This is a genomic window from Vreelandella songnenensis (assembly GCF_003002925.1).
Lineage (GTDB): Bacteria > Pseudomonadota > Gammaproteobacteria > Pseudomonadales > Halomonadaceae > Vreelandella > Vreelandella songnenensis.
Map to the genome: position 1 here is coordinate 226,900 of NZ_PVTK01000004.1, position 56,105 is coordinate 283,004.

52 protein-coding genes (2 of these 52 only partly in view) are annotated in these 56,105 nt (G+C 61.2%); 19 read left to right on the forward strand and 33 right to left on the reverse strand.

Translation table 11 applies throughout. The annotated features are described in order from the left end of the window. Both B0H98_RS09060 and B0H98_RS09065 read left to right on the forward strand, forming a co-directional pair. Positions 1-380: the 3' portion of an AEC family transporter gene (locus tag B0H98_RS09060; protein WP_106374746.1), read on the forward strand. The gene continues 535 nt to the left of window position 1, outside the view; only the last 380 of its 915 coding nucleotides appear in the window; the start codon falls outside the window, past its left edge; it ends in the stop codon at positions 378-380. 324 nt (positions 381-704) lie between these two features. Further along, positions 705-842, forward strand: a complete 138-nt coding sequence (locus B0H98_RS09065; RefSeq protein WP_106374747.1) for a DUF2256 domain-containing protein — start codon at positions 705-707, stop codon at positions 840-842. A 72-nt stretch (positions 843-914) separates the two neighbouring features. On the opposite strand, the gene trmB is transcribed toward B0H98_RS09065, so the two are convergent. The 3 genes from trmB to thiS all read right to left on the reverse strand — a co-directional run bounded on the left by trmB (position 915) and on the right by thiS (position 2,719). Further along, positions 915-1,658: a tRNA (guanosine(46)-N7)-methyltransferase TrmB gene (gene trmB, locus B0H98_RS09070; protein WP_106374748.1), complete on the reverse strand. Its 744-nt coding sequence runs from the start codon at positions 1,656-1,658 to the stop codon at positions 915-917. Positions 1,659-1,663: 5 nt separating this feature from the next. After that, the gene (locus tag B0H98_RS09075) at positions 1,664-2,455 is read right to left on the reverse strand and encodes a thiazole synthase (RefSeq protein WP_106374749.1); all 792 of its coding nucleotides are present in this window, start codon (positions 2,453-2,455) and stop codon (positions 1,664-1,666) included. Positions 2,456-2,518: 63 nt separating this feature from the next. Continuing rightward, entirely contained in the window at positions 2,519-2,719 is a 201-nt protein-coding gene (gene thiS / locus B0H98_RS09080; protein WP_106374750.1) for a sulfur carrier protein ThiS, read from the reverse strand. A gap of 119 nt (positions 2,720-2,838) precedes the next feature. Here thiS and B0H98_RS09085 point away from each other — a divergent pair, with 119 nt between their 5' ends. Continuing rightward, complete coding sequence (locus B0H98_RS09085) at positions 2,839-3,222, forward strand: DUF423 domain-containing protein (RefSeq protein WP_106374751.1); 384 nt, start codon at positions 2,839-2,841, stop codon at positions 3,220-3,222. Here the strand turns inward: B0H98_RS09085 and B0H98_RS09090 are convergent. Both B0H98_RS09090 and B0H98_RS09095 read right to left on the reverse strand, forming a co-directional pair. Beyond that, entirely contained in the window at positions 3,203-3,826 is a 624-nt protein-coding gene (locus B0H98_RS09090) for a nucleotidyltransferase family protein (RefSeq protein ID WP_106374752.1), read from the reverse strand. The genes B0H98_RS09085 and B0H98_RS09090 overlap by 20 nt on opposite strands. Beyond that, positions 3,816-4,805, reverse strand: a complete 990-nt coding sequence (locus B0H98_RS09095; RefSeq protein ID WP_106374817.1) for an XdhC family protein — start codon at positions 4,803-4,805, stop codon at positions 3,816-3,818. Before B0H98_RS09095 ends, B0H98_RS09090 begins: the two co-directional genes overlap by 11 nt. A gap of 216 nt (positions 4,806-5,021) precedes the next feature. On the opposite strand from B0H98_RS09095, the gene B0H98_RS09100 reads away from it, so the two are divergent. Genes B0H98_RS09100 through paoC form a run of 3 tightly spaced genes read left to right on the forward strand, consistent with a single transcriptional unit; the run spans position 5,022 to position 8,728 of the window. Beyond that, positions 5,022-5,597: a 2Fe-2S iron-sulfur cluster-binding protein gene (locus B0H98_RS09100; protein ID WP_106374753.1), complete on the forward strand. Its 576-nt coding sequence runs from the start codon at positions 5,022-5,024 to the stop codon at positions 5,595-5,597. Beyond that, a complete protein-coding gene (locus tag B0H98_RS09105) occupies positions 5,594-6,544 on the forward strand; it encodes an FAD binding domain-containing protein (RefSeq protein WP_106374754.1) in 951 nt (316 codons plus the stop codon). Before B0H98_RS09100 ends, B0H98_RS09105 begins: the two co-directional genes overlap by 4 nt. Before the next feature lie 3 nt (positions 6,545-6,547). After that, positions 6,548-8,728, forward strand: a complete 2,181-nt coding sequence (gene paoC, locus B0H98_RS09110; protein WP_106374755.1) for an aldehyde oxidoreductase molybdenum-binding subunit PaoC — start codon at positions 6,548-6,550, stop codon at positions 8,726-8,728. Positions 8,729-8,819: 91 nt separating this feature from the next. Here paoC and B0H98_RS09115 read toward each other — a convergent pair whose 3' ends face one another. Both B0H98_RS09115 and B0H98_RS09120 read right to left on the reverse strand, forming a co-directional pair. Continuing rightward, positions 8,820-9,230 carry a PaaI family thioesterase gene (locus B0H98_RS09115; RefSeq protein ID WP_106374756.1) on the reverse strand — a complete coding sequence of 137 codons (411 nt, stop codon included), beginning with the start codon at positions 9,228-9,230 and terminating at the stop codon, positions 8,820-8,822. A gap of 67 nt (positions 9,231-9,297) precedes the next feature. Then, positions 9,298-11,472 (reverse strand): malate synthase G, encoded by a 2,175-nt coding sequence (locus B0H98_RS09120; RefSeq protein ID WP_106374757.1) that lies wholly within the window; start codon positions 11,470-11,472, stop codon positions 9,298-9,300. A gap of 179 nt (positions 11,473-11,651) precedes the next feature. Between B0H98_RS09120 and B0H98_RS09125 the strand changes: the two genes are divergently transcribed. Together B0H98_RS09125 and B0H98_RS09130 are read left to right on the forward strand one after the other, a co-directional pair. After that, the gene (locus B0H98_RS09125) at positions 11,652-12,626 is read left to right on the forward strand and encodes an alpha/beta hydrolase (protein WP_106374758.1); all 975 of its coding nucleotides are present in this window, start codon (positions 11,652-11,654) and stop codon (positions 12,624-12,626) included. 34 nt (positions 12,627-12,660) lie between these two features. After that, positions 12,661-13,491: a sulfurtransferase gene (locus B0H98_RS09130; protein WP_167392661.1), complete on the forward strand. Its 831-nt coding sequence runs from the start codon at positions 12,661-12,663 to the stop codon at positions 13,489-13,491. Between the two features lie 24 nt (positions 13,492-13,515). On the opposite strand, the gene B0H98_RS09135 is transcribed toward B0H98_RS09130, so the two are convergent. Beyond that, the gene (locus B0H98_RS09135) at positions 13,516-15,024 is read right to left on the reverse strand and encodes a YifB family Mg chelatase-like AAA ATPase (RefSeq protein WP_106374760.1); all 1,509 of its coding nucleotides are present in this window, start codon (positions 15,022-15,024) and stop codon (positions 13,516-13,518) included. Between the two features lie 155 nt (positions 15,025-15,179). Between B0H98_RS09135 and B0H98_RS09140 the strand changes: the two genes are divergently transcribed. After that, positions 15,180-17,228, forward strand: a complete 2,049-nt coding sequence (locus B0H98_RS09140; RefSeq protein ID WP_106374761.1) for a TonB-dependent siderophore receptor — start codon at positions 15,180-15,182, stop codon at positions 17,226-17,228. Here B0H98_RS09140 and B0H98_RS09145 read toward each other — a convergent pair. From B0H98_RS09145 to B0H98_RS09165, 5 genes are all read right to left on the reverse strand, one after another. Continuing rightward, complete coding sequence (locus B0H98_RS09145; protein ID WP_106374762.1) at positions 17,212-18,075, reverse strand: ABC transporter substrate-binding protein; 864 nt, start codon at positions 18,073-18,075, stop codon at positions 17,212-17,214. The genes B0H98_RS09140 and B0H98_RS09145 overlap by 17 nt on opposite strands. 106 nt (positions 18,076-18,181) lie before the next feature. Then, complete coding sequence (locus B0H98_RS09150) at positions 18,182-20,299, reverse strand: TonB-dependent siderophore receptor (RefSeq protein ID WP_106374763.1); 2,118 nt, start codon at positions 20,297-20,299, stop codon at positions 18,182-18,184. 100 nt (positions 20,300-20,399) lie between these two features. Further along, a complete protein-coding gene (locus B0H98_RS09155) occupies positions 20,400-21,320 on the reverse strand; it encodes a helix-turn-helix domain-containing protein (protein WP_106374764.1) in 921 nt (306 codons plus the stop codon). Between the two features lie 8 nt (positions 21,321-21,328). Then, positions 21,329-23,464, reverse strand: a complete 2,136-nt coding sequence (locus B0H98_RS09160; protein ID WP_106374765.1) for a TonB-dependent receptor — start codon at positions 23,462-23,464, stop codon at positions 21,329-21,331. Positions 23,465-23,605: 141 nt separating this feature from the next. Further along, positions 23,606-24,028, reverse strand: a complete 423-nt coding sequence (locus B0H98_RS09165) for an accessory factor UbiK family protein (protein ID WP_106374766.1) — start codon at positions 24,026-24,028, stop codon at positions 23,606-23,608. Positions 24,029-24,372: 344 nt separating this feature from the next. On the opposite strand from B0H98_RS09165, the gene B0H98_RS09170 reads away from it, so the two are divergent. From B0H98_RS09170 to glnK, 3 genes are all read left to right on the forward strand, one after another. Continuing rightward, positions 24,373-24,711, forward strand: coding sequence for a P-II family nitrogen regulator (locus tag B0H98_RS09170; protein WP_106374767.1), 339 nt, complete (start codon positions 24,373-24,375; stop codon positions 24,709-24,711). A gap of 45 nt (positions 24,712-24,756) precedes the next feature. Next, entirely contained in the window at positions 24,757-26,004 is a 1,248-nt protein-coding gene (locus tag B0H98_RS09175) for an ammonium transporter (protein ID WP_106374768.1), read from the forward strand. Between the two features lie 161 nt (positions 26,005-26,165). Next, positions 26,166-26,504: a P-II family nitrogen regulator gene (glnK, locus tag B0H98_RS09180; RefSeq protein ID WP_027337179.1), complete on the forward strand. Its 339-nt coding sequence runs from the start codon at positions 26,166-26,168 to the stop codon at positions 26,502-26,504. A gap of 90 nt (positions 26,505-26,594) precedes the next feature. Here glnK and B0H98_RS09185 read toward each other — a convergent pair whose 3' ends face one another. Further along, positions 26,595-27,371, reverse strand: a complete 777-nt coding sequence (locus B0H98_RS09185) for a ferredoxin--NADP reductase (protein WP_106374769.1) — start codon at positions 27,369-27,371, stop codon at positions 26,595-26,597. Between the two features lie 164 nt (positions 27,372-27,535). On the opposite strand from B0H98_RS09185, the gene B0H98_RS09190 reads away from it, so the two are divergent. After that, on the forward strand, positions 27,536-28,462 hold the full coding sequence (locus tag B0H98_RS09190; RefSeq protein ID WP_106374770.1) for a LysR family transcriptional regulator: 927 nt from the start codon (positions 27,536-27,538) through the stop codon (positions 28,460-28,462). Between the two features lie 4 nt (positions 28,463-28,466). Here B0H98_RS09190 and B0H98_RS09195 read toward each other — a convergent pair whose 3' ends face one another. The 8 genes from B0H98_RS09195 to phnD all read right to left on the reverse strand — a co-directional run bounded on the left by B0H98_RS09195 (position 28,467) and on the right by phnD (position 39,114). Continuing rightward, positions 28,467-30,323: a methyl-accepting chemotaxis protein gene (locus B0H98_RS09195; protein WP_106374771.1), complete on the reverse strand. Its 1,857-nt coding sequence runs from the start codon at positions 30,321-30,323 to the stop codon at positions 28,467-28,469. 204 nt (positions 30,324-30,527) lie between these two features. Beyond that, entirely contained in the window at positions 30,528-32,639 is a 2,112-nt protein-coding gene (locus B0H98_RS09200) for a methyl-accepting chemotaxis protein (protein WP_106374772.1), read from the reverse strand. A gap of 29 nt (positions 32,640-32,668) precedes the next feature. Continuing rightward, the gene (locus B0H98_RS09205) at positions 32,669-34,780 is read right to left on the reverse strand and encodes a methyl-accepting chemotaxis protein (protein ID WP_106374773.1); all 2,112 of its coding nucleotides are present in this window, start codon (positions 34,778-34,780) and stop codon (positions 32,669-32,671) included. A 340-nt stretch (positions 34,781-35,120) separates the two neighbouring features. Continuing rightward, positions 35,121-35,552 carry a host attachment protein gene (locus B0H98_RS09210; RefSeq protein WP_106374818.1) on the reverse strand — a complete coding sequence of 144 codons (432 nt, stop codon included), beginning with the start codon at positions 35,550-35,552 and terminating at the stop codon, positions 35,121-35,123. A 117-nt stretch (positions 35,553-35,669) separates the two neighbouring features. Continuing rightward, complete coding sequence (phnE, locus tag B0H98_RS09215) at positions 35,670-36,479, reverse strand: phosphonate ABC transporter, permease protein PhnE (RefSeq protein ID WP_106374774.1); 810 nt, start codon at positions 36,477-36,479, stop codon at positions 35,670-35,672. After that, positions 36,473-37,285, reverse strand: coding sequence for a phosphonate ABC transporter, permease protein PhnE (phnE, locus tag B0H98_RS09220; RefSeq protein WP_106374775.1), 813 nt, complete (start codon positions 37,283-37,285; stop codon positions 36,473-36,475). The genes phnE (B0H98_RS09215) and phnE (B0H98_RS09220) overlap by 7 nt, the downstream gene beginning before the upstream one ends. Further along, the gene (gene phnC, locus B0H98_RS09225) at positions 37,272-38,069 is read right to left on the reverse strand and encodes a phosphonate ABC transporter ATP-binding protein (protein ID WP_106374776.1); all 798 of its coding nucleotides are present in this window, start codon (positions 38,067-38,069) and stop codon (positions 37,272-37,274) included. The genes phnE (B0H98_RS09220) and phnC overlap by 14 nt, the downstream gene beginning before the upstream one ends. A gap of 52 nt (positions 38,070-38,121) precedes the next feature. After that, positions 38,122-39,114, reverse strand: a complete 993-nt coding sequence (phnD, locus tag B0H98_RS09230) for a phosphate/phosphite/phosphonate ABC transporter substrate-binding protein (protein WP_106374777.1) — start codon at positions 39,112-39,114, stop codon at positions 38,122-38,124. A gap of 180 nt (positions 39,115-39,294) precedes the next feature. On the opposite strand from phnD, the gene B0H98_RS09235 reads away from it, so the two are divergent. Continuing rightward, positions 39,295-39,891, forward strand: a complete 597-nt coding sequence (locus B0H98_RS09235) for a histidine phosphatase family protein (protein WP_106374778.1) — start codon at positions 39,295-39,297, stop codon at positions 39,889-39,891. 11 nt (positions 39,892-39,902) lie between these two features. Here B0H98_RS09235 and B0H98_RS09240 read toward each other — a convergent pair whose 3' ends face one another. The 7 genes from B0H98_RS09240 to hemE all read right to left on the reverse strand — a co-directional run bounded on the left by B0H98_RS09240 (position 39,903) and on the right by hemE (position 47,439). Then, a complete protein-coding gene (locus tag B0H98_RS09240) occupies positions 39,903-40,631 on the reverse strand; it encodes an amino acid ABC transporter ATP-binding protein (protein ID WP_087111260.1) in 729 nt (242 codons plus the stop codon). A gap of 97 nt (positions 40,632-40,728) precedes the next feature. Further along, a complete protein-coding gene (locus B0H98_RS09245) occupies positions 40,729-41,829 on the reverse strand; it encodes an amino acid ABC transporter permease (protein WP_106374779.1) in 1,101 nt (366 codons plus the stop codon). A gap of 20 nt (positions 41,830-41,849) precedes the next feature. Continuing rightward, a complete protein-coding gene (locus B0H98_RS09250) occupies positions 41,850-43,040 on the reverse strand; it encodes an amino acid ABC transporter permease (protein ID WP_106374780.1) in 1,191 nt (396 codons plus the stop codon). Positions 43,041-43,124: 84 nt separating this feature from the next. Next, positions 43,125-44,144 carry an amino acid ABC transporter substrate-binding protein gene (locus B0H98_RS09255; protein ID WP_106374781.1) on the reverse strand — a complete coding sequence of 340 codons (1,020 nt, stop codon included), beginning with the start codon at positions 44,142-44,144 and terminating at the stop codon, positions 43,125-43,127. Positions 44,145-44,371: 227 nt separating this feature from the next. Further along, entirely contained in the window at positions 44,372-45,382 is a 1,011-nt protein-coding gene (locus B0H98_RS09260) for an amino acid ABC transporter substrate-binding protein (RefSeq protein ID WP_106374782.1), read from the reverse strand. Positions 45,383-45,466: 84 nt separating this feature from the next. After that, positions 45,467-46,327, reverse strand: coding sequence for a polyamine aminopropyltransferase (gene speE, locus B0H98_RS09265; RefSeq protein WP_106374783.1), 861 nt, complete (start codon positions 46,325-46,327; stop codon positions 45,467-45,469). Further along, positions 46,327-47,439, reverse strand: a complete 1,113-nt coding sequence (hemE, locus tag B0H98_RS09270; protein WP_106374784.1) for a uroporphyrinogen decarboxylase — start codon at positions 47,437-47,439, stop codon at positions 46,327-46,329. Before hemE ends, speE begins: the two co-directional genes overlap by 1 nt. A 315-nt stretch (positions 47,440-47,754) precedes the next feature. Between hemE and ribA the strand changes: the two genes are divergently transcribed. The 4 genes from ribA (at position 47,755) to trhA (ending at position 51,079) form a co-directional block, all read left to right on the forward strand. Beyond that, on the forward strand, positions 47,755-48,390 hold the full coding sequence (ribA, locus tag B0H98_RS09275) for a GTP cyclohydrolase II (protein WP_106374785.1): 636 nt from the start codon (positions 47,755-47,757) through the stop codon (positions 48,388-48,390). 127 nt (positions 48,391-48,517) lie between these two features. Beyond that, positions 48,518-49,687, forward strand: a complete 1,170-nt coding sequence (locus B0H98_RS09280; protein ID WP_106374786.1) for a zinc-dependent alcohol dehydrogenase — start codon at positions 48,518-48,520, stop codon at positions 49,685-49,687. A gap of 21 nt (positions 49,688-49,708) precedes the next feature. Then, complete coding sequence (locus tag B0H98_RS09285; RefSeq protein ID WP_106374787.1) at positions 49,709-50,248, forward strand: hypothetical protein; 540 nt, start codon at positions 49,709-49,711, stop codon at positions 50,246-50,248. Positions 50,249-50,407: 159 nt separating this feature from the next. Further along, positions 50,408-51,079, forward strand: coding sequence for a PAQR family membrane homeostasis protein TrhA (trhA, locus tag B0H98_RS09290; protein ID WP_106374788.1), 672 nt, complete (start codon positions 50,408-50,410; stop codon positions 51,077-51,079). A gap of 11 nt (positions 51,080-51,090) precedes the next feature. Here trhA and B0H98_RS09295 read toward each other — a convergent pair whose 3' ends face one another. The 3 genes from B0H98_RS09295 to aptA form a co-directional block, all read right to left on the reverse strand. Beyond that, positions 51,091-51,720: a glutathione S-transferase family protein gene (locus B0H98_RS09295; protein WP_106374789.1), complete on the reverse strand. Its 630-nt coding sequence runs from the start codon at positions 51,718-51,720 to the stop codon at positions 51,091-51,093. Between the two features lie 169 nt (positions 51,721-51,889). Then, a complete protein-coding gene (locus B0H98_RS09300; protein WP_106374790.1) occupies positions 51,890-53,380 on the reverse strand; it encodes a CoA-acylating methylmalonate-semialdehyde dehydrogenase in 1,491 nt (496 codons plus the stop codon). Between the two features lie 78 nt (positions 53,381-53,458). After that, positions 53,459-54,802 (reverse strand): omega-aminotransferase AptA, encoded by a 1,344-nt coding sequence (gene aptA / locus B0H98_RS09305; protein WP_106374791.1) that lies wholly within the window; start codon positions 54,800-54,802, stop codon positions 53,459-53,461. A 161-nt stretch (positions 54,803-54,963) separates the two neighbouring features. Here aptA and B0H98_RS09310 point away from each other — a divergent pair, with 161 nt between their 5' ends. Further along, entirely contained in the window at positions 54,964-55,887 is a 924-nt protein-coding gene (locus tag B0H98_RS09310) for a LysR family transcriptional regulator (RefSeq protein WP_106374792.1), read from the forward strand. Between the two features lie 5 nt (positions 55,888-55,892). Here the strand turns inward: B0H98_RS09310 and djlA are convergent, their stop codons facing one another. Next, positions 55,893-56,105: the 3' end of a co-chaperone DjlA gene (djlA, locus tag B0H98_RS09315; protein WP_106374793.1), read on the reverse strand. The gene runs 549 nt beyond the window's last position; only the last 213 of its 762 coding nucleotides appear in the window; the start codon falls outside the window, past its right edge; it ends in the stop codon at positions 55,893-55,895.

The window sequence follows — 56,105 nt, forward strand, 5'->3', positions numbered from 1 at the left end:
TGAGCGGCATCGGCCTTCCCGGATGGAGTGGAGACACCGTGGCGCTGCTGGGCCGCGCGGCGCTGCCGCTGGGATTGATCGCGGTAGGCGTGGCGCTGCGCCCGACGGCACTCTTGCGCGTCGATCGCGGCCTGCTGGCCACCAACACCATCAAGCTTTTCCTGATGCCGGCGCTGGTGCTGGTGCTGGCCTGGCTGGTTGGACTGGACAGCATCAGCCGCGACGTGGCGCTGCTGTTCGCGGCGCTGCCGACCGCCACGTCAGCCTATATTCTGGCTCGCCAGCTGGGCGGCGATGCCGAGCTGATGGCGGCGATCATCACCGGGCAGACGCTGCTTGCCATGCTCACGCTACCGCTATGGCTGCAGCTTGCCGGATAAGATGTAAAAATAAATAAAAAGTATTCGCATTTGTGTTGACGGGGTAAATGCGAATGATTATATTGTGATTGTAGCGTTTAATGAGTCGCTACAGACCACGACAGATAACCGCCAGTTTCCTGTCATGGTTTCTCCCTCTCATTGCTAGTCACGGTCTTTTGCCACTCCCTTGGAGTGGCTTTCTTTTTTTATATCCCCTGAAAGTAAAAACGGCGCAGCGTCATCAGCTTTGAGCCAGGCCCTTGAGCCCGCTATCGGTACACGCGCTTTTCAAGCGGCTACACTGAGGCGATCATTCGTTTCACGCCAAGCGCTGGGAATCATATGGCCCATCAGAAACCGCACCTTCCAACGAAAATATGCCCGGTTTGTGAGCGCCCCTTTACCTGGCGCAAGAAGTGGGCCAGGGATTGGGAAAACGTTATCTACTGCTCGCAGCGGTGCCGACGCCAAGGCGTATGATGGCAGCCTCCGGCCGACACTAAAAAGCCGCCATGACGGCGGCTTTAAGTATAAGCAATCAAGCTGTTCGGCTTACGCCTCACGCCGATAGATCAGATCCCACACGCCGTGGCCGAGCTTTTCGCCACGCGCCTCGAACTTGGTCAGCGGGCGGAATGCCGGGCGGGGCACGTAGGGTGCCGTGTCCGCATCTGCGGTGTTGGCATAGCCCGGGGCGGCTTCCATGACCTCGGCCATCCACTCGGCATACGCTTCCCAGTCGGTGGCCATGTGGAAGGTGCCGCCATCCTTCAGGCGCGTGCGAATCAGCTCGACAAACGCCGGCTGCACGATACGCCGCTTGTGGTGTTTCTTTTTCGGCCAGGGGTCGGGGAAGAACAGCTGCACGGTGGTGATCGAGGCCTCGGGCAGGCACTGCTCGAGCACGGCCAGCGCATCTTCCTTGTAGATACGCAGATTGGTCAGGCCGCGCTTGTCCACTTCATCCAGCAGCTTGCCTACTCCCGGTGAATGCACCTCGATGCCGATAAAGTCGGTATCCGGGTGGGTTTCTGCCTGCTCGATCAGCGAATTGCCCATGCCGAAGCCGATCTCGACCACGCGCGGTGCCTGGCGCCCAAACAGGGCGTCCAGGTCCTGCAGGCCGTCGGCAATCGTGAGGCCAAAGCGGGGCCATACGTCTTCCAGGCCACGAGTCTGCGCCTGGGTCATTCGGCCTGCACGGATGACGTAGCTCTTGATCCCCCGACGGTGCAACGGTGCATCCGGACCTTCAGGACCGGTGGAAGATTCATCGGGTTTTTGAATATCAGTCATGGTTCTCAACCGTTGATACGGCCAGCAAAAGGGGAGGAAGGATCGGCGTTCTGGCGGCGCGGCATGCGTCCGGCCAGAAACGCATCGCGCCCGGCTTCCACGGCGCGTTTCATGGCCCGCGCCATGCGCAGCGGCTCACGCGCGTGGGCGATGGCGGTGTTGAGCAAAACGCCGTCGCAGCCAAGCTCCATGGCCATGGCCGCATCCGACGCGGTACCGATACCGGCATCGACCAGTACCGGCACGCGGCTCTGCTCGACGATCAATCGCACGTTGTGCGGGTTCTGGATGCCGTGGCCCGAGCCAATCAGTGAGCCCAGCGGCATGATGGCGCAGCAGCCCATGGCTTCAAGCTCGCGGGCGACAATCGGGTCGTCGCTGGTGTATACCATCACGTCAAAGCCATCGGCCAAAAGCGTCTCGGCGGCTTTCAGAGTTTCTACCACGTTGGGGTAGAGCGTGGTTTCATCGCCCAGCACTTCAAGCTTGACCAGGTTGTGCCCATCCAGCAGCTCGCGGGCCAGGCGACAGGTGCGCACGGCGTCCTTGGCGGTATAGCAGCCGGCTGTATTGGGCAGCAGGGTGTAGCGCGAAGGCGAGATGACGTCGAGCAGGTTGGGTCCGTCTTCCTGGCCAAGGTTGGTGCGGCGCACGGCAAAGGTGACGATCTCGGCGCCGCTTTCGGCAATCGCTGCGCCGGTTTCATCGAAGTCCTTGTATTTGCCGGTGCCCACCAGCAGGCGAGAGCTGAAGTCGCGTCCGGCAATGGTAAACGGCGTGTCAGTGTGCAGTGTCATAGCGGATCCTGGATAAAGCGCGTGAAATAAGCGGTCGCCAGCGGGGCGTTCGAAGCCTGCGGCTCAGCCACCGCCGATGGCGTGCACGACTTCCACCTGATCACCCTGGCTCAGGCGGGTGGTGGCCAGCTGGCTGCGCGGCACGATCTCTTCATTGATCTCTACCGCCACGCGCCTGCCGGCAAGCCCCAGCCGCTCGATCAGGTCGGCAGCGGTAAGCTCAGCGTCCAGCGGATAAGGCTCGCCATTGAGTTGGATGTGCATAAGGGCGTCTCGTCTATCGAGGCAGGGGTTATAGTGCCCTATTGTAGCGTTTTCCGGCGGGGCAAGGTATGGCGAGCCCTGGCCGTGGCAAGAAAAATTCATTCAGACAAGGAGCAGGCATGCAACGTGATGAGCGAATAATCGGGTGTGGGGTGGCGCTGTCCGGCGTGCTGATGGTCATTCTGGGCGCCTACGCGGCCCACGGCCTGGCCGAGCGGGCCAGCGCCGTCATGGTGAGCGCCATGGAAACCGGCGTGCGCTATCAGGCGTGGCATACGCTGGCAGTACTTGGTGTACTGGTGGCCCAGCGGGTATTCAACCTGCCCGGCTGGCGCTGGGTGGCGGGGCTCTGGGCGCTGGGCGTGGTGGGCTTTTCGGGCTCGCTTTACCTGATGGCCCTGGCCGGGTGGAACCTGGGTATCGTCACACCGCTTGGCGGGCTTTTGCTGATGGCCGGCTGGCTGGCTCTGGCGGTCAGCGTTATCAGAGCGCCCCGCGGCTGAGGTCGGTGGGCGTGTCGATATCGTGAAACAGGCCGCCGTCCGGCATGGCGTATTCGTGATACCGGCAGGGGTGGCGGCGAATCACCTCCCGTGCGCCGCTGGCGCCGGTCAGGGCCTCAAGCTCGGGCCACAGGGTACGCCCGAAAATGACCGGGTGGCCCGGCCTGCTGGCATGGCAGGGCCGTACAATGGTGTCGGGTGTAGCCAGCCGCTGAAGCGCCGTGAGCGCCTCCCGGCTCATCCAGGGCATATCGCCCAGCACGATGGCCACGGCGGCGATGTCGCCTAGCGCCGTATCGTGGCCCAGTGCGGCCACCGCTTCGGCCATGCTCGCTCCCAGGCCAAGGTGGGCGTGGCGGACGCGAATCAGCGCGACGTCATCCGTTAACCCCAGCTCCGTTAATCCCAACAGCGCAGCGTCATCCTCTTCACGAATCACCACGCGGACGTGGGCAAACGCCTGGCGGGTGCGGTCCACCGTGGCGGCAAGAAGCGTGCGCCCGTCGGCCAGGCGCGCCAGGCGCTTGTCGTCTTCACCGAAGCGGCGCGAGTAGCCTGCTGCCATTATCAGGGCGGCCACCGGGTAGCCGTTATCAGAGTGCATCCTGCGCCCTGCCGTGCTGAACGCGCACGATGTCGGCCATGACCGCCAGCGCGATTTCGGCTGGCGTCTTGCTGCCCAGCGCCAGGCCAATCGGCATATGGATGCGGGCAATCTCGGCGTCGCTTAGCCCGCCGGAGCGTATCAGCCGCTCTGCTCGGGCTGCCGAGGTGCGCAGTGATCCCATCACGCCGATATAAAAAGCCGGCGTGCGCACCGCTTCCATCATCGCCAGATCATCAATCCGCGGGTCGTGGGTGAGTGCCACGATGGCGGTGGCGTTGTGGCAGCGGTGGGTGGCAAGGTACCGGGAAGGCAGCGCTGCCTTGACGGTCACGCCGGGAACGTCAAACGCCTGGCAGGCGGCTTCATCGGGATCACACACGATCACCTCAAAGCCGAGCGTCACCGCAAAGGCGGCGCAGGCGCTGGAGACCGGCGAAATACCGGCGATGATCAGCCGCCGTGCCGGGGCGAGGCGCATGCTTACCAGGTTCGGCGCGCGCTCGTCAGCAGGCCAGATCACCCGAGGCCCGAGTGAGCTGTCTTCAGAAAAGAAGCGTTTGCCAGAGTGGATGTCGACGTGGCGCATGAGCGGTTGGTGACCTTCAAGCGCCGCCTTCAGCGTGCCCAGGTGCTCCCGCATATCCGGCGTGGCGGGCAGGCGCTCCACCAGTACTTCCAGAATGCCGCCGCAGGGCAGCGTGATATGCCCGCCCTGGGCGTCGTCGGCATCGCCGTAGCGTATGACACGGGCCGCCTGCTCGAACTGACCCTCGGCCAGGCGCTGGATGAAATCCTCCTCTACACAGCCGCCGGAGAGCGACCCCAGGTGCCTGCCATCCTTGGTGACCGCCATCCAGGAGCCGGGGGCGCGGGGTGAGGAGCCAAAGGTGGCCAGCACGGTACACAGCCAGACCGTTTCGCCTTCCTGAGACCAGGCAAGCGCTTGCTCGATAACCAGCAGATCCAAATGTTGCATTTCAAGCATTTCCAATCGTTAGCAAACGGCATCCATTGCCTGTCTTGCGTGGGTAGACGTGTCATAGCGTAGCGCACCTGGCGCGGGGAGAGGATGAATCCCTACGGTTTCGAAAGGTTTGGGCAGAGATTTGGGCTACCTGGCGCAATCATGTCTATGCTGAAGGCCTTATGGCACTAAATAAGCGATAGCAACGCGCAAGGAAGGCATATAGCAATGAACTCCTCTAATAATGTCGAAAGACAAACCAAGACCGTGACTCCCAACAGCAGTACCTATTCACTGACCATCAATGGCAAGCGGCATACGTTGACGCTGGATAACCGCACTACGCTTCTGGACGCCCTGCGTGAGCACTTGCAACTCACCGGCAGCAAGAAAGGCTGCGACCACGGCCAGTGCGGCGCCTGCACGGTGAGTATCAACGGCGAGCGGGTGAACGCCTGCCTGACCCTGGCGGTAATGCATCAGGGTGACGAGATCACCACCATCGAAGGGGTGGGTGATGTCGAGCACATGGACCCGATGCAGCAGGCGTTCATCGACAACGACGCCTTTCAGTGCGGCTACTGCACCCCGGGCCAGATCTGCTCGGCGAAGGCAACGCTTGACGAGATCCGCGCCGGTATCCCGAGCCATGTGACCCAGGAACTCAATGGCCCCATCGAGCTCAGCGATGCAGAGATTCGCGAGCGCATGTCCGGCAATCTATGCCGCTGCGGCGCCTACGCCAACATCCTCAAAGCCATCCACCAGGTTGCCAAAGAACAAGCTACCGAGGAGCGTTCATGAAAGCCTTTTCCTATGAGCGCATCGACGATGCGGCCCAGGCAGCCGCGCGCGCCTTCGAAGTGCCGGGCAGCAAGTTCATCGCCGGGGGCACCAATCTGCTGGATCTCATGAAGCACGAGATCGAAGTGCCTGCGCACCTGATCGATATCAACGGCACCGGCCTTGATGACATTGTCGCCACCGACGAGGGCGGTCTGCGCATCGGTGCGCTGGTCAGCAACACCGCCCTTGGCGCCGACGAGCGCATCAAGCGTGACTACCCGGTGCTGAGCCGGGCGCTGTTTGCCGGCGCATCGAGCCAGCTGCGTAACAAGGCCTCCACCGGCGGCAACCTGTTGCAACGCACCCGCTGTCCTTATTTTTATGATCCGGCCATGCCCTGCAACAAGCGCGAGCCCGGCGCCGGCTGTGCGGCGCTGGACGACGGTGCCGACACCCGCCAGCTCGGCGTGATCGGCACCTCAGATCACTGCATCGCCACGCACCCCTCCGACATGGCCGTTGCCCTTCGCGTGCTGGATGCCGAAGTGGAAACCGTCAGTCCCGAAGGGCAGACGCGCAGGCTCACGCTTGATGAGTTCTATGCGCTTCCCGGCGATACGCCGGAGGTGGAAAACGCGCTTGAACCGGGCGAAATCATCACCGGCGTGGTGCTGCCTGCGCCGGTCGGCGGGCGCCAGCGTTACTACAAGGTGCGCGACCGCGCCTCTTACGCCTTTGCGCTGGTCTCGGTGGCACTGATTGAAACCGACGACGGCAAGGGCCGGGTCGCGCTGGGAGGCGTAGCGCCCAAGCCCTGGCGGCGCGAGGACGCCGATGCCGAGCTTGGCAACGGTGCCGAGGCGGTGATGGCCAAGCTGCTTGACGGCGCACGCCCCACCGAGGAAAACGCCTACAAGCTGACGCTTGCCGAACGTACGCTGGCCGCCCTGCTGGCAAAGGAGTGATGTATGGATTTTAATCAATCAGCCGACGAGAACCTCTTTGATCACGCACGGATCATCGGCAAGCCCCATACCCGGGTCGACGGCGCGCTGAAAGTGACCGGCACGGCCCCCTACGCCTACGAGCGCCATAATGTGGCGGAAAACCCGCTGGTGGGTTACCCGCTGGGATCAAGCATCGCCAAGGGGCGCATTACCCGCATGGACGCCACGGCGGCGCGCAGTGCCGAAGGCGTGGCGGCGGTGATCACGGCGCTTGATATCGACGAGCTGCCCCGGGCCGACAGCAACGTGGCCAAACTGTTTGGTGGCGAGTGGGTCGAGCACTACCATCAGGCGATTGCCGTCGTCATCGCTGACACCCTGGAGCAGGCCCGCGCGGCCACAAGACTCATCGAGGTGGAGTATGAGGAAATACCCGGTGAGTTCGATCTCGACGATGCCTGGAAACGCCTGCAGGACAGGGATGTGGTTTCCCATGTAGGCGATGTAGACGCGGCCTTCGATAGCGCCGAGTTCACGCTGGATGAGACTTACCACACCGCCTCGCACAGTCACGCCATGATGGAGCCCCACGCGACGATTGCGGACTGGTGTGACGGCAAGAACATGACGCTCTGGACCTCGAATCAGATGATCGAGTGGACCCGTCAGGCGCTGGCCACCACTTTCGAGCTCGACGCCGATAACATCCGCCTGGAAAGCCCCTATATCGGCGGCGGTTTCGGCGGCAAGCTGTGGCTGCGTGCCGATGCGGTGCTGGCCGCGCTGGGCTCCCGGGAGACCGGTCGCCCGGTGAAGGTGGCGCTGCCGCGTCCGTTCATCTTCAACAACGCCACCCACCGCTCCGGCACCGTGCAGCGCCTGCGCATCGCCGCCAACAAGGATGGCCGCATCACCGCCTTCGACCACTCGGCGATCTCCCACACGCTGCCCGGCGGCAGCGGTGAAGACGCGGTCAATCAGACGCGCTGCTTCTACGCTGGCGAAAACCGCCGCGTGGCTCATCACGCCATCGACATGAACCTGCCGGAGTCCGCCGACATGCGCGCCCCGGGCGAGGCCACCGGTCTGGCCGTGCTGGAAATCGCCATGGACGAAATGGCCGAGAAACTGGGCATGGATCCGGTGGAGTTCCGTATTCTCAACGACACCCAGGTCAACCCGGAAGAGCCCTCCAAGCGCTACAGCGACCGCCACTTCGTGGAGTGCCTGCAAAAGGGCGCCGAGACGTTTGGCTGGGCTGCGCGCAACACTACGCCGGGCGGCAAGCGCGAAGGCCAGTGGTTGATCGGCCAGGGCATGGCCGGCGCCTACCGCGGCTCGCCGACGCTGGATTCCGGCGCGCGGGTACGGTTGAGCGAAGGGCGGCTGATCGTCGAGACCGACATGACCGATATCGGCACCGGCTCCTACACCATCATCGCCCAGACCGCTGCCGAAACCATGGGCCTGGAAATGAGGGATGTGGACGTTCGCCTGGGCAACAGCGCCTACCCCTCGGCGTCCGGCTCCGGTGGCCAGATGGGCGCGGCCAGCTCCACCGCTGGCGTGTACGCGGCGTGCGTGGCGCTGCAGGGTGAGATTACCAAACGTCTTGGCGTCGAGTCGGCGCGCTTCGAGAACGGCCAGGTGGTCTCGGGCGACAAGAGTGTTGCACTTCGCGACGTGGCTCAGGGCGAAGAGCTGGTGGGCGAGGACTCGCTGCACTTTGGCGACTTCAAGGACGAGCTCGAGATCGGCACCTTCGGCGCGCACTTCGTCGAAGTGGCGGTCAACGCCTACACCGGCGAAACCCGCCTGCGCCGGATGCTGTCGGTGTGCGATGCCGGGCGCATCCTCAACCCGATTACCGCGCGCAGCCAGGTGCTGGGCGGCATGACCATGTCGATTGGCGCAGCGCTCACCGAAAGCCTCAATGTCGATACCGCGCGGGGCTTCTTCCCCAACCACGACCTCGCCGGTTACGAAATCGCCGTACATGCCGATATCCCCGACATGGAGGTGATCTTCCTGGATACCCAGGACGGCGCTTCTACCCCGCTGAAAGCCAAAGGGGTCGGCGAGCTGGGTATCTGTGGCGGTGCGGCGGCGGTGGCGAACGCCATGTACAACGCCACCGGCATCCGCCTGCGCGACTACCCGCTGACGCTTGACCGTATGCTGGACCGGTTGCCTGGCGCGTAAGCTTCAGGTAATACCGACAGCATAAGAAGAACCCAGCACCGATAAGCCGGTGCTGGGTTCTTTGTTTTCTAGAGTGTGGTGTGACTGCGCGTTACAAGGGCAGCGCGTAGCTTGCGGTCACGTGAACGACCGGGCGGGTATCATCAGCGGCGGAAAATACCTGCACTTCACCCACGCCCAGTCGGCGGCCGAGCTTGATCAACTTGGCGTGGGCGATAATGTCGTGATCGCCGGAGGCGGCGCGCAGGAAGTGGCAGTTGAAATCGCTGGTGACCGCCATGGGTTCCGGGCCTATCTGGGCCAGGATCGCCACATACAGCGCCACATCGGCAAAGCCCATCATGGTTGGCCCGCTTACCCGGGGGCCGGGGCGCAGGTGCTCGTAGCCCACCTTCAGGCGCATGGTGGCACATCTGTCGCCCACGCTCTCGATTCGCCCCATCCGCTGGGGGAATACGTCATCCAGAAAGTGCTCGATCTGCTCGACGCTCATCACGGTCATTGTTGTTATCCTGTATAAAAAAGCCCCAGGGCATACGCCTTGGGGCTAGTTGTACCACGAAATGAAGTTACTTCGCTTTATGCACCTGACGCCATTCGTGCAGTAGCGGCTCGGTGTAGCCCGACGGCTGCTCGCGGCCCTTGAAGATCAGGTCGGAGGCGGCCTTGAAGGCCGTGGAGTCTTCAAAGTGGCTGCTCATGGCGGTGTAGGTGGGGTCACCGGCGTTCTGCTCATCGACCACCTTGGCCATGCGCGTCAGGGTCTCCTTCACGCGGGCCTCATCCACGATGCCGTGGTGCAGCCAGTTGGCGATGTGTTGGCTTGAGATGCGCAGCGTGGCGCGGTCTTCCATCAGGCCTACGTCGTGAATGTCCGGCACCTTGGAGCAGCCCACGCCGTGCTCTACCCAGCGCACCACGTAGCCCAGAATTCCCTGGCAGTTGTTGTCCAGCTCCTGCTGCTTCTCTTCATCGGACCAGTTGGCGTTTTCCGCCACCGGCACGCTGAGCAGGTCGTCCAGGAAGTCCGGCTCGCCCTGGGCTTCCAGCTCGCGCTGAACGTCCGCCACGTTGACCTGGTGGTAGTGCAGCGCGTGGAGTACTGCGGCGGTGGGCGAAGGCACCCAGGCGGTGTTGGCACCGGCTTTCGGGTGGCCGATCTTCTGCTCGAGCATGTTGTGCATCAGATCCGGCATGGCCCACATGCCCTTGCCGATCTGGGCGCGGCCGCGCAGGCCACACGCAAGGCCTACCTGCACGTTGTTCTTTTCATACGCGGTGATCCAGGCGGCTGACTTCATGTCGCCCTTGCGCACCATGGGGCCGGCTTCCATGGCGGTATGCATCTCGTCGCCGGTGCGGTCGAGGAACCCGGTGTTGATGAACACCACCCGCGAAGAGGCCTCGCTGATACATGCCTTGAGGTTGACCGTGGTGCGGCGCTCCTCGTCCATGATGCCCATCTTCAGGGTGTCGCGGCTCATGCCCAGAATATCTTCGACGCGGCCGAACAGCTCGTTGGCAAACGCCACTTCCTGGGGGCCGTGCATCTTGGGCTTGACGATATACACAGAACCCGTGCGCGAGTTGCGCGGCTGGTCGGCGTCTTTCTTCAGGTCGTGCAGGGCCAGCAGCGAGGTCACCACAGCGTCAAGAATGCCTTCCGGAAGCTCGTTGCCCGCCTCGTCCAGAATGGCCGGGGTGGTCATCAGGTGGCCCACGTTGCGCACGAACATCAGCGAACGGCCGGGCAGGGTGACCTTGCCGCCTTCGGTGGTCTGCCAAGTGCGGTCGGCGTTGAGCTTACGGGTAAAGGTCTGGTCGCCTTTCTCGATGCGCTCTTCCAGATCGCCCTTCATCAGGCCAAGCCAGTTGCGGTAGACGCCGACCTTGTCTTCGGCATCCACCGCGGCCACGGAGTCTTCGCAATCCATGATGGTGGTCAGCGCGGCTTCCACCACCACGTCTTTCACGCCCGCCGGGTCGGTCTTGCCGATGGCATGATCCGCATCGATCTGGATTTCCAGGTGCAGGCCGTTATTGGCCAGCAGGAGTGTGTCAGGTGCGGACATTTCGCCGGTAAAGCCGATCAGCTTGCCTGAATCCTTGAGCCCGGTGTCGCGGCCGCCTTCCAGGGTTACCACCAGATGGCCATCGCGAATCGCGTACTTGACCGCGTCACGGTGGGAGCCGGTGGCCAACGGGGCCGCTCGGTCAAGCACGCCGCGGGCGTAGGCGATTACTTTTTCGCCGCGCTTGGGGTTGAAGCTTTTGCCTTTCTCCGCGCCATCATCTTCGGAGATGGCATCGGTGCCGTAAAGCGCGTCGTAAAGGCTGCCCCAGCGCGCGTTGGCGGCGTTAAGGGCGTAGCGCGCGTTGCTGACCGGCACGACCAGCTGTGGGCCTGCCTGAAGTGCCACTTCGCGGTCGACGTTGGCGGTGTTGACCTGGACGCTGGCAGGCGCTTCGGCCAGGTAGCCAATCTCTTTCAGGTGCGCGCGGTAGGCGGGCATGTCGCTGACCGGACCCGGGTTTTCGCGGTGCCAGGCATCCAGTTTTTCCTGCAGTGCGTCACGCTCTGCTAGCAATTGCTGGTTTTTTGGGGTCAGATCATGAAACAGGGCATCGACACCGGCCCAGAAGGTGCTTTCATCGACGCCCGTTCCGGGTAGCGCCTGCTCGCTGATAAAGCGGTCCAGCTCGGCGGCCACCTGTAACCGGTGGCGCGTGATACGCTCGCTCATGGGGTTTCTCCTGTGAAGGTGCCCAAGGGGCATCAAAAGGCCTGGGGCAGAGTAAAAGTACATTTATGGAAAATACTTCCACAACTGTGCAGGCATGTAAACAGCGTAGACCGTAAAGCAGTACAATGCTCGACCAAATGATGAGAAAAGGCGCGCAGGGCGTTCAGGGAGAAACACTGATGCATGATTTCCAACAACTGGAAGGCCTGTTTCGGCAGGTGGCAGGCGAATCAGCGTTTTCTCGATTGATACCGGGTGAACCGCTGTGGAGCGTCGTACAGGACTATTTCCTGCACTACGGCCTGGAAACGCTGCTGCAAGAGACCGAAGAAGTACACGCCGGGTTTATCGATACCGGGCGCTTTGCCCTGTGGTGCCAGGTGTGGAGCCCGCCCAACCCCAGCGGCACCGCCTTTGTGGTACACGGTTATTTCGATCACCTGGGGCTTTATCGCCACCTGTTGGCGCACCTGCTGGCCAAGGGCTGGCGGGTGGTGCTGTGGGACCTGCCCGGCCATGGCCTTTCCAGCGGCCCGCGAGCGGAAATCGAGGATTTCGACGACTACCAGCACTGCCTGACCCACGTGCAAACCACCCTGCAAAGCCAAGGCCTGACACCCAAGCCCTGGCTGGGCGTGGGTCAGAGCACGGGGGCTGCCATTCTTGCCACCGATGCCCTGACCCGCCGCGAGCAGGCGGGCTGGGATGGGCTGGTGCTGCTGGCACCCCTGGTGCGCCCCTGGCGTTGGAGCCAGGCCAGCTGGGTGCACCTGATCGCCAGCCCGTTTCTGAAAGAGCTACCGCGCAAGTACCGGCCCAACTCGACCGATGAAGCCTTCACCGACTTCCTGCGCGACCACGACCCGCTTCAGCCCGAACGCCTGAGCGTGGCCTGGGTAAGCGCCATGCGCCGCTGGATGCCGAAGCTGCTGGCGCTTCCTTCCGTCGATATACCCACGCTGATTCTGCAGGGCGAGCAGGATTTGACGGTGGATTGGGAGTGGAACCTGAACATCCTGGGGGAGAAGTTTACCGCCGCCGAAATTCACCACCACCCGGAAGCGCGGCACCATCTGGTCAACGAAGCAGAGCCGATTCGCCAGGTGCTGTTTGAAGCTATCAATACGTTTATTGATGGGATGCCTGCAGTGTAGGACTGGCGTCTCCAATTCAAGAGGGATTTCTATCATGCCGAATATTCTGATGAATGCCCATGAGCTGCTGGACCGCCTGAACAGTGACGCGCCGCCCAAAGTGCTGGACGCCTCGCTGCCCAACAGCCCCATTGCGGCACACGTGCCCGATGATGGTCGCAAGATTCCAGGCTCTCTCGAGTTCGATATCGAGCAGGTCTTTTCTGACTGGGAAGCAGCGTTTCCGCATACGCTGCCCGCGAAAGAGGCTTTGGAAGCGGCGTGCCAAGGCCTTGGCTTGAGTCCTGAAGACGAGATCGTGATCTACGATAATCGCGGCGTTTACTCCTCCCCGCGAGCCTATTGGCTGCTTACCCAGGCAGGCTTCAGAAAGGTAAGGCTGCTGGATGGCGGTTTGCCCCACTGGCTCTCGCTGTCGCTGCCGGTTCAGCAGGGCTACTCCGCTCCAACGTCGTTGACTGTCCCGCCTGCGCTCCAGGCCAATAAAAGCGTGGTCAGCGTGGATGAAGTTCACGACAACATTGCACGCCAGCGCTTCAAGGTGGTGGATGCCCGAAGTGCTGCGCGCTTTTCAGGGCAGGCCCCCGAGCCTCGACCGGAATTGCCTAGTGGCCATATTCCAGGCTCCGTCAATCTGCCCTTTACCGAGCTTCTGGAAAACGGGCACTTCAAGCGCCGGGAGGAGATTGCAGCGCTCATGCGTAGCAAGCAGCTTGAGCCGTCGGACCACCTGACCTTCAGCTGTGGCTCCGGCATCACTGCCTGCATCGTATGGGTGGCAGCGGAGCTTGCCGGGTACGAGCACCTTTCGCTGTTCGATGGTTCCTGGACGGCGTGGGTGATGAGCGGCCGCCACCAGAGTTGATGGCAGGCTTTGCTGCATGCGCCTTCAGCCTTTACCCAGCATCCGGTCCAGCTGCCGATAGCCGATGGCCTCGATCAGGTGGGCTTGGGAGGGCTTGGGCTCGCCCTGTAGATCCGCCAGCGTCAGTGCCACGCGCAGTACGCGGTGGTAAGCGCGGGCGGAGAGCTTGAGTTTTTCCAGCACGTTGGCAAGCCAGGTGCGCTCCTCATCGTTCAAGTCGCAGGCGGCTTCCAGCGCCTTGCCGCCGAGCTGGCTATTGAGTGCGCCGCGCGCCATCTGGCGCTCCCTGGCCGCCATTACACGCTCGCGCACCGCATCCGACGATTCGCCTTGAGTCTGGGCGGTGAGCTGTTCCGGCGGTAGCGCGGGCACTTCGACCTGTAGATCGATGCGATCCAGCAACGGGCCTGAAAGCCGCGCCTGATAGCGCTGGATCTGGCTGGCGGTGCACTGGCAGCGCTGGCGCGGGTCGCCCAGGTGGCCGCAGGGGCAGGGGTTCATGGCGGCTACCAGTTGAAACTGCGCCGGGTAACGGCGCTCGTGGCTGGCGCGGGCCAGATGGATCTCGCCGGTTTCCAGCGGCTGGCGCAGCACTTCCAGTACGTTGCGGGAAAACTCCGGCAGCTCGTCCAGAAACAGCACCCCGTGGTGGGCGAGTGAAATCTCTCCCGGCTTGGGTTTGGAGCCGCCGCCCACCAGCGCGGCGGCACTCGCACTATGGTGCGGCTGGCGAAACGGGCGCTTGCCCCAATCGGCATCCAGGGGCAGCCCGCACACCGAGCGCACGGCGGCCACTGCTAGCGCATCATCCTCACTAAGCGGCGGCAATATGCCCGGCAGCCGGCTGGCAAGCATGGTCTTGCCGGTGCCCGGCGGGCCGGCGAACAGGAGGTTGTGCCCACCGGCAGCGGCGACTTCCAGCGCCCGGCGCGCCTGCTGCTGGCCGCGCACATCGGCGAGATCCGCCATGGGCGTGGTGGTTTTGATGGAGGCGGGCAGCCGGTGCGGGGCGATCTTTTCCTGACCCAGCAGGTGGGCCACTACCTGCCATAAGGTGTCGGCAGGCAGTACCGGAAGATCGCCGGCGAGTGCGGCTTCATCCGCGCATTCACGGGGAATGATCAGGGCTTTCCCAGACCGGCGCGTTGCCAGTGCAAAGGGCAGCATGCCGTGTACGGCACGCAGCTTGCCATCCAGTGCCAGCTCACCGGCACACTCCATGCCTTCCAGCGCCTCTACCGGAATCTGGCCCGAAGCGGCCAGGATGCCCAGCGCAATCGGCAGGTCAAACCGGCCGCCCTCCTTGGGAAGATCCGCAGGGGCTAAGTTGAGCGTAATCCGCCGGGTGTTGGGGAAATCAAACCCTGCGTTGACCAAGGCGCTGCGCACCCGCTCGCGGCTCTCTTTTACCGCGGTTTCCGGCAAGCCTACCAGCGTCAGCCCCGGCAGGCCGTTGGCCAGGTGTACTTCCACGTGCACCGCCGGTGCATCCAATCCCACGCCTGCCCGCGTGGCTACAATCGCTAGGGTCATTGCGCTCACTCGCTAGGTTTACTTAACCCTAACTTAACTTATTTGAGCAGGCGTTGATAGCGCTGGCGAGGCCGCTGTATAGTAGATATAAATAACAACGATTATCACTAAAAATCTTTCTACCTCTCTGCTCCTACCCCAATCGAGTACCCAACATGCCGTCTTTGCCGTTTGTTCGCTGCCCTCTGGCGCGTTCCATTGCCGCGTTGATTCCTGTCACCGCCGTTCTTGTCTGCGCCACTGCCAGCGCCCAGGAAGCGGTCAATAACGATACCCTGGTGGTGGTCGGCACGGCCTTGAAGGTGGATACGCCGCTGGTGGAAACGCCGCGCCCGGTTTCAAGCGTTGACCGTGAGGAGCTTGAAACCCGCAACGTGCAGCAGTTGGATGAAACCTTCCGCTATCGCGCGGGGGTGCTTGCCGGCCACTACGGCAGCGACAACGATACTGACTGGTTCAAGGTGCGCGGGTTTGACCAGTCCACTTACCAGGATGGCCTGCGAATCTATCGCGAAGGCTTCTATCAGTGGCTGCCGGAGCCTTACGGGCTCGAACGGGTGGAGGTATTCAAGGGGCCGTCCTCGATCCTTTACGGCGAGGCGCCTCCCGGTGGGTTGATCAACGCGGTGAGCAAGCGCCCGACGGACACCCCGCAGGGCAGCGTGAATTTCCAGCTGGGCAACCGCAACCATCGCCAGGTGGGCATCGATACCAGCGGCCCGGCAGGCGAATCGGACGATGTGCGCTACCGCGTGGTGGGCATGTATAAAGAGCGCGACGGCGATCTGGATAACACGGATAACGAGCGCTACTACTTTGCCCCCAGCCTGGCGGTGGACTTCAGCGAAGATACCAGCGTTACCTTCCTGGCCAGCGTGCAGAAGGACGATGGCGTGCCCGTCAATGGCTTCAAGCTGCCTTACGGCAGCATTCAGGATACGCCGTTTGGCCGGGTCAGCCCGCAGTCCAACGTCAGCGAACCCAACTATGACCGCAACAAGCGCACTCAGTGGGGGCTAGGTTACGAGCTGCGTCACGATTTCAACGACACCTGGGCGTTCGAGCAGGATTTACGCTACAGCGAACTCGACCTGGAACTGCGCAGCACCTACGCGCTCTCCATGGTGGATGACCGGCGTGCCTCACGCGGCCTGACGCTGCGCGATGGCAAGGCTGATAGCTGGACGGTAGATAACCGCTTCGTGGGCAACTGGTACACCGAGCGCACTGAAAATACCCTGCTGGTGGGCGTTGATTACCAGAACCTGGGCCTCAAGGGCCAGGAGGGCGATGATTATGCTTTCGGTGCGCCGATCGACATCTTCACGCCCACCTACGGCAACTACACCCCGTTTGCCGATGAAGATCTGGTCGAACGGCATATCGACAAAGAGCAGACCGGCGTTTACCTGCAAAACCAGCTGCGCCTGGATGACCGCTGGGTAGTGCTGGGCGGCTTACGTTACGACCATGCCGAGACCGAGAACACCAACGTGACGGCGGGCACTACCGAACGCTCTGACGATAACCAGCTCTCCTGGTCTGGCGGCGTCATGTACCTGGGCGAGAACGGCATCAACCCTTACGTCAGCTACACCGAATCGTTCGAGCCCATTGCCCAGTCCGACAGCGCGGGCAATCTCTATGACCCGCGTGAAGGGCGCCAGTGGGAAGCGGGTGTGAAGTATGCGCCCATCGGCTGGGATGGCTACGTGACCGCCGCCGTGTTCGATCTGGAAGAGAGCAACACGCTGGTCACCTCACCGGCGGGGTTTCAGGTGCAGGAAGGCGAGCGTAGCTCCCAGGGGTTCGAGCTTGAAGGCGTAGGCTATGTCACCGATGACCTGAAGGTCACCGCCGCCTACACCTATACCGATTCGCGCCTGGAAGATGACCAGCGCGCCAGCCTGATTCCGCGCCACCAGGCCTCCACCTGGCTCGATTACGCCTTTACCGGCGGTGCGTTGAATGGCGTGACCCTGGGCGGCGGCGTGCGCTACGTGGGCGAGAGCGTGGATGGCGATACCCAGGTAGGCAGCTTCACCCTGGCGGATGCCATGATCGGCTACGCGTTTGCTGAAGGCTGGCAGGCGCAGCTCAACGTCAATAACCTGACCGATAAAGAGTACGTGGCCAGCTGCGACTACTGGTGCTACTTCGGGGAATCGCGCAGCGTGATCGGCAGCGTCAGCTACCGCTGGTAAGCGCCGAGGTCAGCACGCGAGCAAAGCGCTGTGCCGAAGGCAGTGCGCCAAAGCTCCATACCGGCGGCAGGCGCAGCAGGGTGTCGTTTTTTACAATCGGCAACTGCTGCCACAGGCCGCTGGTGGCCAGCTGCTCCTCCACGCCGAGCGGCAGCGGGTCGATGATTACCAGCCGGGCGTCGGGGTAGTTCGCGAGCACCTCGATGCCCGTCAGGGAAAAGCCCCAGGCGTTGGTCGGCTCTTCCCAGGCGTTAGCCAGGCCAAGCTGTTCAAGCACCGCGTTATACAGGCTGTTGTCGCCAAAGATGCGCACGTGGCGTGCATCCATGAACTGCACCATCAATAGCGGTGCGGTATCCGGTTGCGCGTCGCGCAGTGACGCCATCAGCGTTTGCGTGTCTTCGATCAGCGCTTCTGCTGCCGCTTCGCGATCAGTCAGCTCCCCCAGCTCGCGCGTCAGCGCCTGCATCTCCTGCCAGGTATCCGCGCCGGGTGAATAGAGCGCAAGCGAAGTGACCGGCGCAATGCGCTCAAGGCGCGGCGTGAGCGAGGCGAACATCGGCGAGATCAGAATCTGCTCCGGGGCAAGCTGGGCCAACAGCTCGAAGTTGGGCTGGGCACGTAGCCCAAGGTCCGTAGCGCTTTGCGGGATGCGCGGCTCGCCCACCCAATCGTAGTAATCCTGCTGCTGGGCCACGCCGCTGATCGGCGCATCAATGGCCACCAGCGTCTCGGCGATGGTCCAGTCCACCGTGGCAAACTGGGCATGAGTAATACAAGACACGAGCAGACCAGTAGCGAGAACACTGCTCTGAACTAGCGTGCGAAGTAGGGAATAGCCGCGCATGGAGTGAGTACCTGACAGTAAGCGCCTTATTTAAACGAGTCTTTTTATCAATTGCAAATAGAAGCGCCCAGGCGTGTGGCCTGGGCAAACCGGCTGAAACAGCAGGCTAGAAACGGTAGTGAACGCTTGCGGTAATTCCGCGCTCCGCGCCGAAGTAGCAGTAGTCCAGCGAGTTGCACGAGGCTACGTACTCTTTGTCCAGTACGTTGTTGACGTTCAGGCGGGTTTCGACGCCGTTAATGCCGACATGGCTCCAGTCATAGCCGATGGTGGCGTCCACCAGGGTGTAGTCGGGCACGGTTTCGGTATTGGCGCGATCCGCGGCGATGTCCGCGTAGTGGCGCACCCCAACGCCTGCATCCACGCCGCTTAGCCAGCCGCTGTTCGCTTCATAATGGCCCCATACCTGCACCTGATGCCGGGGCGAGTAAATCGCATTGTTGCCCTGGTTGCCGTCGTCGCTCTTGGCGTAGGTAATATCGGTAAAGCTGTAGCCTGCCTGCAGCGAGAACGTTTCGGTCAGCTGGGTCTGGGCTTCCAGCTCAAGGCCCTGGGATTCGATTTCACCGACGGCGCGGTACGGGTCAGAGGGCTGCTCCTTGGTCGCCACGTTTTTCTGACTGATATGGAAAAGTGCCGCGCTGTACTGGCTGGCGCTACCGCTGGGTTGGTATTTCACCCCGGTTTCCCACTGCTCGCCTTCCATGGGCGAGAGCAAATCACCGCGCGCGTCCACAAAGCTTGTGGGGGTGAATGCGGTGGAGTAGCTCAGGTAAGGCGCCACGCCGTTATCGAACAGATAAACCACGCCGGCACGGCCGCTGAACTGGGTATCGCTGAGTGAACTCGAAGCGTCGGTATCCAGGTCCGTGTTATCGATACTGACCCAGTCATAGCGTCCACCCAGAGTGAAGCGCCAGTTATCCAGCGCGATTTGATCCTGCAGGTACACGCCTGTCTGTTCGATTTCATGACGCTCGCGAATGGGGTCGTAAAAGGCGACCGGGCCCGTGCCATAAACGGGCTCAAACGCGTTGATCGGCTCAAAGGCGCCGGAAGGCCAGGCAACCTCGTTTTCGCGCTGCTGATAATCCACTCCAAAGAGCAGCGTATGCTCCATAAAGCCATCGCTGAGGCGGGCTTCCAGCTGGTTATCGATCGTCCAGGCATGGAGAGACTCGTTACTGCCGGAGTAGTAGCGGTTCAGCTCGTTGGAGGTGGGTGACGTCCAGCCAAAGCCATAAGGCTGGTTGAGCACTACATCCGAGTTGAGATAACGCAGCATCTGGCGGCCGGTCATCTGCTCATTAAAGCGGTGCTCAAGCGTATAGCCGAACATGCGCTGAGTACGCTCATAGGCGTCGTAATCTTCCTCGCCGTCAAAGAAGTTGTTGCTGATTTTACGCCCGTTGCGGGGCACCACGGCGCCTTCATAAGGTACGCCAGAGTGATAGCCGCCTTCTGGCTCGTCCTGCAGGTAGGCTTCAACAGTCAGGCTGGTGGCGTCAGTCATATCCCACGTCAGGCGCGGGGCGATGGCGTAGCGCTGCTCTTCCGTGGGGCCGAACTGGGTATCGGCGGCGCTGGCGATACCGGTCAGACGGAACGCCACTCGCTGCTGCTCGCCAATCGGCCCGGTCAGATCAAACGCGGCGCTGCGCTGATGGTTGTTGCCTGCCCGCAGGCGCAGCTCGCCACCCTGCTCGAATTCAGGGCGCTTGCTGTTGAGTGCCACCACGCCGCCCGGGGAGGCGCGACCATAAAGCACCGACGCTGGCCCACGTACCACTTCGATGCTTTCCAGAAACCAGGGGTCGATGCGCATGGAGCTGTGCGAATTGGCATCGCCCATCACTTTCAGCCCATCCAGAAAGGTATTGCTCAAGCTGCCGTCGGAAAAGCCGCGCAGCACCAGGTAGTCAAAACGGTTGGAGGCACCTACCTGATTGGAATAGACGCCCGGCGTGTAGTCGGTGGCCCGCTGCACCGTGCTCACCCCGCGATTCTCCATCGCCTCGCGGGTGATCGTGGAAACACTCTGCGGGGTTTCGATAGCCGGCGTTTCCAGTTTGGTAGCCGCCTGCTGGGCGGTAATCGTGACGGTGGGCAAGGCGTTGCTGGCGTCGGCGCCGGTTTGTGCATAGGCGGCGGGCAAAAAGCTGCCTGCCAGGGCGGTCGCGAGCGTCAGATGACGATAGGCAAAGCGGTGCTGGGGCAAAAGCATGATAAATTCCCGGTCTTTATAGTAATGAGAATTATTGCTTTTTATGGGTATGGATAGATATGCCGAATGCCAAATTGGCTATGCGCGATGCCAGCGATGGTCACTCGTTCGTCCTGCTGAGCACCGCGGTAGGCGCCATGCCAAACTGGCGCTTGAAGGCGGTAGAAAAGTTGGTGGCATGACTATACCCACAGGCATGTGCCACGCGTTGAACGCTGTGGCCCTGTTCCAGCTGCTGGTAGGCCTTTAGAAGGCGGCAGCGGCGCAGGTGGTCAAAAATCGTGCAGCCGTATTGATGGCGAAATTTCTGGCGCAGGCTGCTTGGGCTCATGGCGGCGCTGCGAGCCAGGGCTTTCAGCGAGTAGTCAGCCAGCGGATGGCGGCTTAGCGTGTCATGCAGCTGGGCAAGCCGTTCGCGCTCACGCGTTCTACTGTCCGAGACGAGCGTGGGCTTGTCTGGAGGTGGCGTGGGCAGGCCATAGCCGAGTAGCTGGAGGGCAAGGCCATGCCAGAGCAGCGATTGGCGCCAGTCGTCCAGCGGATGCTCGCTGAGGGCAAGCAGCTGGGTAAAAAGCGCAGGTGGCAACGTCCAGGCTCGTAACTGCGGCGCATTGGCGATGGGCAGAGTGTAGGGGGCGGTTGCCAGAACGGCGATGTTGAGCGTGCGCAAACGCCTCTGGACGGGTTGTTCGACGACCAGCGGCGCCTGCGGAGTAAAGTGCGAACACAGCCCCTGGCCTGCACTGATGGTCAGCCGCTTCTGCCCCTGAGTGATATCAATATGGCCGTCCATGACCACGCATACAAACCACGGCACGGATTGGGTCGAACGTGAGTGGTAGGAGTGGCGCACCTCAAGGTCCGAAAGCGTGAGATGCAGCGCCGGCGGCAGCGGCAGGTCGCTGACGCTGCCCTGCGCAATCGGCGCATCGGGCGCCGCTTCCAAGTGGAGATAGTCGATGCCGAACCGGTGTCCCAGCTGGCTAAGAGTGGCCGGCGTGAGTGAGGTAAGGGTCGGCATCGAAAGGCTCAGTACTCCATTGACCAGCCCAGCGTGAACGTACGCCCGCGGGCCTGGTAGTCGTACAGGTACTCGGGCCCGTAGGTGGGCGAGTAGAAGCCGACGGCGCGCTGGCCCCAGGGCGTGGAGTACTGCTTGTCGGTCAGGTTGCTGATGCCAAGACTTAGGGTGCCAAGGCCGAGATCCTGGCTGCCGATCAGGTCAACGGTGGTAAAGCCGTCGATACGCTCGCCTTCGGCGTCCTGATACTCGCGGGCGTGGCTGCCCTGCAGGCGCAGCGTGCGCGCATCATCCTGCCAGGCCACGTGGGCGGTCAGGCTATCCTGTGAGGGGTAGGGCGCAACGGTAATGCCACGGTCTTGCCAGGTGCCATCCACCTTGCGCTCGGAGGTGAGCACGTGCAGCGTGCTGCCCACTTCCCAGGCATCGCCAAGGTAGCGCGTCACGGATGCTTCCAGGCCGTAATCGCGGCGGTCATCATCGACCTGGGTGATGTTGAGGTCGCGATCCAGCTCCATGGCGGTATCCGACCAGGCGTAGTAGACCGCCGCCTGGGTCAGCCAGTCGCCACCCTGGTAGCGCCAGCCAAGCTCCACCTGTTGGGTCTTGATGCCGTCCAGCGGGTTGTCCGCCACGGTTTGCCCGGCGCGGCCGTAGTACTTGGAGGGGTCGGGCAACTCGAAGCCTTCCGAGTAGCCCAGCCAGCTCTGGTGGCCGTTGTCGAAATCATACAGGGCGCTTACGTTATACAGCGTGACGTCGTAGTCGCTCGAGCCACCCGGTACGTTGTTGAAGTCATCGATATCCACGTCCATGCGCTGATGGCGAATGCCGCCGCTGAACTGAAGCTGATCCGTCGCCCACCACTCGCTCTGGGCAAACAGCGCCAGGGTGTCGATCTCGAAGCCCGGGTAGCGCGGGGTGACGCGGTCGGCGCGCTGCACCAGGCCACCGGTGGCGTCGCTGGCGGCACGATCAAAGCGCATCTGCGAGGCGTCGAACGACTCCCGGTCCATATCCGCGCCGTAGGTCAGGTTGAGGCTGTCCGTCAGGTCCGCCGAAAAAAGCCCCTTCAAGCCGCTTAAGGTGGTGTTCTGCTGGGAGGCGGCAAAGTAGTAGCCGCCGCCCTGAGCGGCGTAAGGGAAGGGGTGAAAGCTGGACTCCTCTTCCCGATGAAACACCTGGAGGTAGAAATCCTGGTTGAGCAGGTTAGCGTGATGGTAGCTGGCGCTGAGCATCTTGCGGTCGGTGCGCGGGTCACGGTCGGCGGTAAAACCATCGCGAATGTCGGCGTCGTTCAGGTTCGGCGCGGCGGTAGCCAGATTGGGGTAGTAGACCCCGCGATCCCCTTTCTTGCCGGACTCATACAGCTGGCCGCTGAGCAGCAGCGTCTGTTCATCGTCGAGCTCGACGCGCACGTTACCCAGAATATCCAGTTGGCGATTGTCCTGCAGGTCGCTTTGCGCGATATCGGGGAATATTTCATCGCCTCCGGCATCGTACTGGCGGCCGTTCTCGACCAGCGATACGCCAATGCGCCCCTGCAGGGTGTCATTGCCGCCGCTGGCCGACTGCGACAGCCGCCGATCAACATCATGACGCGTGTTGAATCCGCTGGTCACGCTGGCCTGAGACTCGAAGTGCGGGCGGCCGCTTTCACCCTGCTTGGTGATGATGTTGATCAAGCCGCCGGTAGCGCCACCGCCGTACAGGCTGCTGGTGCCGGAAAGCACCTCTACACGTTCGATATTGAACGGATCGATGGCATCGAACTGGCGCGACAGGCCGCGGGAGTTGTTAAGCGATACGCCATCGATCAGTACCTGCACGCTGCGTCCGCGCATGTTCTGCCCTGCATTGGTGCGCCCCTGCGGCCCAAAATCGAGCCCCGGCACCAGTCTACCCAGCGCCGTTTTCAGATCACCCCCGGCATTGATCTGCTGCTGCAATTCTGGACCTTCAACCACATGAACCGCGCCAGGAATCTGACTGATCTGGGTGGGCGTGCGCGAGCCTACTACCACCAGGGTTTCCTGAGCGGTGCTGTCAGCCTGGTTGGCGGCTTGAGTCGCGGTCTGGGAGTAAGCAAGCACAGGAAAAGCGCCGCTCAAAAGACCGGCGCTTATAACGATATAGCGATTCATGGGTTATCCAGAGAACAGTTTTTGTTGGTGCTGATCCTATCATTGCCGGTACAAAACGCAATGATAAATGTTCTCATTTTTGCTGTTCGTCGGGTGGGCCTTCAGCCTGTAAAGCCGCGAACGATGGCGTCGTTGGACGGCTTACTTATCGTCTTTCAACGGGCTGCTGGCACCCGGCTTCTTGGCGGGCGCCGCTTTCTTCACGCTTTCTGGCTTAGTGTTTTCTGACGGGGCATTTTCCGACGTGGGGCTTTCCGACGTGGGGCTTTCCGACGCTTCCACCGAGGCAGTAGGCGCTGGCGATTGCGCGGCGGGCTTGTTCGCTTCAATCGCGGTTTCAAGGCTTGCCACCTGGCGCTCCAGTGCTTCTACCCGGGTACGAGTGCGTTGCAGCACGTCCATCAGGATGTCGAAGTCTTCCCGCGATACCAGTTCCAGGCGATCAAAGGCGCCGCGAACCACCTGCTGAACACCTTTTTGAATATCTTCCGGGGCTTGTGAAGCGTTCTGTAAACGATCGCCGATCTGCTGGGCCAAACGGCTGATGCGGTCCTGGGGTGTCATGGTGCTCTCCTCAATGGTGATGCTTTAAAAATGGGCGCTACCTCAAGGATACGCAACCCTTCGCGACTACGCATGTTTTGCATGCGGTACTGACGCATTTAACGCCAGCGCCCGGCGCTCGCTAATGGTGCGCGGTCGCGCCTCTCTCGTCTTTTTTGGTGCAAACGCGCTGCCTGCCAAGTGGAAGTGACCTTAAACGGTGCTCTGGTGCGCACGAGTTTTTATTAAGTGATTAAAAAATAAAATAAAAACCGTTGGTGGCACGGTATGCGCATTAGCAGGGCATGACCAGCGACCGCGTCGCTACCCATTCAGCAGGACTTATCCAGCAGGGGAGATACGGGATGAAACTCATCACCGCCATCATCAAGCCATTCAAGCTCGACGACGTTCGGGAAGCGCTCGCCGACAACGGCGTACAGGGTATTACCGTGACCGAAGTAAAAGGCTTTGGCCGCCAGAAAGGGCATACCGAGCTGTATCGTGGCGCTGAATACGTGGTCGACTTTCTGCCCAAGGTGAAAGTGGAAGTGGCCGTTGACGACTCACGCCTGGAGAGCGTGATCGATGCCATCTGCGCCGCGGCCAACAGCGGCAAGATTGGCGACGGCAAGGTGTTCGTCACACCGCTTGAAGACGTCATCCGTATTCGTACCGGTGAACGCGGCGCTGACGCCGTCTAGGTAGGGGCTCACTGGGATACTTTCTGGTTCAACGGGGAACTGACAATGAACGAACTGGCTGATCTGAGCTATGCGCTCGACACCTTCTACTTTCTGATTTGCGGCGTGCTGGTCATGTGGATGGCCGCCGGTTTTGCCATGCTGGAAGCGGGCCTGGTGCGCTCCAAGAACACCGCGGAAATCCTGACCAAGAATATCGCGCTGTTCGCCATCGCCTGCACCATGTACCTGCTGGTGGGCTACTACATCATGTATTCAAGCAGCGAAGGCGGCTTTCTGCCGAGCCTGGGCTTCTTGATCGGTGCTGAAAACAGCCTCGATGCGGTCACCGCTGGCGGTGAAGACGCGCCCTACTACTCCATGCGCGCGGACTACTTCTTCCAGGTGGTGTTCGTGGCCACCGCCATGTCGATCGTTTCCGGAGCGGTAGCCGAGCGCATGAAGCTGTGGGCCTTTCTGGCCTTTGCCGTGGTCATGACCGCGTTCATCTATCCGGTTTCCGGCTACTGGACCTGGGGCGGCGGCTGGTTGTCTGAAGTGGGCTACTCCGATTACGCCGGTTCGGGCATCGTTCACATGGCGGGTGCGGCCGCGGCGCTGGCGGGTGTATTGATTCTCGGCCCGCGTAAAGGCAAGTACGGCAAGGATGGCTCGATTCACGCCATTCCAGGCGCCAACATGCCGCTGGCCACCTTGGGTACGTTCATTCTGTGGATGGGCTGGTTCGGCTTCAACGGCGGCTCCGAACTGAAAATGTCCGATATCGGTTCGGCCAATAACGTGGCGCAGGTGTTCGTGAACACCAATGCGGCGGCGGCGGGCGGCGTGATTGCGGCTCTGGTGCTGGCCAAGGTGTGGTTCCGCAAGGCAGACCTCACCATGGCGCTCAACGGCGCGCTGGCAGGCCTTGTCGCGATTACCGCCGATCCGCTTTCACCCACGGGGCTGGGCGCGGCGATTATCGGTGCGGTGGGCGGTCTGATCGTGGTCATGGCCATCGTCACCCTGGATAAGCTCAAGCTGGATGACCCGGTCGGTGCCATTTCGGTACACGGTGTGGTGGGTATCTGGGGCGTGCTGGCCGTGCCGATCACCAATGAAGAAGCCTCTTTCGGCGCACAGCTGATCGGCATTGCGGGCATCTTCCTCTGGGTATTTGCGGCAAGCCTTGTGGTATGGCTCGTTCTCAAGGCGATCATGGGTATTCGCGTCAGTGAAGAAGAAGAGTACGAAGGCGTGGATATCGCCGAGTGCGGCCTTGAAGCCTACCCGGAGTTCAGCGTTAAAAAATAACCCGCTGCCCAGTTCGTAGCAGCATGCACCTCAAGGCCTTCCTTTCGCGGAAGGCCTTTTTATTCTCTGCCGGTAGCGGTGTATGCTTAGGGGTAGCGGGTGGCCGACGCAGGCGGTAACACCCATCAGTTCACAGGGCCATGAAGCCAGGGGATATCGCAATGAAACTGATCTCAGCCATTATCAAGCCGTTCAAGCTTGATGACGTACGCGAATCGCTCTCCGATATCGGAGTGCAGGGCATTACCGTCACGGAAGTGAAGGGATTTGGCCGCCAGAAAGGGCACACCGAGCTCTACCGCGGTGCCGAGTACGTGGTGGACTTTCTGCCCAAGGTGAAGCTCGAGGTCGCCGTGGATGACGACATGGTCGAGCAGGTGATTGATGCCATTACCCAAGTGGCCAACACCGGCAAGATCGGCGATGGCAAGATTTTTGTCATGCCGCTGGAGCAGGTCATTCGTATTCGTACCGGCGAAACGGGTAAAGACGCGGTTTAACTCGCTCCCCCGTATCACAAGGAACCCCGCTGCCGGAGATCGGTAGCGGGGTTCTTTTAGTTAAACACTGAAGGCGTTTGCTATGAGTGCTTATTTCTCGACAAACGCACGCTCGATCACGTAGTCACCGGGCTCGCCCATGCGCGGGGAGATGTTCATGCCCAGTTCATCAAGCAGCGCGCTGGTGTCATCCAGCATGGCCGGGCTTCCGCAGATCATCGCGCGGTCCTGGCGCGGGTCGATGGGGGGAAGGCCTGTGTCTTCGTAAAGCTTGCCCGAACGGATGTGATCGGTCAGGCGGCCCATGGTGTGGAACTCTTCGCGGGTCACCGTCGGGTAGTAAACGAGCTTTTCAGCGATCTCTTCACCCAGGTATTCATGCGCTGGGAGCTCCTTGGTGATGAAGTCGGAATAGGCCAGTTCAGAGACTTCACGCACGCCGTGAATCAGCACGATCTTTTCATAGCGCTCGTACACTTCCGGGTCCTGGATCAGGCTCATGAACGGTGCCAGGCCCGTGCCGGTGGAAAGCATGTAGAGGTTGCGGCCCGGCAGCAGGTCGTCGCATACCAGTGTGCCGGTGGGCTTGCGGCTGACCATGATCTGATCGCCCACTTTCAGGTGCTGAAGGCGTGAGGTCAGCGGGCCGTCGGGTACCTTGATGCTGTAGAACTCGAGATGGTCTTCGTAGTTGGGGCTGGCGATGGAGTACGCACGCATCAATGGCTTGCCGTTCACTTCCAGGCCGATCATCACGAATTGGCCGTTCTTGAAGCGCAGGCTGCGCTCACGCGTGGTGCGGAAGCTGAACAGGGTGTCGTTCCAGTGATGAACGCTAAGCACTTCTTCCAGAGCAAACTTACTCATGCACTCTCTCCATTAAACGATGCCGACACTCAATCGCATCTTTCATATTCTTAAAAAGAATAAAAATTAGAAAATATGTTGTCAGCAAGTCTAAGCAAAGATGGTATATCTGTTAAGTCAATTATATTGATAACTCTTATCTTTAAAATCGATATAGGCTTTTTATGCACTATACCCTGCGCCAGCTCGAAGTGTTCGTTGCCGTCGCTCAGCACGAAAGCGTTTCCCAGGCGGCGCGGGCGCTGGCCATGTCGCAGTCGGCCACCAGTACCGCCCTTGCGGAGCTGGAGCGCCAGTTCGACTGCCAGTTGCTCGACCGGCTGGGAAAACGCTTGAAGCTCAACGCGCTGGGTTTTCAGCTGCTGCCCAAGGCGGTAGCGCTGCTGGACCGGGGCGAGGAGATCGAGGAACTGCTGCGCGGCCAGCAGGGGGTAGGCACGCTGGATGTGGGGGCGACGCTGACCATCGGCAACTACCTGGCAACGCTTTTGATCAGCGACTTCATGCAGCGCTACCCCGGCAGCCGGGTGCGCCTTTCGGTGCGCAACACGCGCCATATCATCGACAGCGTGCGCCAGCACTCGCTGGACCTTGGCCTGATCGAGGGCCAGTGCGATGACGAGATGATCATCAGCCAGCCTTGGGTGGAGGATGAGCTGTGCGTGTTCTGCTCGCCGCGCCATCCGCTGGCCGGGCGCGAGCACCTGGAGCTTGAACAGCTTTTACGCGAAGACTGGATCATGCGCGAAGAGGGTTCAGGCACGCGCATGACGCTGGAATACGCGGCGCGCCATCGGCGCAGCCGTTTCAATACGCTTTTAGAGCTTGAGCATACCGAAGGCATCAAGCGGGCGGTGGAGTCCGGGCTCGGCATCGGCTGCGTTTCGCGCCTGGCGCTACGCGACGCCTTCCGGCGCGGAAGCCTGGTGCCGCTGCCTACGCCGGAGCTGGATTTAAAGCGTCAGTTCACCTTTATCTGGCACCGCCACAAGTACCTGACCACCGGGGTGCGTGAGTTCTTGCGCCTGTGCCGCGAGATGACCGCCGGCGCCAGCCGAAGTGACGATATCGCGCTGCCGCCGGTGCCTTGATGCCTCAATAGGCGGGCAAGGAAGGGGCGGAGTTGAGGGCTAAAGGGGCCTGCGTATGTTGCGACAGCTTGAAGCTGCCTATGGTCACCGACAGATGGTCGGCCTGCTCTTTCAGCTGCTCGGCAGCGGTGGTTGACTCTTCTACCATGGCGGCGTTCGCCTGGGTCATGCGGTCAAGCTCGGCCACGGCGATATTGACCTGATTGATGCCGTCGCTCTGTTCACTGGTGGCGGCAGTGATCTCTTCCAGTACGTCGGTTACGCGGGTGATATGTGCCACGATATCCTGCATGGTGGCGCCGGCATCGCGCACCAGCGTGGTGCCGTTATTCACCTTGGTTTGCGAGTCCTCGATCAGCTTCTGGATATCGTTGGCGGCATCGCTGCTGCGCCCGGCAAGCTTGCGCACCTCATCGGCCACCACGGCAAACCCGCGACCGTGTTCACCGGCCCGGGCGGCTTCCACCGAGGCGTTCAGCGCCAGCAGGTTGGTCTGGAAGGAGATGCTGTTCATCAGGGTAACGATTTCGCCGATCTTGTCCGAGGCTCGGGTGATCTCTTCCATGGTGACGACCACGTTCGCCACGACCTTGCCGCCTTCGTTGGCCACCTGGGAGGCGGTTTGCGAGAGCTTGTTGGCTTCCTTGGCCGAAGCGGCCGTGTGCTGCACGGTACTGGTGATCTCTTCAATCGAGGCGGAGGTCTGCTGCAGGCTGGCAGCCGCGTTATCGGTGCGGCGGGAAAGATCCTGCCCACCCATGGCGATTTCATTGGCCGCGTGATGCACGGATTCACTGCTCGCGCGAACGTCCATCAGCACCGCTTCCATCTTGCCGACAAAGCGGTTGAAGGCACCGCTGATCTGCGCCACTTCATCGCGGCCCTGTTCCGGCAGGCGGCGCGTCAGGTCGCCCTCTCCACTGGCGATATCGTCCAGGGCATCCCGGGCGCGCTCAAGACCTGCAAAGGTACGCTTGAGCCACAGGCTGAGCAGCAGAGCCGTCACGGCAATGATGATCAGCAGCGTGACCAGCGATGATTTGAGAATGGCACGCAGTCCGGCGGTTGCTTCGTACTCATCGAGTGCCACGCCGAGTTCCCAATCCGTACCAGCGATGGGCGTGGCAGCCACGCGTTTGCTGCGGCCATTGACCTCGACGGGTTCCCAGGCATCTCGCGTTGCGCTTAGCCGCTCGATGCTTGTCGGCGTCAGGGCGTCGTTGATGCGGCTCAGCGGCTCGAGCGTCAGTGCCTTGTCAGGGTGCGCGATGATGGTTGCGCCACCGCTGCTCAAAAAGGCAAAGCTCGACGGTGTCGGCTGAATGGCATTGACCTGATTGACCAGGTTATCAATGGCCACATCGCCACCAATCACGCCGTACAGACGACCATCGCGCTTGACCGGGGTAGCAAAGGTCACCACCAGCTGATTGCTGTTGGCATCCACGTAAGGCAGCGAGACGATGGTGCCATCCTTCGCCGTCGCAGCCCGGTACCAGTCGCGCTGGCGAGGGTCATAATCGCTGCCTGGTACCCAGCCATCGGATGACAGGTGCCGGCCATCGGTCTGGCCATAGAACGCCGCGATGAACCCACCCGACTCGGCCAGTTGCAAAAGCGGCGCGAGCGGGTCGCTATCCATCACCGGCATGCGAGCTGCTTCCAGCATGGCGGCACGTGCCGCCACCCACTCCTCGATGGCCAGAGCGTTACCCTGCGAAACAGAGCCCAACTGCTGCGCCACCTGTTGATCGTTATGTGTCTGCAAGGTCAGGTAACTGACCGAGGCGTTGATGGTAAGGGCCAGTGTAATGACCACCAGCGTAATAAGCAGGATGCGCAAGCGCAGGGATGACAGCATTGAGGGATCTCGCAAGTGAACGGATGGGGTAGGGAGTAGGCCGCCTTATCGTTGATAGCCGCTTTCATGCTATCGGCCTTGTTGGATGCAACTTTAGTCGTGCGTGAGTAGCGGGATGCTCAGTATTATCGCAACCTGAAAAGGGCCTCATGATGAGGCCCTGAAAGAAGTCAAGAAAATGGTTCGAGTCTGCTGGAGTACCGCCTAATAGCTCTCAGGTGCTTTGGAGGGCAGCTGATACCGAGAGGACGTAGTGTCGCCTTCAAGCGTAAACCCGCCCACCAGCTCGGCCAGCCGCTCGGCCTGCTCCTTGAGCTGTTCGGCGGCGGTGGTCGACTCTTCGACCAGGGCGGCGTTTTGCTGGGTCATCTGGTCAAGGTCGCTGACCGCGATGCTGACCTGGCTGATGCCGTCGTTCTGCTCGCGGGCGGCGGTACTGATATCGCCCAGCATCTGCGTGACCCGAGTAACGCTTTCCGATAGCTCATGCATGGCGGTTTCGGCGTCGTGTACCAGCTGAGTGCCGCTTTCCACCTTGCCCGCCGAGGCGTTGATGCGCTGGCGAATATCCGCCGCTGCATCGCTGCTGCGCCCGGCCAGCTTGCGCACTTCATCTGCCACCACGGCAAACCCGCGGCCGTGCTCGCCTGCCCGTGCGGCTTCCACCGAGGCGTTCAGGGCCAGCAGGTTGGTCTGAAAGGCGATGCTGTCGATGACGCTGACGATGCTTTGAATCTCGGTAGAGTTGGTGCGGATATCGTCCATGGTGATGACCACCTGCTCAAACGCGCCGTTGGTGCGCGCAGCAAGTTGCGAGGCGGTTTGCGCAAGCCCGCTGGCCTCCTGCGAAGCGCTGGTGGTGTGACCCACGGTGCTGCTGATCTCTTCCATGGCGGTCGAGGTCTGCTGCAGGCTGGCGGCCGCCTGGTCGGTGCGCCGTGAAAGGTCCTGGCCCCCTTGAGTAATTTCGCTGGCGGCATGGTGGACCGATTCGCTGCTGGAACGCACATCGACCAGCACATCGTGGATTTTCACGGCAAAGGCGTTGAACTGGATGGCAAGTTCAGCGCTTTCGTTGCGCCCACGCACCGGCAGGCGCTGGGTAAGGTCGCCTTCACCGGACGCGATATCACGCATACGGTCAGCCAGGTTTCGAAGCGGTCGGGAAATACTGGTGCCCAATAGCCAGCTGGCCAGCAGGCCGAGGCTGGCAATCAAAAGCCCCATCAGCATCATGCCCCACATGGAGGCTTTACTCTGCTCGCCGAGCTGATCCTGCAAACCGTAAAGCCCCGCCATGACGGCACTTTCAGGTAGCCGGATCATCAGCACCCATGGGTTGCCGCTTTCATCGATAGAGAAGGGCCAGTACAGTTCGGTCATGCCCTGCTCGGTATCCAGCTTGCGCACACTCTCACCCTGCTGGGCCTGGGTGATGCTGGCCTGAATGTCAGGGTCGAGCACGTTTTCAACGCGTTTACCCATCCGTTCCGGCGCGCCGGTATAGGCAGCCAGAGCGCCATGAGCGGCGACCAGCGCCATTTCGCCCACACCGTCGTAGAGCGTTTCGTTAGCTTCTTCGAGCAAGCCCTGAATGAACTCGACGGAGAGGTCGACGCCGGCGCTGCCGCGAAACTCGCCGTTTACGATAATAGGCGCGTTAAACGAGGTCACCAGCAAGGTTTCGCCGTTGTAGTCGTACAGGTGCGGGTCGACAATACAGCTGCGCAGAGTTTCCTTGGTGCACAGGTAGTACTCACCACGGCGTATGCCGTCGGCATCGCGCTCCTGGTTCTCTATATCACTGCCCAGTGCGAGTACTTCGATGCTGCCACTGTTGGTACGGTACCACCAGGGCATGAAGCGGCCATCGGGGCCGTAGCCCTGGTCTTCTCGACCGATAAAGTTGGCATCGCTGTTGAAGGCGTCCGGCTCCCAGCCAATGAAGGCATCCAGCAGGTCCGGGTTATTGACAACCGTTTGTCGTACCAGCATCGAGACTTCGCGGCGGCTAAGCGACATCAAGGGCCGTCCATTTTCATCCTGCTGGTCCAGCATGGCGTTGGTATGCGCCAAGTTGGTCGCAAGCGTCAGCGCGTGTTCAAGCTGACCCTTTATCTCTTCGGCCTGGCCCGAGGCAATCGCGGTAAGGCGTGCCTCGATATTGCGCTCGAGCAGCGCCTGGGTCTCGCTTTTGACCAGCGATTGGGAGCGGGCGTTGGCGATCACCGAGTAGATCACCAACGCTGCCACCACCAGCAGAATACAGCCACCCACCAGGGTGGCGATCAACGTTCGGACGGATTTGAAGTTCATCTTATTATTGCTCTCGATCTGGATACCGCTTAACGCGGCAGGGACGCGGGCTGCAAGAGCCGCCCGCCTGGGGGAGCTGAACTACTTGATAGAGTGAAGCCGCCGACGAGCGACGCAAGGCGCTCTGCCTGATCCTTGAGCTGCTCGGCGGCCGTAGTGGACTCTTCTACCAGCGCGGCATTCTGCTGAGTCATCTGATCAAGGTCGGTAACTGCAATGCTGACCTGGCTGATGCCGTCGCTCTGTTCGCTGGCGGCGGTGCTGATGTCGCCAAGCATCTGGGTGACCCGTGTCACGCTCTCGGAAAGCTCATGCATCGCGGTCTCGGCGTCGTGAACCAGCTGCGTGCCGCTTTCCACTTTACCCGCCGAGGCGTTGATACGCTGGCGGATATCCGCCGCTGCTTCGCTGCTGCGCGAGGCGAGCATGCGCACTTCCTCAGCCACAACGGCAAACCCACGGCCGTGCTCGCCAGCTCGCGCCGCTTCGACAGAGGCGTTCAGGGCCAGCAGGTTGGTCTGGAAGGCGATCCCGTCAATCACGGTGACAATGGTCTGGATTTCCGACGAGGTAGCGCGGATATCATCCATGGTAACCACCACCTGCTCGAACGCGGTGTTGGTGCGTGCGGCCAGTTGCGAGGCGGTCTGGGAAAGCCCGCTGGCCTCCTGGGAGGCGCTGGTGGTATGGCCCACGGTACTGCTGATCTGCTCCATGGCCGAGGACGTTTGTTGCAGACTGGCAGCGGCCTGCTCGGTACGCCGGGAAAGATCCTGACCACCCTGAGTGATTTCATTGGCGGCATGGTGCACGGATTCGCTGCTGGCGCGCACATCGACCAGCACGTCATGAATCTTGACGGCAAAGGCATTGAACTGGATGGCGAGCTCAGCGCTTTCGTTGCGCCCGCGCACCGGCAGGCGCTGAGTCAGGTCCCCGTCGCCGGAGGCGATATCGCGCATACGCTCGGCCAGATTGCGCAGCGGGCGGGAGATGCTGGTGCCCAGCAGCCAGCTGGCCAGCAGGCCAAGGCCCGCAATGACCAGACCCATGACGAGCATGCCCAGGGTGGAGGTGGTGCGCTGATCCTGCATCTGTTCCTGAAGATTGTTCAGCCCGGCAAATACTGCCTGTTCGGGCAGGCGCAGCATCAGAATCCACGGCTTTTCAAGATCGCCAATGGTAAACGGCCAGTAAAGTTCGATCATGCCCTGTTCAGTGTCATGATGACGAACGGCTCCGCCTAGCTGAGCCTCGGCAATGCGTGACTGCAGCGAGGCATCCAGCACCTCGCCTGCGGGTCTGCCAAGCGCCTCTTCAAGGTCTGTATGCGCGGTTAACGTGCCGCCAGAGGCAATCAGGGCCAACTCGCCGGCGCCGTCATAAAGTGACTGGCTGGCATCGTTGAGCATGGACTGGATAAAGTTGACCGAAAGGTCGACCCCGGCCACGCCGCGGAATTCGCCGTCTACGAGTATCGGTACGCTGAACGAGGTGACCATCACTGTCTGGCCGTCGTAGTCGTAGGGGGCGGGGTCTACAATGCAGGTCGCTTGCGTATCGCGCGGGCATAGATAGTACTCACCCTGGCGCACGCCGCTGGGCTGGAGAGTTGCGCTCTCCATGTTTTCATCCAGCGGAAGTACGACCACATTGTCGCTGTCGTCGCGATACCACAAGGGGCGAAAACGGCCGTCGGCACCGTAGCCCATCCCTTCGCGTCCGGCAAAGACATCGTCGCGCCCGAAGGCATCAGGCTCCCAGCCTATATAGGTGCCCAGCAGTTCAGGATTGGCAACCGCCGTCTGGCGCACTATCTGGGAAAGTTCGCGACGGCTCAGATTGAGTGAAGGCCGCCCCGTTGCATCCTGCTGTCCCAGCAGTGCATTGGTCTGGGCCAGGTTCTCGCTCAGCGTCAGGGCATGCTCCATCTGGCCTTTGATACGCTCGGCCTGCTCGGAGGCGATAGCTTCCAAGCGAGATTCGGTATTGCGTTCAAGCAGCGCTTCGGTCTGGCTTTCCACCAGAGCCTGCGAACGGGCGTTGGCGATGAGTGAATAGATCACCAGTGCGGCCACCACCAGCACGATACAACTGCCGACGAGGGTCGCGATTAACGTACGAACGGACTTGAAATTCATGACCAGGATGCCCCGCTTGCGCAATAGGCAAGTGAAGCAATCGAGAGGCGTTTTGCTGGGGCCGAGGCAGTACGGCCAAACGGGGGCTTGACCAGTAAACCTGACTTTCGGCAGGAATTCTGAACGCTTGCAGCGCTATCCACACCACTGTTCGAGTGAACGGCGGTCATTTTTATGGATGGTAGGACACAGGAGCATACGGATAGGGGGAGGAACATGGTCGCTCTCTAGAAGGATAAACTAATGCATGTGTTGCCACATACATACAACAGGGGTAATTAGTTTATCGGCGAGAGCGACCCATGCTTTAGTTGTATTCGATTAAAAAGCGTTGAGACGCTTAGCGTAGATCGCTGACGGCCTCCTGAATGTCTTCAAGTGACGCTTTACTAAGGTCTTTCGAGAGCGTGTGGATGACAAGCTTTTGTGTGGGGCCATCGAGTTTTTCACGCAGCAGACCCAGAAACTTGGGCGGCGCGACCATGATCAGCTTCTCCATGCTGTTGCTCACCCGGGCGTCATACAGGCACTGGGTGACTTCCTTGGCGAACATCTCGTTCTCGTGCTTCAGGGCGGTTCCGCCTTCGGCGGAGGAGCGCGAAGTCGATGACGTCGATTCGTGCACGTCGGCGCCAGGGCTATCGGTAATCAGGTCGCCTTCGTGCATGCGGCCTTCGGCGTGTACCAGGCTCTGCTTCTCTTTCAGATGAAGCGAGTCGCGCGTGAAGATACGGGCGCGAGCGGCGTCGGCTACCACGATATAGGTTGTCATCATCAAACGTCCTCCGTGTCGTTAGGGATACCTTAACCATGGCAAGCGTTTGGCATTCGGTCAACCGCTTGCCGGGTCAGGGCTGTATCAACGCATTTTGAGCAAGGCACTTTTTGATCAAAGCACCTTGCGTCTCAGCACGCTGGTCATCGCCTCACCCATCAGTACCAGTACGATGATCGCCATCAGAATGGTCGCCACTGTCGGCCAGGCAAAGGTATCAATGGCGCCCTGCAGAATGACGCCGATACCGCCCGCGCCCACCAGCCCAAGGACAGTGGATTCGCGAATGTTGATATCCCAGCGCAGAATCACGATGGCGAAAAACGCCGGCATCACCTGGGGCACGATGGCATAGACGATCACCTTGGCTTTGGAGGCGCCGGTCGCTTCCATGGCTTCCACCGGGTGGCGGTCAATCTCCTCGATCGCCTCGCCCATCAGCTTGCCGATAAAGCCGATCGAGCGGAACACGATGGCCAGAATCCCTGCCAGCACGCCGGGGCCGAAGATGGCCACGAACAGCAGCGCCCAGATGATGGTGTTTACCGAGCGGCTGGACACCAGAATGAACCGGCCAAGCCACAGGCAGGCCCGGTTGGGCGTGGTGTTCTGCGCGGCGATATAGGCCACCGGCAGGGCCAGAAAGATGGTCAGGAAGGTGGCAAGCGTGGCGATGTGCACCGTTTCGATCAGGGCATTCACGATATTGCCAAGCCCGGCGGCGCTGGGGGGCCACATGCGCGCGCCCAGTCCGGAAATCTGGTTGGGCGCATCCCACACCCAGGGCCAGAAGATATCGATATCGCGAACCGCCCAGACCACCACCATCAGGGTGACCAGCAGCACGGCAAAGCGGACAAGGCGCTCTCTGCGATCAAAACGTTGCCAGACATGGTCGGCGAGTTTCTGTGCGTGATCTACCATATCTTTTTCCTCACCCAGCCGCTCACGCCTTCGCTGAGCAGAATCACCGCGATGATCACCAGCAGAATCGCAAAGGCGAAGTCGTAGTCGTAGCGCCCGAAGGCATTCATCAAGGTGCCGCCGATACCACCGGCACCCACGATGCCTACCACCGCAGACGCCCGCAGGTTGCTGTCCAGCTGATACATGGAAAGCCCTACCTGACGCGGCAGGATCTGCGGGAAGACGGCATAGAAGAGCGTAGCCAGGTACCCGGCCCCGGCGGCGCGCATGGCCTCCACCTGGCCCCAGTCGATCTCCTCGATCTCCTCGGCCAGAAGCTTGCCCACAAAGCCGATGGAGTAGAGGGTGAGCGTCAAGATGCCTGCCAGCGGCCCGAACCCGACCGCGGCGACGAACAGAATTGCCACGATTACCGGGTGGAAGCTGCGCGAGATGATGATCACCGCACGGCCGACCAGATAGATCGGCATGGGCGCCACGTTACGCGCGGCCATCACGGCAAAGGGGATCGACAGAAAGACGCCCAGCAGGGTGGCGAGAAGAGCGATCTGAAAGCTCTCCTTGAAGCCGGTCAGGAGCAGCTCGTAGCGCTCGAGGTTGGGCGGAAAACCGCCGCTGAAGATACGCGCCGCCCGGGGCAGCCCCTCGGAAATGCGCGCCCAGTTGAACGGCAGCGAGCCAAAGGCCCATACCAGGTAAACCACCGCCAGAATGATCAACCCGTAGCGCAGCAGGGGATTGGCAATGAACGGCGGCTTTTTCCAGGTGCGCGGCGCGCTGAATGACGTCTCAGGCGGGGTCATGGGCGCGCTCCTCTGAAGGGGCGTCGCTTATCGCATCGTCCGGCGCTTCGATGCCGCCGTAAATGGCATCCAGCGCGTCTTTATTGAAATCGGCGGGCGCGCCGTCGAAGATCATCTTGCCGTGGCGCAGGCCCACGATCCGTTCGGTGTAGGTCTTGGCCTGGGCGACGTTGTGGATGTTGATCAGCACCGGCAGTGAAAGCTCGCTGGCAAGGCTCTGCAGCAGCATCATGATCTGTTCGGAGGTGCGCGGATCAAGCGACGCGGTGGGCTCGTCGGCCAGCAGCACTTCAGGCTCCTGCATCAGTGCGCGCACCACGCCGACGCGCTGGCGTTCGCCGCCGGAGAGCTCGTCGGCGCGTTTGTTGGCGTAGTGGGCGATACCCACGCGCTCCATCAGGTGAAAGGCGCGCTCGATGTCCGCCTGGGGGTAGCGCCGGGTAATCGCCTGATAGAGGTTCACGTAGCCCAGCCGCCCGGCCAGCACGTTCTCCATTACCGTCAGGCGGTCCAGCAGGTTGAAGCCTTGAAACACCATGCCGATCTTGCGCCGCGCACGGCGCAGGTCCGCCCCCTTGAGATGCACAAGCTCGGTGCCGTTCAGGGTAATGGAGCCGGAGGTCGGCTCCACCAGGCGATTGATACACCGCAGCATGGTGCTCTTGCCAGCACCGGAGGCGCCGACAATCGATACCACGCTGTTGCCCTCTACCTTCAGGTCGAGCCCTTCCAGCACGGCCTTGTCGCGGCCATAACGTTTGACCAGATTCTTGATTTCCAGCATGTCTTCGCTTCCATCGGCAGCCAATAACCGCGCCCTACGGGCGCGGCAGGTTTTACTCTTCCAGGTTTTCGGGCGTATAGCGCACGCCGTTGGCAGCCTGAATGGTGCGAATCACCTGCCAGTTATCCTTGTAATTGATGGGGATAAACTTCTCCACGCCCTCGAACTCCTCGCCAAGCTCGGTGCCTCTGAAATCGAAGCTGAAGAACGCTTCTTCGATCTTCTCGACCAGGTCCGGATGCAGGTTGTAGGCGTAGTTGTAGGAGGTGGTGGGGAAGCGGTCGGATTCGTAGATCAGGCGGACGTCATCGGTATCGTAAAGCCCGCGCGCCGCCATCCGGTCGACCACTTCCGATGCCACCGGGGCAGCGTCGTAGTCGCGCGCCACCACGCCCAGCATGGATTGGTCATGGCTGCCGGAGTAGACCACTTCGTAATCTTCATCCGGCGTGATGCCAAGTTCCGGCAGCAGGGCGCGGGGCGCCAGATTGCCCGAGTTGGAAGTGGGCGAGGTGTGGGCCACGCGCTTGCCCTTGAGGTCGGCAAGTTCCTGAATATCGGAATCCGCATGGGTGAAAAGCTGCAGGGTATAGCCGAACTGACCGTCGTCCGAGCCCATCAGGGCAAACGGCACGGCGCCGGCCAGGTTCACCGCAAAGGGCGTGGGGCCGGTCGAGAAACCCGCGATATGCAGGCGGCCGCTGCGCATGGCTTCCACCTGGGCGGCGTTGGACTGCACGGCGAAGAAGCGCACGTTACGCCCGGTCACTTCGGAGAGATGGTCGATGAAGGGTTGCCAGATATCAGAGTAGATCGCCGGGTCCTCTACCGGGGTGTAGGCAAAAATCAGCGTATCGGGGTTGGCCCACTGGGCTTCATCGGCTGGGCGGTCCGCGACCATGTCGCCATCTTCGTCACAGTAGATGCTATCCAGGTCGCCGCGTTCGCAGTCGGCGTAGGCGTGAGTGGAGAGCAGGGCAAGGGGCAATAGTGCGGCCGCGGTGAGCAGAGCAAGCGGGCGCTTGGGGAAGAGCGTGCGAGTCATGAGATGCCTCATTGTTGAGTTATTTTTGTGGTCTTGCGATGGGTCGCTATGCTAATGGTGTTCCTTTCCATGCCTTTGGCCCGGATAAAGGGCGTCTGGCGTTTCGAAAGTGCACATTTAGCCGTTGTAATAGTTATTTTCGAAAATCGACACTTTCAATCTAGGGTTTGTGACAAAGTTATGTCAAACACTTTCCTTGCCACCTCAGACCATTGGCGCAATCGCTATCTGTTGATGCGCCACGGTCATAGCCAGGCAAACCAGCAGGCGTTGATCGTCAGCAGCCCCGAGCGGGGCATTGATGCCTTCGGGCTTTCCGAAACCGGCGAGCAGCAGCTGGCAAGCATCGTGGATACGTGGCCCTGGCCTGTGCCTACCCGGGTGGTGCACTCCGATTTTCTGCGCACCACGCAGACCGCCGCCCGGGTCGCCAATGCCTTCGAGCTTGCGATGACCCCGGACAAACGTCTGCGCGAGCGTTTTTTCGGTGAGCTGGAGGGCGGTTCGGATGCGCGCTATCCGGATGTGTGGGCACTGGACGCCGAAAGCGCCGAGCACGGCACTCATAAGGTAGAGGCAGTGGGTGCAGTGGCTGCACGCATGATGGCGGTGCTTGAAGAGTGGGAGCGTAAGGCGGAAGGCGAAACCATTCTGATCGTGAGCCACGGCGACCCGCTGCAGATCTTGCTGACCGCACTGAAAGGCAGGCCGCTCACCCAGCATCGTGAGCAGCCTGCCCTGTTACCCGCCAGTATTACTCAGGTAGGCATGCCTTGAGCGTTTGAAGATCAGTGCCCCAGAATCTGGCTCAGGAACAGCTGGGTGCGCTCGGACTGCGGGTTATTGAAGAACGGTTCCGGCGCGTTTTCTTCGATGATCTGCCCCTGATCCATGAAGATCACCCGGTCGGCGACGGTCTTGGCAAAGCCCATCTCGTGGGTGACGCACAGCATGGTCATGCCCTCTTCGGCAAGTTCGACCATGACGTCCAGCACTTCCTTGATCATTTCCGGGTCAAGGGCGGAGGTGGGCTCGTCAAACAGCATCACGTCCGGATGCATGCACAGCGAGCGCGCAATCGCCACGCGCTGCTGCTGGCCGCCGGATAGCTGGCCGGGATACTTTTTCGCCTGCTCGGCAATGCGCACGCGCTCGAGATAGCGCATGGCCTGCTCTTCGGCTTCCCGGCGCGGCTTCTTCTGTACCCACATGGGTGCGATGCAGCAGTTCTCCAGCACCGTCAGGTGGGGGAACAGGTTGAAATGCTGGAACACCATGCCGACGCTTCTTCGAATCTGCTCGATGCGCTTCACGTCCTGGGTCAGCGGCACGCCGCCGACCACGATATCGCCCTGCTGGTGCTCTTCGAGGTGATTGATGCAGCGAATCAACGTCGATTTACCCGAGCCCGAAGGGCCGCAGATAACGATCCGCTCGCCGCGTTTCACTTCGAAATCGATATCGCGCAGTACGTGAAAATCGCCGTACCACTTGTTGACGCCGCGCATTTCGACCATCAGGTCAGATTTACTTTTAGACATGCCGGTGCCAGAGAGGTTGGTGGCTGCTTGTGTCATGGTTGCATCCTTCGAATTCTTGTAGGAAAAAGCGGCGTCAGCGCTTGTGGCCGGTGTTCAGCTTGCGCTCCAGGTACTGGCTGTAGCGCGACATGCTGAAACAGAAGATCCAGAACACAAAGGCGGCAAACACGTAGCCTTCCAGCGAAAAGCCCAGCCAGTTGGAGTCGGAAAGTGCCGCCTGCACGATTCCCAACAGGTCAAACAGCCCGATGATCATGACCAGCGTGGTGTCCTTGAACAGCGAGATAAACGTATTGACGATGCCCGGAATCATCATCTTCAGCGCCTGGGGGAGAACGATCAGGCCCATGCGCTTCCAGTAGGTCATGCCGAGCGCGGCAGCCGCCTCTTCCTGGCCCTTGGGAATCGCCTGGAGCCCGCCACGAATCACCTCCGCCATGTAGGCACTCTGGAACAGCGTCAGGCCGATCAGCGCCCGTACCAGGCGGTCCACACTGATGCCCGAGGGCAGAAACAGCGGCAGCATCACCGAGGCCATGAACAGTACGGTGATCAGCGGTACGCCGCGCCAGAACTCGATGAAGATGACGCAGAAGCTCTTCACGATAGGCATGTTGGAGCGCCGCCCCAGAGCCAGTACGATGCCGATGGGCAGCGCACCGATCATGCCTACAGATGCCAGCAGCAGGGTCAGCATCAAGCCGCCCCAGCGGTGGGTGGGCACGCGGGGCAGGTCAAAGTAGCCGCCGTGAAGCAGCACGTAGGCGGCAATCGGAAAGCCTATCAGGGCAAACACCGCCACCCAGCGCTTGAACGGCAGGCGCGGAATGGCAAGCCAGGCGATCAGGGTGAAAAAACCGCCAAACACGATATTGGCCCGCCAGATCTCCGAGCGCGGATAGAGCCCGTAGATGAACTGGGTAAAGCGCGCATTGACGAACACCCAGCAGGCGCCTTCCCGCGAGCAGTCGTCCCGCGTGGTGCCTATCCAGTCGGCGTTGATGAAGGCCCACTGGATGGTTGGCACCAGCAGCAGATACAGAACGTATAGCCCGGCCAGGGTAAACAGCGTATTGAGCGGGCCGCTGAACAGGTTGGCACGCAGCCAGGCCACCGGGCCCAAGGTATTGCTGGGGGCCGGGCGCTGGTCGATCATCGTTTGATTGTGAATCATAAAGCTATCCTCACCGGCGCCTAGCGCTCGACCAGCGCCACGCGGGCGTTGAACCAGTTCATGAACATGGAAACCAGCAGGCTGATGGTCAGATACACCGCCATGGTCATGGCGATGACCTCGATGGCCTGACCCGTCTGATTAAGCGTGGTGCCTGCAAACACCGAGACCAGATCGGGATAACCGATGGCCGTGGCAAGCGAGGAGTTCTTGATCAGGTTCAGGTACTGGCTGGTGAGCGGCGGAATGATCACCCGCAGCGCCTGGGGAATCACCACCAGACGCAGCACCAGATTGCGCGGCAGGCTGAGTGCCTGGGCGGCTTCGGTCTGGCCGTGGGAAATGGCCTGAATGCCCGAGCGCACGATTTCGGCAATGAACGCGGCGGTATAGATCGAAAGCGCCATCCACAGGGCCAGAAACTCCGGAATCACGGTAAAACCGCCGCGGAAGTTGAAGCCACGCAGTTCCGGCACATCCCAGGTAATCGGCACGCCGGTCGCGACCGTGATCAACAGCGGCAAACCCATAATCAGCGCAAGCGATATCCAGCCGGCGGGAATGCGCTTGCCGGTAGCCTCCTGGCGGCGCTTGTTCCAGACACACAGCGCGATGCTTGCAACGATCGCCACGATAAAGGCCGCAGGAATCAGCCCGAAGCCGGATTCGAACAGCGGCTCGGGCAGATACAGGCCGCGCACGTTGAGAAAGATCACCTCGCCAAAGGCCATGCTGTCCCGGGCACTTGGCAGCGTGCGCAGCACGGCGAAGTACCAGAAGAAGATCTGCAGCAGCAGCGGGATGTTGCGGAAGGTTTCGATATAGGCCGTGGCCAGGCGCGCCAGCAGCCAGTTGGGCGACAGGCGAGCAATACCGACAATAAAGCCGATCAGCGTAGCTGCAATAACGCCCAGCCCACCTACCAATAAGGTATTGAGCAAGCCCACCAGAAAGGTGCGGCCGTAGGTGTCCTGAGAAGAGTAGTCGATCAGGCTTTGCACAATGCCGAAGCCTGCAGTGTTATTCAAAAAGCCGAAACCTGTCGTAATACCCCGAGCAGATAGGTTGTCCTGAACGTTACCCACGATATAGAACAGGAATACGGCAACAGCGGCGGTCAGCAGCAGCTGAAAAACAAGCGCGCGTTTAGCGCGGTCTCGCCAGAACGGTGGCTTGTGGCCAGCGGGGCGAGCGTTGGGTCTTACGGACATGGGTGGCGTCTCCGCTACACGGAAAGTCGAACAGATGGCCCGCCGCGCTTTTGATAGCGCGACGGGCCGGGTCAAGCGAGACGCTTAGCGAATCGGCGGGGCGTACTGGAAGCCACCCTGGTTCCACAGGGCGTTGGCACCGCGCTCGATCTCAAGCGGTGAACCCATGCCGACGTTACGATCAAAGCTTTCGGCGTAGTTACCCACCTGGCTGATGATGTTGTAGGCCCAGTCGGCTTCAAGACCCATGCCTTCGCCATAGTTGCCGTCCTGGCCAAGCAGGCGGGCGATGTCGGGGTTTTCGGAGCTGGTCATTTCGTCGACGTTTTCGCTGGTCACGCCGTACTCTTCAGCATTGAGCATGGCAAACAGCGACCACTTGACGATGTTGAACCAGGTGTCGTCGCCTTGACGTACTACCGGGCCCAGCGGCTCCTTGGAGATGATATCGGGAAGAATGACCGCACCGTTTGGGTCATCCAGCTGGATGCGCAGGGCCGCCAGCTGTGAGGTATCCGAGGTCAGCACGTCGCAGCGGCCAGCCTGGAAGCCGCCCACGGTCTGCTCGGACGTATCAAACACGATGGGGTCGAATTCCATGTCGTTGGCGCGGAAGTAATCGGCCACGTTGAGTTCGGTGGTCGTGCCGGTCTGGATACAGATCGCCGCACCGTCCAGCTCGTCAGCACCGCTGATGCCCAGGTCACGGCTGACCATGAAGCCGATGCCGTCGTAGAAGTTGACGCCGGCGAAGTTCAGGCCCAGCGTGGTGTCACGAGTGGTGGTCCAGGTGGTGTTACGCGAAAGCACGTCCACCTCGCCGGATTGCAGGGCGGTGAAGCGCTCAACGGCGTTGAGGGAGATGTAGTTGACGGCATCGGCATCGCCCAGTACGGCCGCGGCGACCGCACGGCAGACGTCGACATCCAGGCCTTGCCAGTTGCCGTCACCATCCGGTGCCGAGAAGCCCGGCAGGCCGTCGCTGACGCCACACTGCACGGCGCCGCGTTCAACGGTGTCTTCAAGCGTGGCGGCATTGGCGGCGCCGGTCAGCGTAATGGCACCTGCAGAGGCCAGTAGTACCCAGTGTTTCTTGTTCAACATGGTAATTCCCTTCCTCGATTAATATTGTTATGCATGCAAAGGCATGACACATAAAGCTAGCAAGGAAGGTGCCAACATGGGTACAACGCCATATTCAGCGCTTTTCAACGCAAAACGACCGTATGCCTACGAAAGTTTAGGTGCAAAAACGGGAAAACGGTTATCGCATGCTCTTTTCTGGTGCGATAACCGTCAGTAAAGCCAAAATGCAAGGGTCGAAAAAGCGTTTAACGAATGGGCGGGGCGTACTGAATGCCGCCATCTTTCCATAATGCGTTCAGGCCACGGGCGATCTTGACGTTGGAGTCCGCGCCGACGTTGCGGTCAAACATTTCGGCGTAGTTTCCCACCTGCTTGACGATCTGATAGGCCCAGTCGGCGTTCAGGCCCATGCCCTCACCGAAGTTGCCGTCCTGGCCCAGCAGGCGGGCAATATCCGGATTGTCGGAATCGGCATGCTCATCGATATTGCTGCTCGAAACGCCCAGCTCTTCGGCATTGAGCATGGCAAACAGCGACCACTTCACGATGTTGAACCACTGATCGTCGCCTTGGCGCACGGCGGGGCCCAGCGGCTCCTTGGAGATGATTTCGGGCAGAATCACTGCCATGTTGGGGTCCGCCAGCTGCATGCGCTGGGCGTAAAGCTGGGAGGCGTCGGAGCTTAGAACGTCGCAGCGCCCGGCTTCGAAACCGGCGATCGACTGCTCGGGTGAATCAAACACCACCGCGTCATAGCTCATGCCATTGATGCGGAAGTAGTCGGAAAGATTGAGCTCGCTGGTAGTGCCCGATTGGGTGCAGACCGCGGCGCCATCCAGTTCCTCGGCGCTTTGGACTCCTAAGTCGCTTGCCACCATGAAGGTCTGGCCATCGTAATAGCTCACCCCGGTAAAATGCATGCCCTGGGTGGTGTCGCGGCTCACGGTCCAGGTCGTGGTACGCGAGAGCACGTCCACTTCGCCGGACTGCAGGGCGGTAAAGCGTTCGACGGAATCCAGCGGCACGAAATCGACCTTGCCGGCATCGCCCAGGGCGGCGGCGGCAATTGCCCGGCAAACGTCGGTGTCCAGGCCACGATACGTATCGTTATCGTCCAGTGAGGAGAAGCCCGGCTGTGCGGCATTCACGCCGCAGCGCACGCTATCGCGGGACTGTACCGTTTCAAGCGTAGTGCCCAGAGCAACCGCCGGGGCCAGGGCGCACGCGCCAACGCTTATCCATTTAAGGGTTTTCATTGTTGGTTCCTTGACGTGGTGACACAAAAAAGGCCGAGCAGTGCCCGGCCTTCATCGCTTGCTGGCGCGCTATTCAGTCAGACGTCAGCCGAACGCCTTACGCATGAACGGCGGCAGTGCCAGGGCGCCCCGGTGGGCATCCGCTGTGTAGTACTGTAGCGGCATTTCGTGGTTAGCGGCAGCCTCTTCGCGGAAGCTTTCCACGTTGGTGCCTTTACCGGCAAGCGTCACGCTCCACCAGCCGGAAGGATAGACCGGCTGAGGGAAGGGCAGGGTAGCGACGCTGTCGAACCCGGCTTCGCGCATGTCGTGGCGTAGCTCGCGAATGATCGAACCGCTGTGATAAAGCGGCGACTCGCTCTGCTGAACCATCACGCCATCGGCTTTCAGAATGCGATGGCAGCGCTTCAGGAAGTCGGTCTTGAACAGGCCTTCGGCGGGGCCTACCGGGTCGGTAGAGTCGATGATCAGTACGTCGATGCTTTCATCCGCCGCGTCATCCACCCACTTCACGCCATCGGCGAACAAAAGCTCGGCGCGCGGGTCGTCGTTGGCTTCCACCAGCGCAGGGAAGAAGCGCTCGGAGGCCTTGGTCACTTCCTCATCGATATCGATCTGGGTGACTTTCTCGACGCCGGGGTGGCGCAGCACTTCTTTCAGCGTGCCACAGTCGCCGCCGCCGATGATCACCACGCGCTTGGGCGCGGGGTGAGTAAACAGCGCCGGGTGGGCAATCATTTCGTGATACAGGAAGTTATCGCGGTCGGTCAGCATCACGCAGCCATCCAGCACCATCAGGTTGCCGTAGGTTTCGGTGGCGTACACTTCCAGGTGCTGGTATTCGCTCTGCACGTCCAGCAGCTTTTCAGAGATCTTCAGCGAGAAGGCGCTGCCGTGGCTATCAAAGACTTCGGTAAACCACTGGTCGTCGCGTAATTCGCTCATCAATTGGCTCCTGAGAATGGGGTGTGTGAATGGGTCACAATGCCCTGGTGGTACTGCGGACTTAGCTCGTGCAGCGCTTCCATGAAGGCGGTGACATTATCCGGGTTGGTGAACTGGCTGATGCCGTGGCCCAGGTTGAACACGTGACCCGGGCCGTGGCCGTAGCTTTCCAGCACGCGGGCCACTTCGGCGCGAATCGCGGACGGGCGGGCAAACAGTACGTTGGGGTCCAGGTTGCCCTGCAGCGCCACCTTGTGCCCCACGCGGGCGCGGGCGCTGGAGAGCTCGGTCGACCAGTCGATGCCGAGTGCATCGGCGCCGGCGCAGGCGATATGTTCAAGCCACTGGCCGCCGTTCTTGGTGAACAGGATCACCGGTACGCGGCGTCCGTCTTGCTCGCGGATCAGCCCGGAGACGATCTGCTCCATATAGCGCAACGAAAATTCCAGATACGCAGGTGTTGAAAGTGCCCCGCCCCAGGTATCGAAAATCTGCACTGCCTGGGCGCCTGCGCGAATCTGGGCGTTGAGGTAGTCGGTCACTGACTGAGCCAGGGTATCCAGCAACTGATGCATGGTATCCGGCGTGTCGTAGAGCATGGTTTTCAGGTGGCGGAAATCCTTGCTGGAGCCGCCCTCCACCATGTAGGTCGCCAACGTCCAGGGGCTGCCCGAGAAGCCGATCAACGGCATACGGCCATTCAGTTCGCGGCGAATGGTGGAGACTGCGCGCATCACGTAATCCAGGTCGCGCTCGGCGTCCGGCACGCTGAGCGCGGCCACTTCTTCAGGGGTGCGCACGGTCTTGCGAAACTTGGGGCCTTCGCCGGTTTCGAAATAGAGCCCGAGGCCCATGGCGTCCGGAATCGTCAGGATGTCCGAAAACAGGATGGCGGCGTCCAGCGAATAGCGCTCCAGCGGCTGCAGGGTCACTTCACAGGCCAGGTCGTGGTTGCGGCACAGGTCCATGAAACTGCCTGCATCGGCGCGGCTGGCACGGTACTCGGGCAGGTAACGGCCGGCCTGGCGCATCATCCATACCGGTGTGCGGTCGACGGGCTGGCGTGCCAGGGCGCGAAGGAAACGATCGTTTTGCAAAGGTGTAGGGGTCATAAACACTTGCCCTTGGAAAATGTGCCCGCATCGTACGCAAAAACGTAGCCGGGAAACGTGACTTGGGAACCGAATAAGCGCAATTGTACTTGAAATTGCAAGCGATGATGCCCCTTGCGGACGCCAGTGAACAGGGTAGCTGAAGAATGCAGGCCTGGCTGACGCCTGCGTGGCGTAAATCGATCTCATTCGATCATTTTTCTCACGTAACAAGACCCTGGGCCGCCGTGAGCTCATGGCGACTTCCTGATAAACTGTTCGCCTTTTGCCAACACTGTTGTGGTTAACTGGTTTGGTTAATCTGCGAGGTAACCTGTGACCATTCGCTTCATTGCTGCTTCCCGGCTGCCCACCCCCTGGGCCACGTTCACCATGCACGGTTTCGAAGACGATGCGACCGGCAAGGACCACATTGCCCTGACGCTGGGTGATGTCAGCACCGCTGAGCCGGTACTGGGGCGCGTTCACTCCGAGTGCCTGACCGGCGATGCGCTGTTCTCCATGCGCTGTGACTGCGGCTACCAGTTGCAGGAAGCGCTAAAGCGTATTGCCGAAGAGGGCCGCGGCGTGCTGCTTTACCTGCGCCAGGAAGGACGGGGAATCGGGCTCTTGAACAAGATTCGCGCCTACCACTTGCAGGACCAGGGGGCGGATACGGTCGAGGCCAACGAGCAGCTCGGCTTTGGTGCCGACATGCGCCGCTATGACCTGTGCGTGCCGATGCTCGGCCATCTGGGCGTTACTGCGCTCAAGCTCATGACCAACAACCCGCGCAAGGTGGATGCGCTGACCCGTGACGGCGTCAATGTGGTCGAGCGGCTACCCATTACCACCGGCCTCAATCCGCACAACGAACAGTACCTGGCCACCAAGGCCGGAAAGCTTGGCCATATGATGGCGCTGGGTGACTTTACTCAGGCAAGCGATGTGGATATTGAGCGAAAAGGCTGAAAAATACGCATTAATGCCGTCAAAACCCCGCAAAATTGCTTTTTCTTAAACTTATTTGCCCGGCGTCTGAGCTATGGTGATACATGGCAGGACGCTAAACATGGCATCACGTTAAGGAGAAGCGACGATGAAGGCACTTTGCTGGCACGGTAAGAACGACGTTCGCTACGACACCGTTCCCGACCCCCAGATCGAACACCCCCGCGATGCGGTTATCAAGGTAAGCAGCTGCGCCATCTGTGGGTCCGACATGCACCTTTACGACCACTTCATTCCCGGCATGGAGTGCGGCGATGTGCTCGGCCACGAGTTCATGGGCGAAGTCATGGAAGTGGGCAGCGCGACCAAGGATCTTAAAGTAGGCGACCGGGTGGTGGTGCCGTTCACTATCTCCTGCGGCGAATGCGAGCAGTGCCAGCGGGGCAATTTTTCCGTCTGCGAGCGCTCCAACCGCAATAAATCCCTGGCGGATAAAGCCTTTGGTCATGGCGGTGCGGGGCTATTTGGCTACTCCCATCTGACCGGTGGCTACGCTGGCGGCCAGGCCGAGTACGTACGCGTGCCGTTTGCCGACTCCACTCATATCAAGGTGCCGAGCACCCTCACCGACGAGCAGGTGCTGTTTCTGGGCGATATTTTCCCCACGGGCTGGCAAGCCGCGGTGCAGTGCGACATCAAACCCACCGATACGGTCGCCATCTGGGGGGCGGGGCCGGTCGGCCAGTTCTGTATCCGTAGCGCCGTGCTGCTGGGTGCCAGGCAGGTCATCGTGATCGATAACGTTCCCGAGCGTCTCTCCATGGCCCAGGCGGGTGGCGCAATCACGATCAACTTCGATCACGAAAGCGTACTGGGGCGGTTACAGGAGCTGACCCATGGCAAGGGGCCGGAAAAGTGCATCGACGCCGTCGGCCTCGAGGCCCACACCACGCGCTCGCTGGATTCTGTCTACGACCGGGTGAAGCAGGCGATGATGCTGGTGACCGACCGTGCCCACGTGCTGCGTGAAATGATCTACGTGTGCCGGCCCGCCGGCGTGCTCTCCATTCCCGGCGTTTACGGCGGCCTGGTCGACAAGATTCCCATGGGCGCGCTGATGAACAAGGGCCTGACCGTGCGTACCGGACAGACTCACGTCAAACGCTGGACCGATGATCTGCTGCAGCGGATCGATGAAGGTCAGATCGATCCCTCGTTCGTGATTACTCACTCCGTCGGCCTGGATCAGGGGCCTGAAATGTACAACACCTTCCGCGAGAAGCAGGACGGTTGCGTCAAGGTCATTCTCAAGCCCTGAACGATCACACAGGAGGCAGGTATGCATCACTCACACAACACCCCGACCACGAACATGACCCGCTCGCTCAGCTCCGCCGATAAAGTCGCCCGCGGGCTTGGCTGGGTGAGCCTGGGCATGGGGCTTTATCAGCTTTTTGCCGCGCCCCGGCTTGCCCGTCAGCTGGGCATGGAAGGCCACGAGAACAAGCTGCGCGCCTGCGGCGCCCGGGAGATGATCAGCGGCATCGGCGCGCTGTCCGATAATCCCACTCCCTCGATCTGGGGTCGGGTGGCCGGCGATACGCTCAACCTTGCCGCGCTCACCTACGCGCTTCAGGACAAGCACCATCCGAAGCGTGAGAACCTGTATCTGGCCCTGGCCGCCGTTGGCGCGCTTACGGCAGTTGATGTCTGCTGCGCTCAGGCGCTTGCCAAGCGCCACGCCTATCAGGGCGGCATCACGCCAGACTACAGCCACCGCAGCGGCTTTCCCCAGGGGCTTGAAAGCGCCCGCGGTGCGGCGCGTGGCTATGAAGTCCCAAGCGATATGCAGGATGCGCTGCCCAATCCGCCTATCTGATACGCAGCGCTGAATCAGGTGCTGATGGCAAAAGACCCAGGCATGATCCGATAGAGGGTTCAAGGATCCAAGGCCTGGGTCTTGCGTGTCTGCTTTTGGCTTATAGTCGTAAGATGCCCAAGGGCGTTACTATCTGCCCAGATCCCCCGTGGAGGACGTATGAGCATGCCAGGCAGCCAACCATTAGAAGAGTTCAGCCCCCATGAGGAGCGCTGGCACAGCATCACTCACGGTATCGGCGCCGTTTTAAGCCTGGTCGGCGCGGTTGCGCTGATGGTGGCGGCCAGCCTGGCCGCGCAGGTGGACCCCTGGAAACTCGCCAGCCTGGGACTTTACGGCACTACCCTGGTGCTGCTTTACACCGCATCGACCCTGTATCACGGTATCAGCCATCAGCGCTGGAAGTCGCGCTTTCAACTGTTGGACCACTGCGCGATCTATCTCTTGATTGCCGGTACCTACACGCCGTTTCTGCTGGTGAACATGCGTGGCCCTACGGGCTGGGGGCTGTTTGCCGCCGTGTGGTCGCTGGCGCTTTCGGGCATTGCCTTGAAGCTGCTCTGGCCTGCGCGTTTTTCGGTGCTGAGGGTCGTCATCTATCTGCTGATGGGCTGGATGATCGTGCTGGCCTCCGAGGAGATGGCGGCCAGCCTTTCGACCACCGGCATCGCCCTGCTGGCCGCCGGTGGGATCACTTATACGCTGGGCGTGATCTTCTACGCGGTGCGCGCCATTCCTTACAATCACGCCATCTGGCACCTGTTCGTGGTCGCCGGCAGCGTATGCCACTTTGTCGCCGTGGTGGCCACGGTGCTGCCGCATACCGCGTAGGCGATGCCGGTTTACCTGGCGTCTGCGGCCTGCTGTTCACGCTCGGCGGCTCGCGTAAGCGCCGGGCGCGCCGAATGGCGCTTATGGTAGGCCAGCAGTGCATCCGGCAGGCGGTGCTTCATGCTGATCGCCCAGGAAAACGTGTGGGTCAGAAACAGGTCCGCCAGGGTGAAGGTGTTGCCTACCAGCGTTTCCTTGCCCTGGAAACGCCGCTCGAGGGCGCCGAGGGCGCGCTGAAACTCCCAGGCCGTAGTGGGTACGATGGCAGGCACGCGCTTGTCTTCGGGCAACGCAAAGGTGTGTTTAGCCTGATTCCAGAGCGGCTGCTCGATTTCGGTGACGATAAAGCTGAGCCACTGGTCGACCTGGGCGCGCTCGGCGGCGCTGTCGGGTAGAAGCGCTACCTTGTCGCCATGCTGCTCGGCCAGATAACGGCAGATCGCCGAAGATTCAAACAGGGTCAGCTCGCCGTCTTCCATTACCGGCACCTTGCCATCCGGGTGGCGGGCCAGGTGGGCTGGGCTTCGGCCTTCGCCCTTGTCCAGCGCCACGTGCTGGCACTGGTACTCGACGCCCAGCTCTTCCAGGGTCCAGGTGGCCCGTAGCGAGCGCGAGTGGGGGAAGCTGTACAGCGTAATCATGGCGTGCTCCTGTCGTTGTTAAGGGCGGCGTCGTTAAAGGCGGTGCTGATGTAAAAGAGAACGTCTTCAATCTAGCCGCTGCGGGGAAGGCTGTCGATGGTCTGGCCTCGCCCACGAAAAACGCGGCTCCAGGGAGCCGCGTCGGTGAGTAGTACAAGAAGAGGCCTGCTTACGCCGGGAACGCGAACTGGGCGCCTTCGCGAATGCCCGCCGAGGGCCAGCGCTGGGTAATGGTCTTGCGCTTGGTGTAAAAGCGCACCGCATCCGGGCCGTAGGCGGAAAGATCGCCAAACAGCGAGCGCTTCCAGCCGCCAAAGCTGTGGTAGGAGACCGGCACCGGAAGCGGTACGTTGATGCCTACCATGCCCACCTGAATATTGTCGCTGAAGTAGCGGGCTGCTTCACCGTCGCGGGTGTAGATACAGGTGCCGTTGCCGTACTCGTGTTCGTCAATCAACTGCATGGCCTGCTCCATCGAGTCGGCGCGCACCACCAGCAGTACGGGGCCGAAGATCTCTTCTTTATAGCAGGTCATCTCCGGCGTCACGCGGTCGATCAGCGTGCCGCCCACGTAAAAGCCGTTCTCGTACCCGGGCACGCTGACGCCGCGGCCATCCACCACCACCGTCGCCCCCTGCTGCTCGGCGCTGTCGATATAGCCCAGCACCTTCTCCTGATGCTGCTTGGTGATGACCGGACCAAAGTCGTTGCCGGCATCGGAAAACACCCCGACCTTGAGCGATTGCATCTGCGCCTGCATCTTTTCGATCAGCGTGTCTGCTGCCTTGTCGCCCACCGCCACCGCCACGGAAAGCGCCATGCAGCGCTCGCCGGAGGAGCCGAACGCCGCGCCGGTCAGCGAGTTGACCACGTTGTCCATGTCCGCATCGGGCATCACGATGGCGTGGTTCTTGGCCCCGCCCAGCGCCTGGCAGCGCTTGCCGTTGGCGCTGGCGCGGGAGTAGATATATTCGGCAATGGGGGTTGAGCCCACAAAGCTGACCGCCTGCACGCGCGGGTCGTTCAGCAGGGTATCCACGGCTTCCTTGTCACCATTCACCACGTTCAGCACGCCCGGCGGCAGGCCTGCCGCCAGCGCCAGTTCAGCGATGTACAGCGCCGAGGTGGGGTCGCGCTCGGAAGGCTTGAGCACGAAGGTGTTACCGCAGGCAATCGCCATGGGATACATCCACAGCGGCACCATGGCCGGGAAGTTGAACGGGGTAATACCCGCCACCACGCCCAGCGGCTGGAACTCGCTCCACGAATCGATGCCCGGGCCGGTGTTCTTGCTGTACTCGCCTTTTAGAAGCTCCGGTACGCCGCAGGCGTACTCCACGTTCTCGATGCCGCGCTGCAACTCACCCGCCGCGTCGTGGCTGATCTTGCCGTGCTCCTGACCAATCAGATGGGCGATCTTCTCGGCGTTCTCCTCGAGCAGCTGCTTGAAGCGGAACATTACCCGGGCGCGTTTGGCGGGCGGCGTGTTGCGCCACGCGGGAAAAGCGTTGTGGGCGGCCTCGATCGCGCTCTCGACCGTTGCCTGGCTTGCCAGGCTCACCTGGCCGGAGACCTCACCCGTCGAGGGATTGTAGAGATCCTGGGTGCGGCCTTCGCCATCGACGCGGGCGCCGTTGATAAGGTGATTCAGCGTTGTCATGGAGTACCTCGTTTGGATGCGTGGCGTCTTGATATTGTTGATAGCAGCGGTTGGTAATGACGGTGGTGAGTAAAAACGCTAGTCCAGCTCGTCGAGGGTCTCGCCCAGCATATTGATCAGGCGGTCGATCTCGTCCGTTTCGACGATAAACGGCAGGCCCAGCTGAATGGTATCGCCACCGTAGCGCACGTAAAAACCCTTCTCCCAGCACTTCATGGCAATTTCGTAGGGCCGCCTTGCGGGCTCATTGGGGTAGGGCTCGATCTGCAGCGCCCCGGCCAGGCCATAGTTGCGGATATCGCTGACGTAAGGGCGGCCCTTGAGGCTGTGCAGGGCGGTTTCGAACACCGGGCTCATGTCACGCACGCGTGGAATCAGCTGGTCATTTTCCAGTACGTCGAGGGCGGCAAGCGCGGCGGCGCAGGCCACCGGGTGGGCGGAGTAGGTGTAGCCGTGGGGCAGCTCCAGCATGTAATCCGGCCCGCCCTGCTCCATGAAGGTCTGGTAGATGGCGTTCTGCACGATCACTGCCCCCATGGGCACGGCGCCGTTGGTGAGCTGCTTGGCCACGTTCATGATATCCGGCACGACGCCGAACGCGTCGGCGCCGGTCATCGCCCCCATGCGGCCAAAGCCGGTAATCACTTCATCGAAAATGAGCAGGATCTCGTGCTGGTCGCAGATCTCGCGCAGCCGCTTCAGGTAGCCCTTGGGCGGAGGAATCACCCCGGCGGAGCCGGCCATGGGCTCGACGATCACGGCGGCAATGTTGGACGCGTCGTGCAGGGCAATCAGCTCCAGCAGATCATCGGCACGCTCGACGCCTTGCTCGGGCATGCCTTTGCTGAACGCGTTCTCCTTCATCAGCGTATGCGGCAGATGGTCGGCATCGATGCCCTGGCCAAACAGCGCCCGGTTGGCGCCAATGCCACCCACGCTGATGCCACCAAAGTTGACCCCGTGGTAGCCCTTGGCGCGGCCCAGCAGTTTGGTCTTGGTGGGCTTGCCCTTCTTGCGCCAGTAGGCGCGGGCGATCTTGAGCGAGGTATCGGCGCTTTCCGAGCCCGAGCCGGTGAAGAACACGTAATCCAGCCCCTTGGGGGTCAGCCCGCGCAGACGGTGGGCCAGTTCGAACGCCTTGGGGTGGCCAAACTGAAAGGCCGGGGAGTAATCCAGCTGGCCAAGTTGCTGGCTGACGGCTTCGGTAATCTCCGGGCGGCAGTGGCCCGCGCCGCAGGTCCATAGGCCTGACAGGCCATCGAAAATGCGCCGCCCCTGGGCGTCCTTTAAATAGCTACCCTCGGCACCCACGATAATGCGCGGGTCGCGCTTGAACTGACGGTTGCCGGTGTAGGGCATCCAGTAGGCATCGAGCTGCTCGGGGCTTAAACCGGCAGTGGGGGAAGTGTCCTGATGTGGCATGACCGCACCTCATGGTATCCGTTATGGAGTTGTTCACTGAGGTTAGCGGCGCAAAAGGATAAGTTAAATCCATAAATGGTTAATCATATGCAAGCAATTGGTTAACTTTAAGCCCTGGCAGTGCTAGCGTGGTCGAACGATAAAAAAGCGAGGAGAGGCCCATGGCGCGCCACCGGGAAGCGTTGAGCGGGCAGCTGAGTGATACGGATTTACGCCTGCTCAAGATCTACCGCAAGGTGGTCGAGTGTGGCGGGTTTTCCGCCGCCGAAATAGCGCTGCAGATCAGCCGGGCGGCCATCAGCATGGCCATGAACGACCTGGAGACGCGCCTGGGATTGCGCCTTTGCCAACGCGGGCGCGGCGGCTTTGCGCTGACCGAAGAGGGCGCCGAGGTCTATGAGGCCACGCTTCAATTGCTGGCCGCCACCGAGGGCTTTCGAACGCGGGTAAATAGCCTGCACGCCTGGCTCAAGGGCGAGCTGAACATCGGCATCACCGATAACCTGGTAACCATGCCGGACATGCACATCACCAACGCCTTGAGCGCACTGAAGGCGCGGGGGCCAGAGGTGCAGATCAATATCCGCATGATTCCGCCCAGCGATATCGAAACCGGCGTGCTGGATGGGCGCTTGCATACGGGAGTGGTGCCGGCCTTGAAATCGCTGCCGGGGCTTGTGTACCTGCCGCTTTACGCCGAGGCCTCGCAGCTTTACTGCGCCGCCAATCACCCGCTTTTCGATGCTGAAACGATTACCCAGGCGGATCTTGCCGCCTGCGATGCGGTGATTCCGGCCTACGCCCAGACCCCGGAGGTGAAGGCGCTGCACGAGCCGCTGAACGCTACGGCGTCGGCCACGGATAGAGAGGGCACGGCGTTTCTGATTCTCTCAGGCCACTATATTGGCTACCTGCCTACCCACTACGCCGAGCGCTGGGTGCGCGATGGTCGTATGCGCGCCATAAAACCCGGCCGCTGGCACTACGCTACCCAATACAGCGCTATTACCCGTAAAGGCGCGCCGCCCAACCGGGTGCTGGAGTGCTACCTGGAAGAGCTTGCGCGCCTGGTCAATCCAGCCTGAGATAATCAGCCTTCGCGGGCCTTGCGGATGCGCTCGTAGGCGTTACCGATTTCGCTGGTGCGCGCCTGGGCGACTTCGCGCATGCTCTCGGGCAGGCCCTTGCCCGCCAGCTTGTCCGGGTGGTTCTGGCTCATCAGGCGGCGGTAGGCTTTCTTGATCTCGGCGTCGCTTGCCTCCTCGGATACGCCCAGCACGCGGTAGGCGTCTTTCAGCGCCTC

Excerpts from the sequence above, each read along its gene's own strand:
- B0H98_RS09065 (WP_106374747.1), top strand. The coding sequence starts at position 705 with ATGGCCCATCAGAAACCGCACCTTCCAACGAAAATATGCCCGGTTTGT.
- trmB (WP_106374748.1), bottom strand. The coding sequence starts at position 1,658 with ATGACTGATATTCAAAAACCCGATGAATCTTCCACCGGTCCTGAAGGT.
- B0H98_RS09075 (WP_106374749.1), bottom strand. The coding sequence starts at position 2,455 with ATGACACTGCACACTGACACGCCGTTTACCATTGCCGGACGCGACTTC.
- thiS (WP_106374750.1), bottom strand. The coding sequence starts at position 2,719 with ATGCACATCCAACTCAATGGCGAGCCTTATCCGCTGGACGCTGAGCTT.
- B0H98_RS09085 (WP_106374751.1), top strand. The coding sequence starts at position 2,839 with ATGCAACGTGATGAGCGAATAATCGGGTGTGGGGTGGCGCTGTCCGGC.
- B0H98_RS09090 (WP_106374752.1), bottom strand. The coding sequence starts at position 3,826 with ATGCACTCTGATAACGGCTACCCGGTGGCCGCCCTGATAATGGCAGCA.
- B0H98_RS09095 (WP_106374817.1), bottom strand. The coding sequence starts at position 4,805 with ATGCAACATTTGGATCTGCTGGTTATCGAGCAAGCGCTTGCCTGGTCT.
- B0H98_RS09100 (WP_106374753.1), top strand. The coding sequence starts at position 5,022 with ATGAACTCCTCTAATAATGTCGAAAGACAAACCAAGACCGTGACTCCC.
- B0H98_RS09105 (WP_106374754.1), top strand. The coding sequence starts at position 5,594 with ATGAAAGCCTTTTCCTATGAGCGCATCGACGATGCGGCCCAGGCAGCC.
- paoC (WP_106374755.1), top strand. The coding sequence starts at position 6,548 with ATGGATTTTAATCAATCAGCCGACGAGAACCTCTTTGATCACGCACGG.
- B0H98_RS09115 (WP_106374756.1), bottom strand. The coding sequence starts at position 9,230 with ATGACCGTGATGAGCGTCGAGCAGATCGAGCACTTTCTGGATGACGTA.
- B0H98_RS09120 (WP_106374757.1), bottom strand. The coding sequence starts at position 11,472 with ATGAGCGAGCGTATCACGCGCCACCGGTTACAGGTGGCCGCCGAGCTG.
- B0H98_RS09125 (WP_106374758.1), top strand. The coding sequence starts at position 11,652 with ATGCATGATTTCCAACAACTGGAAGGCCTGTTTCGGCAGGTGGCAGGC.
- B0H98_RS09130 (WP_167392661.1), top strand. The coding sequence starts at position 12,661 with ATGCCGAATATTCTGATGAATGCCCATGAGCTGCTGGACCGCCTGAAC.
- B0H98_RS09135 (WP_106374760.1), bottom strand. The coding sequence starts at position 15,024 with ATGACCCTAGCGATTGTAGCCACGCGGGCAGGCGTGGGATTGGATGCA.
- B0H98_RS09140 (WP_106374761.1), top strand. The coding sequence starts at position 15,180 with ATGCCGTCTTTGCCGTTTGTTCGCTGCCCTCTGGCGCGTTCCATTGCC.
- B0H98_RS09145 (WP_106374762.1), bottom strand. The coding sequence starts at position 18,075 with ATGCGCGGCTATTCCCTACTTCGCACGCTAGTTCAGAGCAGTGTTCTC.
- B0H98_RS09150 (WP_106374763.1), bottom strand. The coding sequence starts at position 20,299 with ATGCTTTTGCCCCAGCACCGCTTTGCCTATCGTCATCTGACGCTCGCG.
- B0H98_RS09155 (WP_106374764.1), bottom strand. The coding sequence starts at position 21,320 with ATGCCGACCCTTACCTCACTCACGCCGGCCACTCTTAGCCAGCTGGGA.
- B0H98_RS09160 (WP_106374765.1), bottom strand. The coding sequence starts at position 23,464 with ATGAATCGCTATATCGTTATAAGCGCCGGTCTTTTGAGCGGCGCTTTT.
- B0H98_RS09165 (WP_106374766.1), bottom strand. The coding sequence starts at position 24,028 with ATGACACCCCAGGACCGCATCAGCCGTTTGGCCCAGCAGATCGGCGAT.
- B0H98_RS09170 (WP_106374767.1), top strand. The coding sequence starts at position 24,373 with ATGAAACTCATCACCGCCATCATCAAGCCATTCAAGCTCGACGACGTT.
- B0H98_RS09175 (WP_106374768.1), top strand. The coding sequence starts at position 24,757 with ATGAACGAACTGGCTGATCTGAGCTATGCGCTCGACACCTTCTACTTT.
- glnK (WP_027337179.1), top strand. The coding sequence starts at position 26,166 with ATGAAACTGATCTCAGCCATTATCAAGCCGTTCAAGCTTGATGACGTA.
- B0H98_RS09185 (WP_106374769.1), bottom strand. The coding sequence starts at position 27,371 with ATGAGTAAGTTTGCTCTGGAAGAAGTGCTTAGCGTTCATCACTGGAAC.
- B0H98_RS09190 (WP_106374770.1), top strand. The coding sequence starts at position 27,536 with ATGCACTATACCCTGCGCCAGCTCGAAGTGTTCGTTGCCGTCGCTCAG.
- B0H98_RS09195 (WP_106374771.1), bottom strand. The coding sequence starts at position 30,323 with ATGCTGTCATCCCTGCGCTTGCGCATCCTGCTTATTACGCTGGTGGTC.
- B0H98_RS09200 (WP_106374772.1), bottom strand. The coding sequence starts at position 32,639 with ATGAACTTCAAATCCGTCCGAACGTTGATCGCCACCCTGGTGGGTGGC.
- B0H98_RS09205 (WP_106374773.1), bottom strand. The coding sequence starts at position 34,780 with ATGAATTTCAAGTCCGTTCGTACGTTAATCGCGACCCTCGTCGGCAGT.
- B0H98_RS09210 (WP_106374818.1), bottom strand. The coding sequence starts at position 35,552 with ATGACAACCTATATCGTGGTAGCCGACGCCGCTCGCGCCCGTATCTTC.
- phnE (WP_106374774.1), bottom strand. The coding sequence starts at position 36,479 with ATGGTAGATCACGCACAGAAACTCGCCGACCATGTCTGGCAACGTTTT.
- phnE (WP_106374775.1), bottom strand. The coding sequence starts at position 37,285 with ATGACCCCGCCTGAGACGTCATTCAGCGCGCCGCGCACCTGGAAAAAG.
- phnC (WP_106374776.1), bottom strand. The coding sequence starts at position 38,069 with ATGCTGGAAATCAAGAATCTGGTCAAACGTTATGGCCGCGACAAGGCC.
- phnD (WP_106374777.1), bottom strand. The coding sequence starts at position 39,114 with ATGACTCGCACGCTCTTCCCCAAGCGCCCGCTTGCTCTGCTCACCGCG.
- B0H98_RS09235 (WP_106374778.1), top strand. The coding sequence starts at position 39,295 with ATGTCAAACACTTTCCTTGCCACCTCAGACCATTGGCGCAATCGCTAT.
- B0H98_RS09240 (WP_087111260.1), bottom strand. The coding sequence starts at position 40,631 with ATGGTCGAAATGCGCGGCGTCAACAAGTGGTACGGCGATTTTCACGTA.
- B0H98_RS09245 (WP_106374779.1), bottom strand. The coding sequence starts at position 41,829 with ATGATTCACAATCAAACGATGATCGACCAGCGCCCGGCCCCCAGCAAT.
- B0H98_RS09250 (WP_106374780.1), bottom strand. The coding sequence starts at position 43,040 with ATGTCCGTAAGACCCAACGCTCGCCCCGCTGGCCACAAGCCACCGTTC.
- B0H98_RS09255 (WP_106374781.1), bottom strand. The coding sequence starts at position 44,144 with ATGTTGAACAAGAAACACTGGGTACTACTGGCCTCTGCAGGTGCCATT.
- B0H98_RS09260 (WP_106374782.1), bottom strand. The coding sequence starts at position 45,382 with ATGAAAACCCTTAAATGGATAAGCGTTGGCGCGTGCGCCCTGGCCCCG.
- speE (WP_106374783.1), bottom strand. The coding sequence starts at position 46,327 with ATGAGCGAATTACGCGACGACCAGTGGTTTACCGAAGTCTTTGATAGC.
- hemE (WP_106374784.1), bottom strand. The coding sequence starts at position 47,439 with ATGACCCCTACACCTTTGCAAAACGATCGTTTCCTTCGCGCCCTGGCA.
- B0H98_RS09280 (WP_106374786.1), top strand. The coding sequence starts at position 48,518 with ATGAAGGCACTTTGCTGGCACGGTAAGAACGACGTTCGCTACGACACC.
- B0H98_RS09285 (WP_106374787.1), top strand. The coding sequence starts at position 49,709 with ATGCATCACTCACACAACACCCCGACCACGAACATGACCCGCTCGCTC.
- trhA (WP_106374788.1), top strand. The coding sequence starts at position 50,408 with ATGAGCATGCCAGGCAGCCAACCATTAGAAGAGTTCAGCCCCCATGAG.
- B0H98_RS09295 (WP_106374789.1), bottom strand. The coding sequence starts at position 51,720 with ATGATTACGCTGTACAGCTTCCCCCACTCGCGCTCGCTACGGGCCACC.
- B0H98_RS09300 (WP_106374790.1), bottom strand. The coding sequence starts at position 53,380 with ATGACAACGCTGAATCACCTTATCAACGGCGCCCGCGTCGATGGCGAA.
- aptA (WP_106374791.1), bottom strand. The coding sequence starts at position 54,802 with ATGCCACATCAGGACACTTCCCCCACTGCCGGTTTAAGCCCCGAGCAG.
- B0H98_RS09310 (WP_106374792.1), top strand. The coding sequence starts at position 54,964 with ATGGCGCGCCACCGGGAAGCGTTGAGCGGGCAGCTGAGTGATACGGAT.